Source organism: Leminorella grimontii ATCC 33999 = DSM 5078, assembly GCF_000439085.1.
In the GTDB taxonomy this organism is placed as follows: domain Bacteria; phylum Pseudomonadota; class Gammaproteobacteria; order Enterobacterales; family Enterobacteriaceae; genus Leminorella; species Leminorella grimontii.
Map to the genome: position 1 here is coordinate 1 of NZ_AUUA01000016.1, position 57,671 is coordinate 57,671.

Consider the following 57,671-nt stretch of genomic DNA (forward strand, 5'->3'; position numbering starts at 1 on the left):
AAACGCCGTAGCGCCGATGGTAGTGTGGGGCTTCCCCATGCGAGAGTAGGGAACTGCCAGGCTTTTAATTTGAAGAAGTACGCAGATGTTTGGGCAGTTCGCTACTCGATAGAGAGTAGGACAAAAGGCAAGGCCTTTTGAACGTTGCGAAGCAACGGCCCGAAGGATGAACCTCGAAGAGGTTCATAAACTGCCAGGCTTTTAATTTAAAGAAGTACGAGAAGTAAGCCAGAGCGCTTCTGGTGAGATAAAAATTCGGTGGAGCGGTAGTTCAGTTGGTTAGAATACCTGCCTGTCACGCAGGGGGTCGCGGGTTCGAGTCCCGTCCGTTCCGCCACTTATTCTAGGGGCGTAGTTCAATTGGTAGAGCACCGGTCTCCAAAACCGGGTGTTGGGAGTTCGAGTCTCTCCGCCCCTGCCATAGATAGAGAGAATAACCCTTTGCTTTGCAAAGGGTTATTTTTTTGTCTTTAGAAAATGGCCTATTCATATTCGGCTAATAATGGCCTATCGATCAGATCTCGAATAAGGGACTCGCGTTCTCCGCTTTGTAACCATATTGCGTATATCGGTAGGTTTATATTGGGAAGTGAAGATACAACCTTTATTCCTGAGTGCTTCTTTTGCCAATGCGTGGGGAGATAGGCGCAGCCTCCGGTGTTTTTTAGCAGCTGTAAAGCCATTATGGCCGACGAGGTTGAAAGTACGGCCTCGTCATATTCATCTCCAATATCTTCCCTTTGAGAAAACTCTGGGCTCCATTCTATATCAATATAACACTTTCTTTTTTCATTGATTTTTTTATCAAATGAAAATGCTGTTAATGACATTTCTCCTATCTTTTGGCTTGTCATTTCATCCATCTTTGACGGCGTTGTTGCGATAAGAAGATCCAGATTTCGTTCATGCAGCTGAGGGGCAAGAAGACTTCGTGATCCCATGCGGGCATTAATGTGTAAGTTTTTATTTTGCAAATAGAGAGGCTCTATCCAGTCCGTTAAGCAAGATTCCCATACTGCCGGAATTGCGCCAATGATGAGTTCATTATCCTTATGCTCACCTTTTAGCACAGCACCTTTAGCCTGCAGCCAGAGAGAAAGCATATTCTCTGCATAGGAGATTAGCTGTTCGCCGGCGTGAGTTAAGCGGATATTATTGCGATGGCGGCTAAACAGATTTACACCCAGCTGGCTTTCTAACTGACGGATACGGAAGCTTACCGCTGACTGAGTAAGGTAGAGTGATTCTGCTGCTCGGCCAAAGTGCCGAGTCTTACTTACCTCTAGAAAAGTCTTTAATAAATCGATATCCATTTAACCTCCAAAAAATTTAATCGTTACGATTATAATTTTTTGTTTTACAGCGTGGCAAGCCTCACTAATACTCCGCGCCATAACGGCATTAATTTAGATACTTAGGAGTATGTCAGATGGCGGAAAGCTTCTCTACGACGCATCGTTTTTTTGACAATAAAAACTACCCGCGCGGTTTTTCCCGCCACGGAGATTTTACCATTAAGGAAGCTCAGATCCTGGAGCGTCAGGGACACGCCTTTAATGATCTTGATTCAGGCAAACGTGAGCCGACGACAGAAGAAGAAAAGCTGTTTGTCGCCGTTTGTCGCGGTGAACGCGAACCTCAAACAGAATCCGAAAAGATTTGGTCTAAATATATTACCCGAATTCGTCGTCCTAAACGTTTCCATACGCTGTCTGGTGGGAAACCTCAGGTAGATAGTATGGAAGACTTTAGCGACGCGGACGAGTAATTAGACGGGGCTTTAGCCCCGTTTCTTTTATACAACCTATCAAATCGCTTTATACAGCTGGAGTAGAAGCCTATCCATGCTTCTGTAGCTTAAGGCTTCTGCTATATGCTCTCTTTTTATACTCTCACTCTCTGCTAAATCCGCGATAGTCCGAGAGACCTTTAAAATACGGTGCCACCCTCGAACCGACAGCCCCAGCTTTGTCAGCGCCTGTTCAAGAAACAGCGCAAGCTCTTGCTCCAGCGTACAAAAAATTTCTACCTCCTTGCTGTTTAGATGCGCATTTATTTTGTAACCTCGCCGTATTTGCCGTTCTCTGGCCTTGAATACCCTCTTTCGTACTTCATCACTGGACTCACCCTTGGCTCTGTTTTGACTTAATACGCCCTGCGGCAGCAGCGGGACCTCTATTGATAAGTCAAAACGGTCAAGGAAGGGGCCGGACAGGCGATTCAGATATCGCATAACCTGCTGAGGATTAGAGCGGCTCTGTATTCCCTGATAGTGCCCTGTGGGGCTGGGGTTCATTGCGGCTATCAGCTGAACGCGGGCGGGAAAAACGATCTTTGCGTTTGCTCGCGAAATAATGATTTCTCCAGATTCTAACGGCTCTCTCAGAGCGTCTAATACTTTCCTTTCAAATTCAGGTAGTTCATCGAGAAACAGTACTCCGTTGTGGGCCAGCGATATTTCACCGGGTCGAGGAGTGCTCCCTCCTCCTACGAGCGCCGCCATGGAAGCATTGTGATGAGGGGCCCTAAAAGGCCGTTTACGCCAGTTTTTGGCGTTCTGAGGTGTGTGAGCCAGACTGCCTATTGCTGCGCTCTCTAGGGCCTCCCTATCGCTTAATGGAGGAAGCAGCGCGTTCAGGCGCGTTGCCAGCATCGTCTTTCCTGTTCCCGGCGGGCCTAGCAGTAAAAGATTGTGGCCACCCGCTGCGGCGATTTCCAACGCTCTTTTAGCCTGCTCTTGGCCGATGATATCTTGAAGGTCGGGTAATGCATCGGTCGTTTCGGGAATGGGCTCTCCTGCAGGCGGAGAGAGCGCACTGGCGTCCCCGGCAAGGTAGCTGCAAACGTCGATGAGAGCGCCTGCCGTTAGGTGGTTTCCATGTTCAATTAGCGCCACTTCGGTTGAGTTTTCCAGTGAAAGGATCAGCGCCCTGCCTTCATCAGCCGCCGCCAGCGCCGCCGGTATGGCGCCGTTTACTCGCTTTATTTCGCCGGATAACGCCAGTTCGCCTAAAAATTCAAAGCGTTCTAACAGAGTGGGAGATATTTGCTCAGACGCAGCCAGAATGGCTAAAGCAATCGGAAGATCGAACCGGCCTCCTTCTTTAGGCAGATCCGCAGGCGCAAGATTTACGGTAATTTTCTTTGGTGGAAAGGCGAAGCCACTGTTTATCAGCGCGCTTCTTACTCGATCTTTGGCCTCTTTAACCGTCGTTTCCGGTAAGCCGACGAGCGTAAACATCGGCATACCGTTGCTGATATGAACTTCAACGCTGACCTGAGGAGCATGAATGCCGATGGACGCTCGGGTATAGACAATAGCTAATGACATAGGGATTATCCGTTCTGATTTTCAGATTATCCTGTCAGAGCTTTCGCTTTTTCCTAGATTATTTTTTTGACTAATTTTATATTTTTAGGGATACATTCCAAAAATTGGTGATTACATCGTCAAATACCAGTCTTTTATTGTGCGACTTTTCGCATAAAAAATATTATGGGACCATTTTTTATTGTTAATTTATTGAAAAATAAAAATATTAATCGAATTTTTTGATGGTAAGTAAAAATGAAAATAAAAAAATGGGTTGTAACTCGATTTAAAACTGTGATAACTCTGTATGCATTCCTTCGATAGATGAAGAGCCGTATTGAAAAAATGAAGTCCATAAGCCAAGTGATTAGCCTCATTATTATTAGCGTGGTGGTGATTATTCTCCCACCGTGCGGGGCATCGCTTGGACGAAGAAAGACCTGATAAGAGGTCAGAAATTCAAGAACCCCCGCACTGAAAAAGGCGGGGGTTTTTTTATGCCCAATAAAAACAAATAGCGTCATTGGCGCAGAAATAAGCAAACAAAACGACATAAAACACATCAAGCAAGAGTATGGGGTAAGAATGATGAATGGGGCGCAGTGGGTAGTACAAACATTACGTGAACAGGGCGTTGATACCGTTTTTGGCTATCCTGGCGGCGCCATCATGCCGGTTTACGATGCGCTATATGACGGAGGGGTTGAGCATCTGCTGTGTCGTAATGAACAGGGGGCCGCAATCGCAGCGTTAGGCTATGCGCGCGCAACGGGGAAAGTCGGCGTATGTATTGCTACCTCTGGCCCTGGGGCGACCAATCTGATTACCGGACTGGCCGATGCGCTTTTAGATTCTGTTCCCGTTGTTGCTATTACCGGCCAAGTGGCTTCATCACTTATTGGTACAGACGCCTTTCAGGAGGTTGACGTACTGGGGCTGTCTCTCGCCTGTACCAAGCACAGCTATCTGGTAGAGTCGCTGGAGGAGCTGCCCTCCGTTATCGCACAAGCGTTTGAAATTGCCCGCAGCGGTCGCCCCGGCCCGGTTCTTATCGATATTCCCAAAGATATTCAACTTGCCGAAGGCGAGCACCTTAAGCCTTCGTTGATGTCCGTCGAGGATATGCCGGAGCCTACGGCTGAAGACCTTCAGGCTGCGTACGGCATGTTATCGGCGTCCAGTAAGCCGATGTTGTACGTTGGCGGCGGCGTTGGGATGGCCGACGCCGTTGACTCGCTTCGCCGTTTTATTGAAACGACGGGCATGCCGAGCGTTTCTACTTTGAAAGGGCTGGGTGCCTGCGATGCAGACGACCCTTGCTATCTGGGATTGCTGGGGATGCACGGTTCCAAAGCCAGTAATTTGGCGGTTCAAGAGTGCGACCTGCTGGTTGCGATTGGCGTTCGCTTTGACGATCGGGTTACAGGCCGCCTGAACGCGTTTGCTCCTCATGCCAAGGTTATCCATATGGATATCGATCAGGCCGAAATGGGGAAATTGCGCACGCCGCACGTTGCGCTACGCGGTGACTTAAACCAGATGCTGCCGCAGTTGCAGCAATCGATGGCGATAGCTGAGTGGCGCAATAAGGTTACCGCAATGAAAGCCGAATACGCCGCTCGCTACGATCACCCAGGTCAACCCATCTATGCTCCTCTCCTGTTAAAACAGCTCTCAGAAAGAAAACCCGAAAATGCCGTTGTGACGACCGACGTCGGTCAACATCAGATGTGGAGCGCGCAGCACATGTCTTTTAGTCGTCCTGAAAACTTTATTACTTCCAGCGGGCTTGGAACGATGGGATTTGGCATTCCCGCTGCCGTTGGCGCACAAATGGCTCGGCCTGACGATATGGTTATCTGCGTGTCGGGAGACGGCTCATTTATGATGAACGTACAGGAGCTTGGCACCATTAAGCGCAAGCGTCTGCCGATAAAAATCGTGCTTATCGATAACCAGCGCCTGGGAATGGTGCGCCAGTGGCAGCAGCTGTTTTTTGACGCGCGCTACAGTGAAACCAACCTGTCGGATAATCCCGACTTTTTGGTGCTGGCCAGCGCCTTTGGCATCCCCGGGCAGAGTATTTCCCGTAAGGATCAGGTAGATGAGGCATTAAATGCCTTGTTTACAAGCGATGGCCCCTATCTGCTTCACGTCTCTATTGATGAATTGGAAAACGTTTGGCCTCTGGTTCCGCCGGGCGCCGGTAATGAAACCATGCTGGAGAAAGTATCATGACAGAACACCAATTATTTATTCAAACTCGCTTTCGTTCAGAAGTCTTGGAGCGCCTGCTGCGCGTCGTCCGCCACCGCGGATTTCAGGTGTGCAAAATGAATATGAATCAAACGGCCAATGGAGATAACATAAGCATTCACTTGACCGTTTCTAGTGAAAGACCGGTGAATTTATTGTCTTCTCAGTTACGTAAACTTGTGGATGTCAACAGCGTTGAAATCCTCACTCAAGCATCACAACAAATACGCGCCTAGCGCGACAAGGATATAGAAAGAAATGAGCACAAAAAAAGCTGACTACATATGGTTTAACGGCGATATGGTTCCGTGGGCCGAAGCAAAAGTTCACGTAATGTCCCACGCCCTACACTATGGAACCTCCGTGTTTGAAGGCGTTCGCTGCTATGACACCCATAAGGGGCCGGCCGTTTTCCGTCACCGTGAGCACATGCAGCGCCTGCACGATTCGGCAAAAATTTACCGCATGCCGGTCTCTTACTCCGTTGACGAGCTGATGGCTGCCTGTCGCGAAACCTTGCGCAAAAATAACCTGACCAGCGCCTATATTCGTCCTTTGGTATTCATTGGCGACGTCGGCATGGGCGTTAACCCGCCTCCGGGCTATAAAACTGACGTTATTATCGCTGCTTTCCCGTGGGGAGCCTATCTGGGCGAAGAAGCGCTGGATCGCGGCATTGACGCGATGGTGTCTTCCTGGAACCGCGCCGCGCCTAATACCATACCAACAGCGGCCAAAGCCGGCGGCAACTACCTGTCTTCTCTACTGGTCGGCAGCGAAGCGCGCCGTCACGGTTATACGGAAGGTATTGCTCTGGATGTCCACGGCTATCTGTCTGAAGGCGCCGGTGAGAACATCTTCATTGTTAAAGACGGCGTAGTGTTTACTCCGACGCTGACTTCAGCCGCTCTGCCGGGCATTACTCGCGATGCGCTTATCAAGCTGGCTAAAGATTTGGGATTGGAAATCCGTGAGCAGGTGCTTTCCCGCGAATCCCTCTATCTTGCCGATGAAGTCTTTATGACCGGCACTGCGGCAGAAATTACGCCGGTACGCAGCGTTGACGGTATCGAGGTAGGTATCGGTCGCTGTGGTCCTATCACTAAAAAGATTCAGCAAAGCTTCTTTGGCCTGTTCAACGGCCAAACTGAAGACAAGTACGGCTGGTTGGACCTGGTAAATCAATAAAATAGCGTTAGCAAACATAATGAAACGCGGGCGGAGGCTCTCCGCCCGTCGATAAACAACGGGAGTGAATACAGCATGCCTAAGTATCGTTCAGCGACAACCACCCACGGCCGTAACATGGCGGGAGCCCGCGCCCTATGGCGCGCAACGGGCATGACGGACGCCGATTTCGGCAAGCCTATTATTGCGGTGGTTAACTCATTTACGCAGTTCGTTCCGGGGCATGTGCATCTGCGCGATCTGGGCAAGCTGGTGGCGGATCAGATTCAGGCCGCTGGCGGTGTCGCTAAAGAGTTTAATACCATCGCCGTCGATGACGGTATCGCCATGGGGCATGGCGGCATGCTGTACTCTCTTCCTTCCCGCGAGCTTATCGCTGACTCGGTGGAATACATGGTCAACGCCCACTGCGCTGACGCCATGGTGTGTATTTCCAACTGCGACAAGATAACCCCAGGGATGCTGATGGCCTCTCTGCGTTTGAATATTCCTGTGATTTTCGTTTCCGGCGGCCCAATGGAGGCGGGGAAAACCAAGCTTTCCGATAAGCTGATTAAGCTGGACCTTATTGATGCCATGATCCAGGGCGCTAACCCAGACGTCAGCGATGAAGACAGCGCACAGATTGAGCGCTCAGCCTGCCCAACCTGCGGTTCCTGCTCCGGCATGTTTACCGCCAACTCGATGAACTGCCTTGCCGAAGCGCTGGGCCTGGCTTTACCGGGCAACGGCTCTCTGGTTGCCACTCACAAAGATCGCAAGCAGCTGTTCCTTAACGCGGGTAAAGAGATTGTGTCTTTGACCAAGCGCTACTATGAGCAGGATGATGCGAGCGTACTGCCACGCTCTATTGCCAATAAGGCGGCGTTTGAGAACGCCATGACCATGGATATTGCCATGGGCGGTTCGACAAATACCGTTCTCCACCTGTTGGCCGCCGCTCAGGAAGGTGACGTTGATTTCACCATGTCTGATATCGACAGGCTTTCCCGCAAGGTGCCCCAGCTGTGTAAGGTGGCGCCAAGTACGCAAAAATATCATATGGAAGACGTTCACCGTGCGGGCGGCGTTATCGGCATTTTGGGCGAGCTGGACCGCGCCGGGCTTTTAAACCGCAATACCCGTAACGTGATGGGGCTGAACCTACCTGAAACGCTGGCAAAGTTTGACGTTATGCAAACGCAGGACGACGCGGTAAAAGAGTTTTATCGCGCTGGCCCAGCCGGCATTCGCACGACTGAAGCATTTTCTCAGGACTGCCGCTGGGAGTCTTTGGATACCGATCGCGCAGAAGGCTGTATTCGAAACCTTGAGCACGCCTACAGTCAGGACGGCGGCTTGGCGGTGCTGGACGGCAACCTGGCGAAGGACGGCTGTATTGTTAAAACGGCGGGCGTTGACGAAAGCATTCTGACGTTCCGCGGCCCGGCGAAGGTCTATGAGAGCCAGGAAGACGCCGTTGAGGCTATTCTTGGTAAAAAAGTGGTGCCTGGCGACGTTGTTGTTATTCGCTATGAAGGCCCGAAAGGCGGGCCGGGCATGCAGGAAATGCTGTATCCGACCTCTTTCCTGAAGTCTATGGGATTAGGCAAAGCCTGTGCGCTTATTACCGACGGACGTTTCTCCGGCGGGTCATCCGGCCTGTCTTTGGGCCACATATCTCCCGAAGCGGCGAACGGTGGCTTGATTGGTCTGGTTCAGGATGGAGATATTATCGATATCGATATTCCCAAGCGTAAGCTGGTATTGGACGTCTCTGACGCTGACCTTGAGGCTCGCCTGCAGGCGGAACTGGCTCGCGGCGACAAGGCGTGGACGCCGAAAAATCGCGATCGTCAGGTTTCTTTTGCGCTGCGCGCTTATGCAAGCCTTGCAACCAGCGCCGACAAGGGCGCGGTGCGCGATAAGAGCAAGCTGGGAGGCTGATGACGATGGCCGTTCCACTACCGCTCTCCCAAGCGCCCTCTGGCGCAGAATATCTGCGCGCGGTGCTTTGCTCGCCGGTATATGACGTCGCTCAGGTGACGCCTTTACAGACGATGAACAAGCTTTCTGCCCGCTTAAACAATACGGTGTTGGTCAAGCGAGAAGACCGGCAACCGGTGCACAGCTTTAAGCTGCGCGGCGCGCACGCCATGATCGCAGGCCTTAACGATAGCCAAAAGGCCAACGGCGTTATCGCCGCATCGGCGGGCAACCACGCGCAGGGCGTGGCGCTGTCGGCAACCGGTTTGGGTATTCGTTCGCTGATCGTCATGCCGCTGACTACGCCTGACATCAAGGTTGACGCCGTACGCGGCTTTGGCGGCGAGGTTTTGCTGTTCGGCGCTAATTTCGATGAGGCCAAGGCTAAGGCTATCGAGCTGGCGGAAAAAGAGGGATATACCTTTATTCCTCCGTTTGACCATCCGGCGGTGATTGCAGGCCAGGGTACTATCGGCATGGAGCTGATACAGCAGGATGCCCATCTCGATCGCATTTTCGTTCCGGTTGGCGGCGGCGGGCTGGCCGCCGGCGTTGCCGTACTGATTAAGCAGCTGATGCCGAACATTAAGGTGATCGGCGTAGAGGCCGAGGATTCAGCCTGCCTGGCCGCTGCACTTGAGGCCGGTCATCCGGTTGAGCTTGAGCGCGTGGGGCTGTTTGCCGACGGCGTTGCGGTCAAGCGCATTGGTGATGAGACCTTTCGGCTGTGTCGCGCCTATCTGGACGACGTCGTGACCGTTGACAGCGACGCTATTTGCGCCGCCGTGAAGGATCTGTTTGAGGACGTGCGGGCGATTGCCGAACCTTCCGGCGCGCTGGCGCTGGCCGGGCTGAAGAAGTACGTCGAACAGCACGGCCTTAAGGATGAACGCTTGGCCTGCATTCTTTCCGGTGCAAATCTGAACTTCCACGGCCTGCGCTACGTTTCCGAACGCTGCGAGCTGGGGGAAAAGCGCGAAGCGCTGCTGGCCGTTACTATTCCTGAACAGAAGGGCAGCTTCCTGACCTTTTGTCAGCTGCTGGGCGGGCGTTCGGTCACCGAATTCAACTATCGCTACGCCAGCGATAAAAATGCCTGCATTTTCGTCGGCGTCCGGCTGACGCGCGGTGAGGCGGAGCGAAACGAAATCGTTGAAGAGCTGCGTAAGGGCGGTTACGGGGTGGTCGATCTTTCCGATGACGAAATGGCCAAGCTGCACGTTCGCTATATGGTGGGCGGCCGCCCTGCTAAGCCTATTCGTGAACGGCTCTATAGCTTCGAATTTCCTGAATCTGCCGGCGCGCTGCTGAAGTTTCTGCAAACGCTCGGGGCATACTGGAATATCTCTCTGTTTCACTACCGCAGCCACGGTACCGACTATGGCCGGGTGCTGGCGGCATTTGAACTAACGGAGCACGATGAATCGTTTGAACAGCATCTGAAAAAGCTAGGATACGACTATCGCGACGAAACGGAGAACCCGGCGTTCAGGTTCTTCCTGGCCGGATAGCCTGCAAACGCCGCTGGAGTTAACTTCAGCGGCGTTTTGATTTTATGGATGGAAAATGTATGACAACGTTTAGCGGATTTAACCAAGAGGCGCTCACGTTTTTACAGGACGTCAGGATCCAGAACAGCAAGGAGTGGTTTGACGACCACCGATCGACTTATGACGACGAAATTGTCACGCCGTTTCGCCGGCTGGTGGAGGCGCTAGGCCAAACGATGCTGATGATAGATCCTGAAGTAGAAACGAGACCGGCAATTGGTAAAACCATTTCGCGTATCCATCGGGATACGCGCTTTAGCCACGACAAATCGCGCTATCGCAGCCATATGTGGCTCACGTTTAAACGCTACAGCAAGGATTGGACGGATGCGCCGGTCTATTTTTTTGAAATCGCTCCTGATTTTTATCGTTACGGGTTGGGCTACTACTGCGCCACTCGACAAACGATGGACATCCTGCGCCTTTTGATGCGTACGGAGCCTAAGGATTTTCTGGCCGTCGCTAAATGCTGTAAGCCGCCGTTCGAACTGGTGGGAGATAGCTATAAGCGGCCGCTTATCAAAGAACAGGACCCTAAAATCGCCAACTGGTATAACCGTAAAAGCTTTGCGGTAATGCGCACGGCTCAGGATATGGAACAAATTTTTGACGAAGGCCTGGTAGACCTTCTGGCTAAAGGCTTCAAGCAGCTGGCGCCGCTGTATCACTATTTGATGCGCGTCGAGATGATGAAGCGTAATCCGGAAGAGTCGCTCTAGATTTTCTCTATATCAGCTGCCAGAAGGCGTGGATCAGCGGTTCATTCAGACGCTTTTTCTGTACGCAGACGCCTAAATCAAACGCGGACGTCTGGGCAACGTTTTCAGCGACGGTAATCCGGCGTCGAACGCTTTCCGGGCTGTTGTCCAGCACCACACTCGGCAGCAGCGCGATGCCGCAGCCCAGCGCGACCATAGAGACAATGGCCTCGTGGCCGGCGACGGTGGCGTAAATCATCGGGTTGCTGATGTGATGGCGGCGAAACCATTGGTCTATGCGGCGTCGCGTAGGGCCATGCTCCGGCAGGATAAACGGTATTGACGCCCAGTCAGGTTTGTCTACCGCCATCAGGCTTTGAACCGGGCAGGGAAGCGACGGCGCTATCATGACCAGCGGGATTTCGCCGATTTTGTGGAATTCTACGCTGGTGGGCAGGTTTTCAGGCCGACCGGCGATGGCCAAATCGGCGTCGTTGGACTGAACCTTTTCGACCGCGTCGGCGGCGTCGCCAGTAGTTAGCTTGATTTCAACGCTGGGATGCAGGGCGCGAAATCGGTCCAGTACCGTCGGCAGGTGGCTATAGGCGGCCGTTACCGAGCAAAACAGGCGTAGCTCGCCGCTGAGAGATTCGTCCTCCTGCGACAGCGCGTTGCGCAGCTGCTGATAGTGGAGCAGCGTCTGTTGAGCGAAGGCCTTTAGCTGTTGTCCTGCCTGAGTGAGCTCAACGGTACGGTTATCCCGCAGAAAAAGTGGATGACCGAGTTCTTCTTCCATGCGCTGTATCTGCCGGGAAAGCGTTGAGGGGCTCACATAGGTGGCCTTGGCCGTTTTGCCAAAGTGGCGGCTTTCGGCCAGATGGAGAAAAAGCTTTAAGTCTCGAAGGTCCAAGATAAGTTACCTGTTTAACGTTGCGTAAATTGCAATATCATCTTCTCAATATATCAATTTAAGCAATGATGGTCTTGTCTTATTATGAAATACAAGTGCGCAAACGAGCGCCTACACAACAAACAACACGGCACATCGGTGCAATACGGAGAATAAGAATGGCTAACTACTTCAATACGCTAAACTTACGCCAGCAGCTGGCTCAGTTAGGTCAGTGTCGCTTTATGGCGCGCGATGAATTCGCCGACGAGGCCGGTTTTTTAAAGGGTAAAAAGATTGTCATCGTTGGCTGTGGCGCTCAGGGGCTCAATCAGGGGCTGAACATGCGCGACTCCGGTCTGGACATCTCCTACGCGCTGCGTAAAGCCGCTATTGATGAAAAGCGCGCTTCCTGGCGTAAGGCGACTGAGAACGGCTTTAAGGTTGGCACCTATGAAGAGCTTATCCCTCAGGCGGATTTAGTCGTTAACCTAACGCCGGACAAGCAGCACTCCTCCGTTGTTCAGGCGGTTCAACCGCTGATGAAGCAGGGGGCCGCTCTGGGCTATTCTCACGGTTTCAACATCGTTGAAGTTGGCGAAAAAATCCGTTCCGATATCACCGTTGTAATGGTGGCGCCGAAGTGCCCCGGTACGGAAGTGCGTGAAGAGTACAAGCGCGGCTTCGGCGTACCGACGCTTATCGCCGTCCACCCTGAAAACGATCCGAAAGGCGAAGGCATGGCGATCGCCAAAGCCTGGGCAGCGGCGACGGGCGGTCATCGCGCCGGCGTTCTGCAGTCTTCTTTCGTTGCCGAGGTTAAGTCTGACCTGATGGGCGAGCAAACCATCCTGTGCGGCATGCTGCAAGCAGGCTCTCTGCTGTGCTTTGATAAGATGGTCGCCGACGGCGCCTCTCCTGCCTATGCGGAAAAGCTGATTCAGTTCGGCTGGGAAACTATTACCGAGGCGCTGAAGCAGGGTGGCATCACGCTTATGATGGACAGGCTGTCCAACTCAGCTAAGCTGCGCGCTTTTGCGCTGTCTGAGCAGTTAAAGACCCTGATGACGCCGCTGTTCCAAAAGCACATGGATGATATTATTTCCGGCGCGTTTTCTGAAGGCATGATGGCCGACTGGGCAAACAACGACGCTAAGCTATTGGGATGGCGTGAAGAGACCGGTCGCTCGGCGTTTGAGAATGCTCCACAGCAGGAAGGAAAAATCAGCGAGCAGGAGTACTTTGACCACGGCGTGCTGATGATTGCGATGGTTAAAGCGGGCGTTGAGCTGGCGTTTGAGACTATGGTGGTATCCGGCATTATTGAAGAGTCCGCTTACTACGAGTCTCTACACGAGCTGCCGCTGATCGCTAACACCATTGCCCGTAAGCGCCTGTATGAGATGAACGTGGTTATTTCCGATACCGCTGAGTACGGTAACTACCTGTTCGCCAACGCGGCAGTGCCGCTGCTGCGCGAGAAGTTTATGGGGTCTTTGCAGGCGGGCGACTTGGGTAAGCCGGTTGCTGCGTCTGAAATAGATAACGCGCAGCTGCGTGACGTTAACGAAGCGATTCGCAATCACCCGATTGAAGTCGTTGGTAAAAAGCTGCGCGGCTACATGACGGACATGAAGCGCATTGCGGTTGCCGGTTAATCAGTAGTATCAACGGGGCGAAAGAGCGCCCCATTGATGATTAACGTTTTAGGTTATCTGTTTTTTTAAATAGTATGCTTATCTGCGTTGGATGGCGTTTAGTTTTTATATATAATCCGGTTTCTTTGTTTTTTATTCATTAAAATCTTAAAGGATCTCGTTTCGATGGAATGGTTTAAAAAGTGTTTAAAACAGTACGCTGATTTCTCTGGCCGCGCTCGTCGTAAAGAATATTGGATGTTCCAACTCTTCACTGTCATTATTGCCGTGGTATTGATGATCGTTGGTTCTATTCTGGACTCAATGTTCGGATCTAACGGCGTGGTTTCATTACTATTGGTTGGTATTTTTTATCTGGCAATCCTGCTTCCTGCGCTGTCCGTTACCGTTCGTCGTTTGCACGACACGGATAAGACGGGCTGGTGGCTGCTGCTTGCCTTTATTCCGTTTGGTTCTTTGGTCCTATTTGTGTTTACCGTATTGGACAGCACAAATGGCCAGAACGCCTACGGTCCTTCACCGAAAGAAGCTATCTAACGCTTTTTTCCGTGATGAAAAGCCCGCCGAGTGCGGGTTTTTTAGTTTTAGGGCTCGTTCTATCGGCCGGGCCGTTTTTTGCTATAATCCCCATCCCTTTTTTGTTTTGTGAGCCCGTCTTCGTCATGCGAATGAATCCCCGCCAACAGCAAGCCGTTGAATACGTTACCGGGCCCTGCCTGGTGCTGGCCGGTGCAGGCTCGGGAAAAACGCGGGTCATCACCAATAAAATCGCCTATCTGGTTCGCGAATGCGGCTATCAGGCGCGCCACATTGCCGCCGTGACGTTTACCAATAAGGCGGCCAGGGAGATGAAAGAGCGGGTGTCGCAAACGCTGGGGCGTAAGGAGTCCCGCGGACTGACGATATCGACATTTCATACTCTGGGGCTTGAGATTATTAAGCGCGAGCACGCTGCGCTTAACATGAAGTCGTCATTTTCGCTGTTCGACGATCAGGATCAGATGGCGCTGCTTAAGGACTTAACGGAAAAGTGGCTGGAAAATGATAAAACCCTGCTGTCTCAGCTGATATCCACCATTTCTAACTGGAAGAACGATCTGGTTAGCCCGGCAGGGGCAGCGGCGGGCGCCAAGTCCGAGCGAGACAGGCTGTTTGCCCACTGTTATGACCTTTATGATAAGCAGCTTAAGTCCTGCAGCATTCTTGACTTTGACGATCTCATTCTGCTGCCAACGCTGCTGCTTCAACGTAATGAAGAAGTGAGAGAGCGTTGGCAAAATCGCCTACGCTATCTGCTGGTGGACGAATATCAGGATACCAACACTAGCCAGTACGAACTGGTAAAGCTGCTGGTCGGCACAAGGGCCAGGTTTACCGTGGTGGGTGACGATGACCAGTCTATCTACTCGTGGCGAGGCGCACGGCCGCAGAATCTGGTATTGCTTAAGGAAGATTTCCCAAGCCTCCAGGTTATCAAGCTGGAACAGAACTACCGTTCGTCTGGGCGCATTCTTAAAGCGGCTAACATACTGATCGCTAATAACCCTCACGTGTTTGAAAAGAATCTGTTTTCTGAGCTTGGTTACGGTGAAGAGCTTAAGGTTCTGACTGCGAATAATGAAGATAATGAAGCAGAACGCGTAGTTGGGGAGCTTATCGCCCACCACTTTATCAATAAGACGCAGTATAAGGATTATGCCATCCTGTACCGCGGCAACCACCAGTCGCGCATCTTTGAAAAGATGCTGATGCAAAACCGCATTCCTTACCGTATTTCCGGCGGGACGTCGTTCTTCTCTCGCCCGGAAATCAAAGACCTGATGGCCTATCTGCGTCTGTTGACCAATCAGGATGACGACAGCGCGTTTCTACGCATTGTGAATACGCCAAGGCGGGAAATTGGCGCCGCAACGTTGGAAAAGCTGGGAAATTGGGCGCTTGGGCGCGGCGTCAGCCTTTATCGCGCCAGCTTTGACGTTGGGCTGTCTTCACACCTTACGGGAAGGGGGCTGGAGGCGTTGCAACGCTTTACCCACTGGGTTGACTCGGTGGCTAAAACGTCTGAAAGGGAACCCGTTGCCGCCGTCAGGGACCTTATTCACGGTATGGACTATGAAAGCTGGCTGTATGAAACCTCTCCCAGCGCGAAAGCGGCCGAGATGAGGATGAAAAACGTCAACCAGCTGTTTAGCTGGATGACGGAAATGCTGGAAGGCTCCGATCTGGATGAACCGATGACACTGAGTCAGGTCGTTGGGCGCTTTACCCTGCGCGATATGATGGAGAGAGGAGAGAGCGATGAGGAGCTCGATCAGGTACAGCTGATGACGCTACACGCCTCAAAAGGCCTGGAGTTCCCCTATGTCTATCTGGTGGGGATGGAAGAAGGCCTGCTGCCTCACCAAAGCAGCATTGATGAAGACAACGTGGACGAAGAGCGGCGCCTGGCCTATGTGGGGATCACTCGCGCGCAGAAAGAGCTCACGTTCACGCTTTGCCGCGAACGCCGCCAGTTCGGCGAGCTGGTTCGCCCCGAACCCAGCCGTTTTCTGCTCGAACTGCCTCAGGACGACCTGGTGTGGGAAACTGCGCGCAAGGCGGTTTCTGCCGAAGAGCGGATGGAGAAGGGGAAGAGCCATCTTGCCAATATTCGCGAGCAGCTGGCCAAGGCGCGCTCGCCAAAATAAAACGGGCGCTTTTTGCGCCCGCTTGTAGTTCACGCACTTTTCAGAAATTACTTCATAACTATGCGGTTATAGGCGCTGGTTACGTTTTCCTGTTTATTTTGCAGATCGTTTAACAGGCTGTGGTCTTTGCTTTTCCCCATATCGCGCAGTGTGACTTTGGCTGAAATGCTAAAGGCGTTCAGTCTTTCAATGTAGGAATTAAGCTCACCTTCTTTTAAGCCCTCTTTAGCCAAACCTTCCGCATTCTCTTTAGCTTTTTTCAGCGCTTCCAGAGCTTCTTCGATGCGCTTTGATTTTTCTTCATAGAACGCCTTATCGGCTTTCTTCAGGCTGCCCTTATTAGCGTTGTATATGTCCACCAGTCCACCAAAGAAGTCGGAAACGTCATCCACGCTGGTATAGACGATAACGGTAGTATCGAATCCTTTGGATTTCATGATTTCCAATTCTTTTTGGTGAAACTCTTTGTACAGGTTGTTATGAGCTGTGTGGGCGACTTCGTTAGCGGCTTCATACTGCTTATAGGCTTCAGCCATCACTTTATGCAGTTCAGGCGCTTTCTTGAAGTCGTCCAGCTTATATTCTTCGCTGGTGACGTAATAGTCATACATAGCGTTTGACGCTTTTGCTATGTTGATAATGCTGTTCATATAGGCAACGCCCGCTTTGTCCAGCTCCGGCATCGGCGGCTTCATGTTGCTAAGCGCTTCTCCAACTTTCTGATAATTTTGGATTTCGCTATCGCTGACTTTGCCTAAGGTGTAGAAGGACTTCATTGTAAAGAACGGGTCCAACGTGTTCTCTTGCTTGCGGATCTTTTTCAGCGTGAACTTTCCGTTGTTTTCCGCAATATCCATATATTTTTCGGCATAATTGCTAGCCTGGCTTATTTTAGTGAACTGAATCAGGCCACCGATTTGCTTACCATCTTCGCCGTTAACCTTAATCGAAGAGCTATTGTTAAAGACGTCCAGCCATAGGTTACCTTTCTGAGCCGCTTGAGAGGCTTCTTCTTCTGCACTGATTTTCGCTGGTGCGGATTCTGTCGCCTTTGGCTTGGCTTGAGCAGGTGATGGTGCGGTTTGGGCTGTTTGAACCGTCTGGACTGTCTGAGGCTGCTTCTGTGCATCAGCTGCCGGCGCGTCTTTTTCTTTTCCGTCGCAGCCGACTAATAACCCGGCAATCAGTGAAGCCAAAATTGTCATCGAGAGTTTGTTCATTGATAGGGTCCTTCCTTTTGTCCGTCTTTTCTTAGGTAAATTGGTTACTGCGATGGATAACGCATCCTTTCGCTGGCTTGATAGTATAGCGAAGAGCCGTCTTACGTATAGGAAAAAGTGGACGTTAACTTTGTATATTTAATGGCAGGCGGCAGTTGGTTTGCCAGCGGCTTTCTTGATGTAGAGCATCGGCTAAAAGAGGATGCTTTTTTAGCTCTAAGGCATCAATCTTTAGCTGGAAGGTTTCATTCGACGCGCTAAGTGAGAACGGGGGAATGGCGTCCGGATGGCGCGTTCGACAGAGTAAAATAGCTATCCTGAGTAGTCGAGCGATTGGGATAACCTGGTGTGATTCAAGGGCATTTTGTTGCGTTAATTCCTGAATATTTAACGCATGGGTTTGATTTAATAGAAGCGTGGCCAGCAGCCTTTTTTGCGACGGCGTAAATCCGGGAGCATCAATGTGGTTGAGCAGGTAGGCCGCATGCCTGTTTGCGTCTTTAAACGCAATGCTAAGCCCGATTTCATGAAGCTGGCAGGCCCAGAACAGCAATTCCCTTGTATCGCTATTCAAGGTGATATCGTTTTCTAACTGGGAGCATAGCCGGCCAGCCTGTTGGCTTACCAGATCTGCCTGAAGGAGATCGATTCGATATAAGGCCTGAAGCGCCCTGACGGTTCTCTGACGTACGCTGCGATCGGATGGTCGAGGAAGCATATCGTAAACTAACCCTTCTCGCAGCGCGCCGCCGGAAAGCGCCATGCCGTCTACTTTCAGCGTATCGAAAATAGCGATAAGGATGGCCAGACCGCTGGGAAAAACCAGTGCTCTTTCCAGCGTCAGCCCTTCGATCTCCAGCTCTTCAAGCTTTCCGCACTGAATGGCCTGTGCTTTTAGCTGTAGGAGCTTATCCAACGTAATGGCTTCGTCCATGCCCTGTGCAAGCATGATTTCCTGCAGCGCCTGAATGGTGCCAGAGGCGCCTACGCAGGCTTTCCAGCCGTATAAAGTGAGGCCATGGGCAACCAGAGCCAGCTGTTCACGAGCTGCGGTTTCAGCTTGGTGGAAATTTTTGACGTTGAGAGAACGATCGGCGAAATAGCGCTCAAGCCAGGTAACGCACCCCATCGGTAAGCTGACCAGACTATTGATTGTATCCCCATTGCCGACGATGAGCTCCGTACTGGCGCCGCCGATGTCAACTACTAGTCGTGACGGATTGCCGCCGGTAGTATAGTTAACGCCTTGATAAATAAGCTTAGCTTCTTCTTCGCCGTGAATAACGTCAATGGGAAGATTTAATATCGTTTGTGCAATGGAAATAAAGCGTTGAGCATTTTGAGCCGCGCGTAGCGCCGCCGTGGCGACGATGCGAATATGCTCAGGAGGAATGCCGTAAAGGCGTTCAGCGAACTGGGCCAAGCACTGCCAGCCCCGCTCCATCGACTCTTCAGACAGATAGCCGCTATCGCTTAATCCGGCAGCCAGGCGCACTTTTTTCTTCAGTCTGTCGAGAACCTGTATGCCGCTGTCGGTGTTTCGAATAACCAGCAGGTGAAAGCTGTTGGAGCCCAGGTCGACGGCGGCGTAAAGCGAAGATTCGCTTATCAGGCCTTTTTCTGGGCTCTTGGCTTCAAGCATGCTGGCGGCGCGTTAGGATGAACGTTTACGGCCGCGAGGCATTCCGCTTCTGCGCGGTCCCCCTCCGGTGCGCCGTTGGCTGCCGACCGCTCTTGAGCGAGGTAGCCGCTTGGGGGCAGGGAGGTTCGTCAGCAGTGCGTCCGGATTATAGCGGCTTACCGGGATTGCGTGCCCGGTGTATTGTTCAATCGCCGGCAAATTTAAGGCGTACTGTTCACAGGCCAGGCTGATTGAATTGCCGCTTGCGCCGGCGCGACCGGTGCGTCCGATGCGGTGAACGTAGTCTTCGCAGTCGTCCGGCAGATCGTAGTTGAAGACGTGCGTCACTTCAGGGATATGTAATCCGCGTGCGGCGACGTCTGTCGCAACCAGGATATCCAAATTTCCTTTGGTGAACTCATCCAGAATTTGCAGTCGTTTTTTCTGCGGTACGTCACCCGTCAGCAGCCCGACTCGATGACCGTCGGCGGCCAGATGGCCCCAGATTTCCTCACAAACGTGCTTGGTGTTGGCAAAAACGATACAGCGATCCGGCCACTCTTCTTCTAGCAGTGTTTGCAGAAGGCGCATCTTGTCCTCATTAGAGGGATAGAAGAGCTCTTCTTTGATTCGGTGTCCGGTTTTTTGCTCCGGCTCCACTTCTATATACTGAGGGCTGTTCATGTGTTCGAACGCCAGCTCTCTGACTTTAAAAGAGAGCGTCGCTGAAAACAGCATGTTCAGGCGTTGCTCTGCCGCGGGCATGCGGCGAAAGATCCAGCGAATATCCTTTATAAAGCCGAGATCGAACATGCGATCGGCTTCATCCAGAACGACGACCTGAATAGCGCTCAGATCGATATGGCCCTGCTTGGCGTAGTCAATAAGACGCCCGGTGGTGCCAATCAAAATATCAACGCCAGCCTGCAGCACCTTAAGCTGCTTGTCGTAGCCGTCGCCACCGTAGGCCAGGCCCGTTTTAAAGCCCGTTTCGGCGGCCAGCGGCTGAGCGTCGTTACTGATTTGGACAGCTAACTCACGGGTCGGCGCCATAATAAGCGCGCGCGGCTGATTGGTTTTTCGCTGCTCGTCGGACGCGTGAGTTAATAAATAGTTAAAGGTCGATGCCAGAAAAGCCAATGTTTTTCCGGTACCCGTTTGCGCCTGTCCTGCAACGTCTTTTCCCTCTACGGCATAAGGCAGCGCCAGCGCTTGGATTGGCGTGCAGTAGTGAAAGCCCTTACTTTCAAGCGCTTTGACAACCGAAGGGTGCAGTGCGAAGTCGGCGAACTTCTGTTCTGTTAAGTGTGTTTTGCTCATAGTGGTGTAGAATAGCAGTTAACCTTGTATTCACGAAAGTATTGCTTTACGAATGCGTATCCGTTGAAATAAAGTCAACGTCTATTCACCGTTTTGTTGGTCAATAAGGCACCAATGAAGCACATCTAATCCCGCGGAGTCAAACATGAGCGAAAAAATTATTCACTTAACCGATAGCAGTTTTGAAAGTGACGTTTTGAAAGCCGAGGGGCCAGTTTTGGTAGACTTTTGGGCTGAATGGTGCGGTCCGTGCAAGATGATTGCGCCTATTCTGGATGATATCGCTTCCGAGTATGAAGGACGACTCACCGTCGCGAAGTTGAATATTGATGAAAACCCGGCGACTGCGCCTCAGTTCGGCATTCGCGGTATTCCGACTCTGCTGCTGTTCAAAGACGGCGCGGTGGCGGCAACTAAGGTTGGCGCACTGTCCAAGTCCCAGCTGAAAGAGTTTTTAGACAATAGCCTTTAATCGCTTTAAGGCGGCGTTTGGTGCAGGCTTCGGCGAATTGCGTTTGGTTTTCAGACGATTTCCGCTGGAGCCGAGTCAACGCGTTTTCATGCGGAAATTTTGCATTTTCTTTATCGATCCATAGACTGCATGGATAAAGCGTGCTACCTTTATTTACGCTTCATGCAATCTTATCTATAGATGTATCCAATTTAAATCCATAGCCTATATGTTCTTCAGTACAGTTTAAGTGCACGCAATAGTGCTATGATTTTGAAGCAGGTTTAGAATTATATTCAGGCGCGTTTTTCTGATTTTTCTTCAATAGTTTCAGACCTTGTCATGTCTTTCATCATTGACGTGCGGCGCGATTGAGTATTCTAATATTTTACGGGCGTGGCGAGCTCGCCATCATAATCATCAAGACGTTTCGAGACAGACCCCGAGTTAAAGAACCCACCACTATGAATCTTACCGAATTAAAAAATACGCCGGTCTCTGAGTTAATTACTCTCGGCGAAAATATGGGCCTGGAAAACCTGGCCCGGATGCGTAAGCAAGACATTATCTTCGCTATCCTTAAACAACACGCAAAAAGCGGTGAAGATATTTTTGGCGATGGCGTGCTGGAAATACTGCAGGATGGATTCGGTTTCCTGCGTTCCGCAGACAGCTCCTACCTCGCCGGTCCCGATGATATTTACGTTTCCCCCAGCCAGATTCGCCGCTTTAACCTCCGTACCGGTGATACCATTTCCGGCAAAATTCGTCCGCCGAAAGAGGGCGAGCGCTACTTCGCGCTGCTGAAAGTTAACGAAGTCAACTACGATAAGCCGGAAAACGCTCGTAACAAGATCCTGTTCGAAAACCTGACGCCGCTGCATGCCAATTCACGCCTACGCATGGAGCGCGGCAACGGTTCTACGGAAGACCTGACGGCCCGCGTACTCGATCTGGCTTCGCCGATTGGCCGCGGCCAGCGCGGGCTTATCGTCGCTCCGCCGAAAGCGGGTAAAACCATGCTGCTGCAAAACATCGCTCAGAGCATCGCCTATAACCATCCTGACTGCGTGTTGATGGTGCTGTTGATTGACGAACGACCTGAAGAAGTGACCGAAATGCAGCGTCTGGTGAAAGGTGAGGTCGTCGCGTCAACCTTTGACGAACCGGCTTCCCGCCACGTTCAGGTAGCCGAGATGGTCATTGAGAAGGCCAAGCGTCTGGTTGAACACAAAAAAGACGTTATTATTCTGCTCGATTCAATTACCCGTCTGGCCCGCGCCTATAACACGGTTGTACCGGCATCAGGCAAAGTGCTGACCGGCGGCGTTGATGCTAACGCCCTGCACCGTCCTAAACGCTTTTTCGGCGCCGCGCGTAACGTAGAAGAGGGCGGCAGCCTGACCATTATCGCTACCGCGCTGGTGGATACCGGTTCTAAAATGGACGAAGTTATTTACGAAGAGTTCAAGGGCACCGGCAACATGGAGCTGCACTTGTCTCGTAAGATTGCCGAGAAGCGCGTCTTCCCGGCCATTGACTACAACCGTTCCGGTACCCGTAAAGAAGAACTACTGACAACCTCAGAAGAGTTACAAAAGATGTGGATCCTGCGCCGCATTATCCACCCAATGGGTGAAATTGACGCGATGGAATTCCTGATTAACAAGTTAGCGATGACGAAAACGAACGATGAATTCTTCGATATGATGAAGCGTTCGTAATTAAAGTTAAACCGAGGTGAGTATTAGGGTAATATCCTGATACTCATCCGTTTTATTGAGAGCCGTTAATCGTGAATGCACTCACTATGAGTAGCGATATTATTATCGTTTTTTTGTTTTCTCTGGCTTTTTTGTTTGTCGCTCGTAAAGTGGCGAAAAAGATAGGGTTGGTTGATAAGCCTAACTACAGAAAGCGCCATCAGGGGGTAATACCTCTCGTTGGAGGAATTTCCGTTTATGCCGGGATTTGTTTATATCTTTTCATTAATTGGAAAGAGATAGAACAGCCCGGCATTTATCTTATCTGTGCCGGCGTACTGGTTGTTGTGGGCGCAATTGACGACAGGTTTGACATTAGCGTGAAGTTTCGGGCATCGGTGCAGGCGCTGGTTGCCGTCGCTATGATGTATTTTGCCGGTCTTTATCTTCACAGCTTGGGTTATATCCTTGGGCCGTTTGAGCTTGTTCTCGGTCCTTTCGGCTATTTAGTTACGCTGTTTGCCGTTTGGGCCTCAATTAACGCTTTCAACATGGTTGACGGTATTGACGGCCTGCTTGGAGGCTTGGCCTGCGTGACGTTTGGCGCGCTGGGCATCCTGCTGATGATCGACGGTCAGGCGCGCCTTGGCTATTGGTGCTTTGCCATTATTGCCGCCATCATTCCTTACCTGCTGCTGAATCTTGGCGCTTTCGGTAAACGCTATAAGGTGTTTATGGGAGACGCGGGCAGTACGCTTATCGGCTTCACCGTTATCTGGATTTTGATGCAAAGCACGCAGGGTGCAGGCCATCCTATGAATCCGGTTACTGCGCTTTGGGTCATTGCCATTCCTCTGGTCGATATGATAGCCATTATGTATCGCCGTCTGCGTAAGGGAATGAGCCCTTTCTCCGCAGATCGCCAGCATATCCATCACCTCATCATGCGCGCCGGGTTTACTTCCCCTCAGGCCTTTGTGCTTATTACGCTTTCAGCTGCCGTCCTGGCTGCTATTGGGGTCGCCGGCGAACATATTTCTTTCATCTCCGAATGGATGATGATGGCATTATTTTTGCTTGTTTTTCTTGTGTATGGCTTTTGCATCAAGCGCGCCTGGCGAGTTGCCCGTTTTATTAAACGCGTTAAGCGTCGGATGCGTAAGGCTCATAAAGAACGGCATATTTCTTAAACAGAGGCTTTGTCATCAGTATGAAACCAGAGATTCAGTCCATTGATAATGAATTAGATATTCGCAGCCTGTGCTATTCATTATGGTATGGCAAAGTGTGGATAGTCGGTATCGCCATTGCGTTTGCGCTGGTTGCGTTGGCCTACTCTTACGTAGTAAAGCAGGAGTGGAGCGCGACGGCCATTACGGACAAACCTACGGTCAGCATGTTGGGCGGCTACTATTCTCAAGAGCAGTTCTTGAGGGGGTTGATGCGCGACAGCAACGCGAACTCATCGACCAGCGAAACGCCGATAGCGGCAGACGTGTATGATGAATTCGTTATGCAGCTTTCTTCTTACGATACGCGTCGGGACTTTTGGATGACTTCCGACTATTACAATAAGCGTAAGGAAGGGGATGCGCGCGCCGACGCCGTGCTGCTCGACGAGCTTATTAACAATATTTCGTTTACGCCTAAAGATGACAAGAAGGGAATGAACGACAGCGTCAAGCTGACGGCGGAAACGCCAAGCGATGCCAACCAGCTTCTGCGTCAGTACGTTAATTTTGCCAATCAGCGCGCTATCGCTGCGCTCAATGATGAGCTTTCCGGCACCTGGTCTGCGCGTAAAACGACGCTGTTTTATCAGGTTAAACGTCAAGAAGATATCGCGAACGCCGTTTATCAGCGCGAACTCAAGCGCGTGAAGAACGCGCTTGAGGTTGCCGAAAAACAGGGTATCGATCGCGCTAAAACCGACACGCCCGCCGAGCAGTTGTCCAGCTCTGAGCTGTTTATGCTAGGGAAACCAGAGCTAGTAGCCCGATATGAGGCGCTGCAGGCAACGGGGCCCAGCTTTGATATCGATTACGATCACAACCGTGCCATCTTGTCTTCTTTAGAAGAGGGCGTAAAGCTGGATGCGGACTTTAGAGCATATCGCTATTTACGTACGCCGGAAGATCCTATCGTTCGAGATAAGCCGCGTCGAGTGTTCCTGTTGATCATGTGGGGCGGCATTGGCGGCCTGATTGGCGCCGGAGTAGCGCTGACCCGCAGGCGAAAAGCGTAAAAAAGAATAATAATTATTGGGCGCCTTCGGGCGCCTTTATGGATGTTGATAAACGCAACGACAGACTGGAAAGAGAAAACCTGTGAAAGTGTTAACTGTTTTTGGCACGCGTCCTGAGGCTATAAAGATGGCGCCGTTAGTTCATGCGCTGGCTAACGATGATAATTTTGAGTCCAAGGTGTGCGTAACGGCGCAGCATCGTGAGATGTTGGATCAGGTGCTTAAGCTGTTCGATATTAAACCTGATTACGATTTGGACATCATGCGTCCGGGACAGGGATTAACGGAGATCACCTGCCGCATTCTGGAAGGCTTAAAGCCGGTGCTTGAGTCGTTTAAGCCCGACGTGGTGCTGGTACACGGCGATACGACAACGACGCTGGCTACCAGCCTGGCGGCGTTTTATCAGCGGATCCCCGTAGGGCACGTAGAAGCAGGGCTGCGCACGGGCGATCTCTATTCTCCCTGGCCTGAAGAGGGAAACCGCAAACTCACTGGCCATTTGGCCATGTATCACTTTTCTCCTACGGAAACGTCAAAGCAAAACCTGTTGAGAGAAGCCATTCCTAACGGCAGGATTTTTGTTACGGGTAATACGGTGATCGATGCGTTGTTCTGGGTGCGGGATCGCATTCATCGCGACGTCGCGCTGCGTGAGGAAATGGAAACGCGCTACCCGTTCTTACATCAAAACAAAAAAATTATCTTAGTGACCGGCCACCGCCGGGAAAGCTTTGGCGACGGTTTTGAACGAATTTGTAGCGCTTTGGCAGAAATTGCCCGTACGCATCCGGAAGTTCAGGTTGTGTACCCGGTACATCTAAACCCCAACGTGCGTGAGCCTGTAAAGCGCATTCTAAGCCATATTGACAACGTGACGCTGATTGAACCACAGGACTATCTGCCCTTCGTTTACTTGATGGATCATGCCTATCTGATTTTGACGGACTCCGGCGGTATTCAGGAAGAAGCTCCCTCTTTAGGTAAACCTGTCTTGGTTATGCGTAATACCACCGAGCGTCCTGAGGCGGTTTCTGCCGGCACGGTGAGATTAGTTGGTACGGATATTGCTTTAATTTTAAAAGAAGTGGGCAGGCTGCTGGAGGATGAGAACGAATATCACATCATGAGCCGTGCGCACAACCCATACGGTGACGGGAAAGCCTGCCAGCGTATTCTCGATGCTTTAAAAAACAATCAGGTGAAGCTATGAGTTTTGAAACGATTTCCGTTATTGGCCTTGGCTATATTGGTTTGCCAACCGCGTCTGCGTTTGCATCGCATAAGAAGAACGTGATCGGCGTTGACGTTAATCAGCACGCCGTTGATACCATCAACCGCGGCGCTATTCATATCGTTGAGCCTGATTTGGACAAAGTGGTTAAAGAGGCCGTAGAGGGTGGTTTTCTGCGGGCGGTGACCAAGCCCCAGCCGGCGGATGCGTTTTTAATCGCGGTGCCTACGCCGTTTAAAGGCGATCATGAGCCGGATATGGTTTACGTTGAGTCTGCGGCCAAATCGATAGCGCCCGTCTTGAAGAAAGGGGATCTGGTCATTCTTGAGTCGACGTCTCCCGTTGGCGCAACGGAACAGATGGCGGGCTGGCTGGCGGAAGCTCGTCCCGATCTGACTTTTCCCCAAAGCGCGGGTGAAGCGGCGGATATCAACATTGCCTATTGCCCAGAGCGCGTGTTGCCGGGGCGGGTGATGATTGAGCTTTTGCAAAATGACCGCGTTATCGGTGGAATGACGCCGCGCTGTTCTGAGCGCGCAAGCCAGCTGTATAAAATTTTCCTCAAGGGCGAATGTGTAGTGACCAACGCCCGTACGGCGGAAATGTGTAAACTGACGGAAAACAGCTATCGCGACGTTAATATCGCCTTTGCCAACGAGCTGTCGCTGATTTGCGACCATCAGGACATCAACGTTTGGGAGCTTATTCGTCTGGCGAATCGCCACCCGCGCGTGAACATTCTTCAGCCGGGACCGGGCGTCGGCGGGCACTGCATTGCTGTCGACCCGTGGTTTATCGTTGCCCAAAACCCCCAAGAGGCTCGGATTATTCGCACGGCCCGTGAGGTTAACGACGGAAAGCCCTACTGGGTGCTGGATAAAGTGAAGGCCGCAGTAGCCGACTGCCTCGCCGACAGCGGCAAGCGGGCCGCTGAGGTGAAAATAGCCTGCTTTGGTCTGGCGTTCAAACCGGATATCGACGACCTGCGCGAAAGCCCGGCGCTGGAAATTACCCATATGATTGCCGATTGGCACGTGGGTCAAACGCTGGCCGTTGAGCCTAACGTACATCAGCTGCCGGCCATTCTGGGCAATAAGGTAACTTTGCTTGATACGGCGCAGGCGCTGGAACAGGCGGACATTGTCGTAATGCTGGTGGACCACCGTCAGTTTAAGGCGATTGCGCCAGAGCAGGTGAAGCAGCAGTGGATTATTGACACCAAGGGAGTATGGCGGTGAGAAAAATTTTAGTTACCGGCGGTGCCGGATTTATCGGCTCGGCGGTCGTTCGGCACGTTATTCACAATACGTCCGACAGCGTTGTCGTCGTTGATAAGCTGACCTACGCCGGTAATTTGGATTCCTTGGTTGAGGTCTCTGACAGCGATCGCTATGCCTTTGAGCAGATAGACATCTGCGATCGCGCCGCGCTCGACAGAGCTTTTGCCCAGCATCGTCCGGATTTGGTCATGCATCTGGCGGCGGAGAGCCACGTAGACCGTTCGATTGACGGGCCAGCCGCGTTTATTGAAACCAACATCGTCGGCACCTATACGCTGTTGGAAGCGGCCAGAGCCTATTGGAACGAGCTGTCAGGCGATCGCAAAAAAGCGTTTCGCTTCCACCATATCTCAACTGATGAAGTGTATGGCGATCTGCACGGTACGGATGACCTGTTTACGGAAACGACGCCCTATGCGCCGAGCAGCCCCTATTCCGCCTCAAAGGCTTCCAGCGACCATTTGGTTCGCGCCTGGCTTCGGACCTACGGTTTCCCGACCATTGTGACCAACTGTTCTAACAACTACGGCCCGTATCACTTCCCGGAGAAGCTAATCCCGCTGATTATTTTGAACGCGCTGGAGGGGAAAGCGCTGCCCGTTTACGGCAGCGGCGCCCAGATCCGCGACTGGCTGTTTGTCGAAGACCACGCGAGAGCGCTGTACAAGGTGGTGATGGAAGGCGAAATCGGTGAAACCTATAATATCGGCGGGCATAACGAGCGTAAGAATATCGACGTTGTGCGCACCATTTGCCACCTGTTAGAAGAGCTAGCGCCGCAGAAGCCGTCTGGCGTTGCCAAGTACGAAGACCTGATTACCTACGTTACGGACAGGCCTGGCCACGATATGCGCTATGCCATCGATGCCGGAAAGATTGAGCGTGAGCTTGGATGGAAACCGCAGGAGACGTTCGAGTCCGGTATTCGTAAAACGGTGGCGTGGTATTTAAGCCATCGGGAATGGTGCCAGCGCGTTCAGGATGGCTCTTATGCCAGAGAGCGTATCGGGTTACAGTCGACGAAATAATTAAGTTAAGTTTATTGATCCGACGGGCTGTTGGAGTCAATTGAGGACGTATAAACAATGAAAGGCATTATTCTGGCGGGCGGCTCCGGTACGCGCCTGTATCCGATAACCCGCGGCATATCCAAGCAGCTGCTGCCGATTTACGACAAACCGATGATTTACTATCCGCTTTCCGTACTGATGCTGGCGGGTATTCGGGATATTCTGATTATTTCCACGCCGGATGATTTACCGGCTTTCAGGCGCCTGCTGGGGACGGGAGAGGAGTTCGGCATCTGCTTAAGCTACGCCGAACAGCCGAGCCCGGACGGGCTTGCACAGGCCTTTATTATCGGCGAAGAGTTTATCAACGGCGATGCCTGCTGTTTGGTGCTGGGCGACAACATCTTTTTTGGTCAGTCCTTTACGCCTAAGCTGCGCAACGTTGTGGCCCGCGAGCACGGCGCGACGGTGTTCGGCTACCAGGTAATGGACCCGGAGCGCTTTGGCGTTGTGGAGTTTGATGAAAACTTCCGTGCGTTGTCCATTGAAGAGAAGCCGACCAAACCCAAATCCAACTGGGCGGTGACCGGGCTCTATTTTTATGACCGTCAGGTAGTTGAGTTGGCCAAGCAGGTCAAGCCTTCAGCGCGCGGCGAGCTGGAAATTACCAGTATTAACCAGATGTATCTGGAGCAGGGCGCTCTGAACGTTGAGCTTCTCGGCCGCGGATTTGCCTGGCTGGACACCGGCACTCACGACAGCATGATTGAAGCCAGTACGTTCGTACAGACGGTGGAAAAGCGTCAGGGATTTAAGGTTGCCTGTTTGGAGGAAATCGCCTGGCGCAACGGCTGGTTGAACGATGAGGGAATTCAGAAGGCCGCTAGCCTGATGTCTAAAACCGGTTACGGCAAGTATCTGCAGGATTTACTCAATGTCCGTCTTCGCCAATATTGATGAGCTGGCCTGGGAGAGCGAGTTTTTCTCGCTTTCCAGCGCGAAGTTGAACTTTTCCAGTGAAGCGCCTTTGCTGGAGGCTGCTTCTCTGTCCCGCTATCAGCGCGTTCAAGCTAAAGTGCCCGCAGAGCGTTCGGATATAATTGATGGACTGAATACGCTGGGTTTTCGGCTGGTGGAAGGCGAAGTGGACTTCAGCCTGACGCTGGATGACGTATTGATAGCTGAGTCCGATTCGAGGTATTCCTGCCGCTTGGCTGTTGAAGAGGACATCCCCGCTTTGCGCGACGCCGCATCGGCCGCCTTTAGCCAAAGCCGTTTTCGAACTCCGTGGTATCAGGAAGGCGACAGCGGCCGTTTTTATGCGCTGTGGGCAGAAAAAGCGGTGTTGGGTACCTTCGATCGCTGCTGTCTTATCGTTGAAGATGAGGCTGGCCAGCCCCTGGGATTCGTGACGTTAAGAGAATTAGATGAACAGCAGGCCAGAATTGGCCTGCTGGCCGCCTGGCCCGGACGTGGCCGACGGGGCGCTGGGTTGGCGTTGATGAACGCGGCAAAGCGCTGGTGCGTACAAAAAGAGCTGAAGACGCTTTATGTCGCCACTCAGATGGGAAATATTGCCGCCTTACGCCTTTATATTCGAAGCGGTGCTTCAATTCACAGCACGGCATATTGGCTATACAGATAACTATTAGGTGAAGAACATGATTCCGTTTAATGCGCCCCCGGTTGTTGGAACAGAGCTGGACTACATGCAGGCCGCCATGGGCAGCGGTAAGCTCTGCGGTGATGGTGGGTTTACCCGCCGCTGTCAGCAGTGGCTGGAGCAGAACTTCGGCAGCCACAAAGTGCTTTTGACCCCGTCCTGTACCGCATCACTGGAAATGGCCGCGCTGCTGTTAGACATTCAGCCGGGCGATGAAGTGATCATGCCAAGCTTTACCTTTGTCTCAACGGCGAACGCTTTCGTTTTGCGTGGCGCCAAGGCCGTGTTTGTTGACGTTCGCCCGGATACGATGAATATCGACGAAACCAAAATTGAAGCGGCGATCACGGAAAAAACGCGCGTCATCGTTCCCGTTCACTACGCTGGCGTAGCGTGTGAAATGGATACCATTATGGCGTTGGCCAAAAAATACAACCTTTACGTGGTGGAAGACGCCGCACAGGGCGTAATGTCGACTTACAAGGGGAAAGCGCTGGGCAGCATCGGCCATATCGGCTGCTATAGCTTCCATGAAACCAAAAACTATACCGCCGGCGGTGAAGGTGGGGCGACGCTGATTAACGATCCGACGTTGATTGAGCGGGCCGAGATTATTCGCGAAAAAGGCACCAATCGCAGCCAGTTTTTCCGCGGACAGGTAGATAAATACACTTGGCGTGACATCGGCTCCAGCTATCTGATGGCCGATTTGCAGGCTGCCTATCTGTGGGCTCAGCTTGAGGCTGCGCAGGAAATCAATCATCGCCGCCTGGCGCTGTGGAATAATTATTACAGCGCGTTTAAAGGACTGGCTGACAAAGGGCGGATTGTTTTGCCGACCATCCCGGCCGACTGCGTACACAACGCCCATATGTTCTATATCAAGCTGAACGACGTTGAAGACCGTACGCGTTTCATTAGCTACCTGAAAGAGGCGGAAATTATGGCGGTATTTCACTATATTCCGCTGCACGCCTGCCCGGCGGGTGAGAAGTTCGGTGAATTCCACGGTGAAGACCGCTACACCACGAAAGAAAGCGACCGCCTGGTGCGCTTGCCGATGTTCTATAACATGACGGACGTTACTCAGCGTACTGTAATCAACACTATTCTGAGCTACTTTGCCTGATATGTCTCTGGCTAAAGCGTCAATATGGACCGCAGGCTCTACGCTGATAAAGATCGGCGTAGGGCTTTTGGTGGTCAAGCTGTTGGCCGTTTCGTTTGGCCCCAGCGGCGTAGGCCAGGCAGGGAACTTCAGGCAGCTTATTACGGTGCTTGGCGTTTTATCCGGCGCCGGCATTTTTAACGGCGTTACTCGCTACGTTGCTCAGTATCAACAGGACCCGTCCCAGCTGCGTAAAGCCGTAGGGACTTCCGCCAGCCTGATTTTGGGCTTTTCGACCCTGTTGGCCGTCGTTTTTATTCTGTTTGCCGAACCGATAAGCCAGGGGCTGTTTGGCCATACCCGCTATCTTGACGTAGTTTGGGCGGTGGCCTTCATTCAGATGGGCATTGCATACGCGAACTTCTTTTTAGCCATTCTTAAGGGCTATCGCGACGCGATGGGCAACGCGCTGGGCGTTATCGGCGGCAGCCTGCTTGGGGTTATTGGTTACGTTGCGTGCTATTGGGTTGGGGGTTATGAAGGCGCCCTGGCCGGGCTGGCTTTGGTTCCCGCGCTGGCGGCGATCCCTGCCGGCATAATATTGTATAAGCGCAGCCCGATGCCGCTAAGCTATCTGAAGCCCGCATGGGATAAGGCCATGGCGAGCAGCCTCGGTAAATTCACCGTTATGGCGCTGATCACGTCCGTGACGCTGCCGGTGGCCTACGTCATGATGCGAAACCTGCTGGCCGAGCGGTATAGCTGGGATGACGTCGGTATCTGGCAGGGGGTAAGCAGCATTTCCGATGCCTATCTGCAGTTTATTACCGCCTCATTTACCGTGTATCTGCTGCCGACGCTCTCAAAGCTGACGGAAAAGCGGGATATTTCCAGAGAGATTTTCCGTTCACTGCGCTTCGTTCTGCCTGCCGTCGCAGCGGTAAGCTTTACCGTATGGCTTTTGAGAGATTTCGCTATCTGGCTGCTGTTTTCAAGCAAGTTTGTCGCTATGCGCGATCTGTTTGCATGGCAGCTGGTGGGTGACGTTTTGAAAGTGGGCTCTTACGTATTTGGCTATTTGGTCATCGCCAAAGCGTCGCTGCGCTTTTACGTTTTAACTGAGGTAAGCCAGTTTGCGCTGTTGGTCGGCTTTTCCCATTATCTCATCCCAATGAACGGCGCCGTCGGCGCTGCGCAGTCCTATATGGCGACCTATATTATCTACTTCACCCTCTGTAGCTGCGTTTTCCTTATTTATCGTGGGCGGTCATGACAACGTTGATTCACATTCTGGGTTCCGATATTCCCCACCACAACGTGACGGTATTGCGCTTTTTCAACGACGTACTGGCGCTTCAGGCTCCGTCTGAAATCACGACGCGCTTTATGGTGGCGGCAAAGGACGGCTCGCCGTTTGCCGATTTTGAACGCTTAACGATTGAGCGTTACGAGAATAAAGCCAATCTGGCCAAGGCGGTAATTACCCGAGCTAGAGCGGATAAAGGCGCTCGCTTTTTATTTCACGGACAGTTTAATGTCCGGCTTTGGCTGGCGCTGCTGTTCAACCAGATAGCTGCCTATCGGGTAAGCTGGCACGTCTGGGGAGCGGATCTGTATGAAGACTCCAATAGCCTGAAGTTTAAATTGTTTTATCACCTTCGCCGCTTGGCGCAGGGAAAAGTCGGTCACGTGTTCGCCACAAGAGGGGATTTATCTCACTATCAGGCGAGTCACCCCGACGTTCCTGGCACGCTGCTTTATTTTCCAACCCGAATGAACCCTGACTATCGACCGCCCGCAGGCGATAGCGGTAAGCGGTTGACGATTTTAGTGGGTAACTCTGGCGATCGAACCAACAGACACGTTGAGGCGCTGGAGGATGTTCACCGCCGCTTTCGGCAGCAGGAGCTTAACGTGCTGGTTCCGCTTGGCTATCCGAAAAACAATCAGGTTTATATCGATGAGATTGCAGAAAAGTCGGCGGCGCTTTTTCCGCAGGGGCAGGTTACTCTGTTGACGGAACAAATCCCGTTTGATGACTATCTGACTATGCTGGCTAACTGCGATCTCGGCTACTTTATTTTTAATCGCCAACAGGGGATTGGTACACTGTGCCTGCTGATTCAAAGCGGCGTTCCTTTTGTTGTCAGTCGTAATAATCCGTTTTGGCGCGACCTGCGGGAGCAGAACGTGCCGTTTTTGTTCTATGGCGACGAGTTAGACGTGGATAAAGCCTATGAGGCCAAAAGGCGTATGTCTGAGATAGATAAGAGCCAAATCGCGTTTTTTAATCCAAACTATGTTGAGGGTTGGAAACGCGCGTTGGCGATAGCGGCTGGGGAGGGATAATGGATCTGGCACAGTTTGGCGGATTGTTCGTCGTTTATCTTATCTCGCTGGGTTTTATCCTGACGCTGACCTATAAAGAGTTCAGGCGGGTGAGGTTTAACTTCAACGTGCTGTTTTCTCTGCTTTATCTGCTGACGTTTTACTTCGGTTTCCCGTTAACCTGCCTGCTGGTGTTTCAGTTTGACGTGCAGGTCGTTGAAGTGGATTCGCTGCTTAACGCCCTGCTGTCGTCTACCTGTTTTTATGCCGTCTACTATGTTTGCTATAAAACCCGGCTGGTGAAGCCGACGGCCGCGCCTCGTCCGGCGCTGTTTACGATGAACAGGGTGGAAACCAACCTGACGTGGATGCTGCTGGCTTTGGTGGCGATTGCAACGGTGGGCATCTTCTTTTTACAAAACGGCTTTCTGCTGTTTAAGTTGGAAAAATATAGCCAAATCTTTTCCAGCGACGTCTCCGGCGTGGCGCTCAAGCGCTTTTTCTACTTTTTCATTCCGGCCATGCTGGTTGTCTACTTCCTTAAGGAAAATACCCGCAGCTGGTTTCTGTTTTTGTTCACTACCGTTGCGTTCGGTATTCTGACTTACGTTGTGGTGGGCGGTACGCGGGCGAATATCCTGATCGCCTTCTCGTTATTTTTATTTATAGGCATTGCGCGTGGCCATATTACGCTGTGGATGCTGGTGATGGCCGGCGTCGTCGGCGTCGTCGGCATGTTCTGGCTGGCGTTAAAACGCTACGGTATGAACGTTACCGGCGCAGAAGCGTTCTATACTTTTCTGTACCTGACGCGCGATACGTTTTCTCCCTGGGAGAACCTGGCGCTGCTGCTGCAAAACTACGACAAGATAGAGTTTCAGGGGCTGGCGCCCATCGTTCGCGACTTTTACGTGTTCATTCCCAGCTGGCTGTGGCCGGAGCGGCCTAACCTCGTGGTCAACACCGCTAACTACTTTACTTGGGAAGTGCTTGATTACCATGCTGGATTGGCTATTTCACCGACGCTTATCGGTTCGCTGGTGGTCATGGGCGGCATTTGGTTTATCCCGTTAGGCGCCGTGCTGGTTGGGCTTATCGTCAAATGGTTTGACTGGATTTATGAGAAAGGCAAGGCGGAAACCAATCGCTACAAGGGCGCCATCATGCAGGCGTTCTGTTTCGGGGCCGTATTTAATATCATCGTATTGGCCAGAGAAGGATTGGATTCTTTCGTTTCGCGCGTAGTGTTTTTTGGCCTTATTTTTGCGCTTTGCCTGATTATGGCAAAGTTGATGTACTGGGCTTTTGACGTCTGTGGCATGATTCGCCAGCGGGTTCGCGGCGCTTCGCCCTCCGGGCAGACAAAGGTTAATAAAGCGGAAGTGGTGTAGGAGAGAGAAGTGAGTACGCCTAAGTACAGTATTCGCGGTATTGATATTTGGGGCTTTCGCAATATGGCCCAGTTTGTTGACCACCTGTTTGACGAAGGCTCTCTGAAAACCGGGACGCTTATCGCTATCAATGCTGAAAAGGTCATGACGGCGGAGCAGGATAAGGCGCTGCGCGAACTGATTGACGCGGCAGAGTATAAGTATGCCGACGGCGTCAGCATTGTGCGCTCTATCCGCCGTAAGTATCCTGACGTCGACATACAGCGTATTGCCGGCGCCGATCTGTGGGAAGCGCTGATGGAAAAGGCCGGTGAAAAGGGTATTCCGGTCTTTTTGGTTGGAGGTAAGCCGGAAATATTAGCGCAGGCGGAGCAGAAGCTGAAAAGCCAATGGCAGGTAAATATCGTCGGCAGCCAGGACGGCTATTTCAAGCCGGAAGATCGCGGCGCGCTGTTTGAGCGAATTCGCGACAGCGGCGCGAAGTTTGTGACGGTCGCCATGGGGTCGCCGAAACAGGAAATCTTTATGCGCGACTGCCGAAAAGTCTATCCGGATGCGCTGTTTATGGGGGTTGGCGGTACCTATGACGTCTTTACCGGCCACGTAAAGCGCGCTCCCAAGGCCTGGCAGAATATGGGGCTGGAATGGCTTTATCGGCTGTTGGCTCAGCCTACGCGCTGGCGCCGTCAGGTCAAACTGCTTAAGTATGTGATATATCACTATACCGGTCGCCTGTAGGGCCGTAGCGGGTTCTGTCTCACATCTTTATTAATTCTTAGCAAACAGGCCGCAGAAGCGGCCTGTTTTCTTCTGAATCCAATCTGCAATTACTCTTCACTAACGGTCATGGGTTGTCTACTTGACGACTTTTGTTCCTCTGCGCGGCATACGGCCGCTGTGAAAACAACGTCCGTTGATGAGTTTAGCGCGGTTTCTGCGGAATCCTGCAGTACGCCAATAATCATGCCGATAGCCACGACCTGCATAGCGACATCGTTAGGAATGCCAAACAGGCTACAGGCAACGGGGATCAACAGCAGGGAGCCTCCAGCTACTCCGGAAGCGCCGCAGGCGCAGATTGAAGCTGTGATGCTAAGCAATAGCGCCGTAGGGATATCAACGTCAATGCCTAACGTTTGCACTGCGGCCAGAGTGAGTACCGTGATGGTAATTGCCGCACCGGACATGTTGATGGTGCTGCCAAGAGGAATCGAAACGGAATAGGTTTCTTCTCGCAAGTTTAGCTTTTTGCACAATGCCATGTTGACGGGGATATTAGCGGCGGAGCTGCGGGTGAAGAAAGCGGGGATGCCGCTGTCGCGCAGGCAGGTCAGCACAAGCGGATAAGGGTTCTTTTTGGTGATAACAAAGACAATCAGCGGATTGAGCACTAGCGCAACAATCAGCATACAGCCCAGCAGTACTAGCAGCACGTGAACGTACTTGCCAAAGGCGTCGAATCCTGCCGCTGGATCGGAAAATGTCGCCGCAACCAGACCGAATATGCCAACTGGCGCAAAACGAATAACCAAACGGACAATGAATGCGATGCCGTAAGAAAGATCGCTCACGACTTTTTTGGTTTCATCAGACGCGTGGCGTAGGGCAACGCCTAGCCCGACGCCCCATACCAAAATACCGATATAGTTAGCGTTCATCAGCGCTCTTACCGGATTGTCTACCATTTTGAATAGCAGCGTTTTTAATACTTCCATGATGCTGCCGGGAGGTGTCAGAGTCGCGTCTCCCGTCGTCATTATTAACGTTGAAGGGAACATAAAGCTTCCCAACACGGCGATAAGGGCTGCAGCGAACGTACCTATCAGGTATAGGACGAGAATTGGCGTAATGTTGGCCTTTTGGCCGCGCTTATGATTGGTGATTGAAGAAGCGACTAAAATGAAAACTAAAATAGGCGCTACGGCTTTTAATGCATCAACGAATAAACTGCCCAGAATTCCCACAGCAGCGGCAGCTGGCGCCGAAATATACGCCAGTATGACGCCGGCGATGAGTCCAATAAGTATTTGGACCACGAGGCTAAAACGCGCCGGGCGCGGTGAATGTAATGTACTCACGGTTAAATAATCCCTGACTAATGTAGTTTTCCAAGCCTGAACTTCAAGCCGGCCAACGCTCTGTTTTATTGAGTGCGTCGACGTTTTGACAAGAAGAGTGCGTTTGCTATTTGGTTATGCCATAGCTTCCCAGTCCACTTCTTTAAACGGCAAAGAATGACGCGAAAAAACATTTAGGATTAAATCGCACCGTTTGTCCTTACCATACAGAAGATAGACTGCGGGATAGGGGGGCATTACTTATATGCGAATGTGTTTCCATCCGCTAAAAGAGACTTTAAAAGAGGTTGAGGATTTCTGGAAGCAAAAAATAGGCATAGATATGAATTAATTCTGGGGAAAAGCCGATTTATCACCATTTTCTGATAAAAAAATGCGCTAATCGCTGATGAAGTGAGCAAACGAAAAAATTAGTGAAAAAAGGGCTAGACAGAAGATGATTAAATCCGTACTATCCTTTCCGCAACGGCGCGCTGCGCGCCCGTAGCTCAGCTGGATAGAGCGCTGCCCTCCGGAGGCAGAGGTCTCAGGTTCGAATCCTGTCGGGCGCGCCATTAAAAGTGCGCAGGGCGTGATAAGATCCAAGGTGATTAAAATACCGGGTTGAGCAAAGATTTATGGTGGCTATAGCTCAGTTGGTAGAGCCCTGGATTGTGATTCCAGTTGTCGTGGGTTCAAGTCCCATTAGCCACCCCACTAATCTAAAGAGTTTTGTGTACATTGCGAAGGTGGCGGAATTGGTAGACGCGCTAGCTTCAGGTGTTAGTGTCCTTCGGACGTGAGGGTTCAAGTCCCTCTCTTCGCACCACACAAACTGTCTGTTAGTAATCAAAGCCAGTACCTATCTATGTAATCGGCGAGTAGCGCAGCTTGGTAGCGCAACTGGTTTGGGACCAGTGGGTCGGAGGTTCGAATCCTCTCTCGCCGACCACTTTTATTCCCCAGTTTTTCCAACCAATTATCTCTAGTCCATTGCTTTTGTCTACATCCGCTTTGTTCCTTTAACGCTTTATCTGCACCGTGGCGCTAACCATTTTCTATTTCTGGATTCTTAGAGTCGTCATGTTTTTCCTTTCTATTGGTCAGGCTTTCTCACGAAGTGATTTAAAGCGATGTCGCCAATTTCCAACGCCTCTCTGAATGGCTGTCGTTATCCAAAGACACTCAATATACTGATAATAATAAATAAAATATTATAGCCCTTTTGCCGTCTCCGTTTGGCGACGCCTAATGTCGCTGTGTGATTGGCAGAAAGAGAGTAATAAGGGGGATTCTTTCGGCTAATCTGCAGGAAACTTTATTATATCAATGTGTTGATGACATTTTCGGCGTTTTCTGGGGAGGTTGGCACGATAGCTGCAATAGCTAAACTGTAGATGCTCATTCACCCATTTATGACAGTCGATCCAAGTCGCTTCATAAGCTATCGAATGATGCAGAGCCGAGTTAGGGTGTCTATGGTCTGGCTTATGATGATGACCTCATCAAACATCAGGCATAACGTTGAGTGAGACACCACCATGTTGTCCTTTGACCTGATTTTTTTCTCACACTTGTCTTTTTAGGCAAGTGTTTTTTTTATCTGAAATTTAGCAGATTCAGGCATAAGCATTCAGCACATAAAAAAGGCGAGCCATATTGGCTCGCCTGAAGGGGCTGCTTTCTAGCAGCTATTTTAGCGTAAGGGCAAGGCCCTGACAGCGAGCCTGAGCGGCTTCCTGTGTACGGTTAAGCTTATCCAGCGCGTCAGCCAGAAGCGCATAGCTTTTGGCGTTAGGCTGTTGCTCAACGGCTTGCTGAAGCGCATCGCTGGCCTGTTCCCATTCTCCGTGCTGCATTAAAAGCTGCCCCAGCGTTTCGCTTAACAAAGGCGTTGCGCCATGCTCTTGAATTTGCAGCCTGAGCTCTTTTTCCAGCGGCGCGGGGTTACCGGTTTTTAACTTCTGTGCAAGCTGAAGCAACTTTTCGTCATACTGATGCCTCAACCCTTCCAGAACGATTTTCTGTGCCTGTTCATGATCGTCGCAGGCAATAAAGTGCTCGGCCAAGGCTATTTGCAACGTTCTGTTGTTGCGAACTTTCCGAGGCTGATCTTTCCACCACTGGCTTAAGCCTTCGCTGCCGCCTTCCGACATCGCCTGGTTCATCAACCCGGTATAGGCTTCAAGCTTCAGGCTTTCTACCGTATCTTCATCGTAAAGCTTCGCTTTCTCTATCGATGGAATGATCTCCAGTAAAGAAGCGTAGCCGCCGGTTTTCAGGTAGGCCTGCTGGGCAAGGCGAAGAACTTCAGGGTGGCGAGGCGCATCGTTTAGAAGGTTGTCGACGCCGTGGCGCGCCGCGTGATATTCGCCCTGTGCCAGCTGAATGCGTACGCGGGTGATGTCGACCGGCAGCTGATCGGTGTCGGCAAGCTCTGCCGCTCGGTTGAGATAGTCATTGATACGTTGAGTATCGCCGTTTTGTTGTGCCGCTTCGGCCGCCAGCAGATAGTTTACTACCGGCTGTTCGGCGTGGTCGGCGTTACGGATAAGCAGCTTTTCTACCTGACCAAAGTCGCCTTCCGTCAGCTTAAGCATCGCAGCGCGGGTTTGCCGACGGGCGCGGGTGCTTTTACGGCCAATAAACCAGCCCTTGGTGCGAGCGCTGGTGTGGAAGAGGCGGCGTAGAACCCATTCCAAGCAAAAAAGAACGATAACCAGCAGCGCAATCATCATTGCCAGGCCGGTTACGCTCATTTTAATGTCGTAGTTGTCCGTCTGGATAAGTACCGCCCCCTGATGGCCCGCAATAATTGGGCCCAGAGCGATTCCTGCAATCAGAACTACCAGTAAAAAGAGTAGGCGAACCATGGTTAGCCCTCCTGATTAGCGGCCGGAGTCGGAGCCGGCGCGGCTTCAGGTGCGGACTTCATCGCGTCGCGGCTACGCGACTTGATGGTTGCATCCAGCAGCGGCAGGCTCTTCAACGTTTTCGGTAAATCGAGGCTGATTGACTGCTGGCTGAGTTCGTCCAACTGGCTTAAGAACGCCTTGGTTGACGCGGCGTCGGGATCAAAGTAAGCGCGGATCCAGGTTGATACGCTGTCCAGCGACTGGCTGTAAATTTCACCCTGGTGGCGGGATACCGCTCTGGCTGCAATCAGCAGCTTCAGGCGCAGGTTTTCGCGCAGATAGGTATCCTGATCCGGCGTTAACAGCGGGCTCGTCAGCTCATTTTCCGGCACGTTGCGCGCCCGAATGGTGATGAATTCAGACAGAAAATTGTGCCAGCTTTTTTGCAGATTCTGGCGCCAGTCTTTAAGCTCACCGCTGACTTCCGTGCTCTCTTTACTGATTGGCGTATTGTCCCAATCGGTGCTGGCGGAAGGCAGGTTCATTATTTGATCGGAAAGCTCGTTCAGCGTCAGGGCGATGCCGTCAAAGTCTATCTGACTGACGCCGGAAATGGCGTTAATGTCCTGAATAATAGCCTGACGAACTTCGCTCAGCGTCGGATCGTTAAGCTCGGCCAGAGATTTGTCTGCGCTTTTGAGCATGTTGACCGCAGTGGCGACGTCCTGCTCTATCCAAAGCTTACGAGCCGCCATTTTCACCAGAAAATCGGCTTCGGAAAGATGCCAGACCTTCGCGTCGTCACTGGCCGCAATGGTAGACACTCTGCTTTGCAACGCTTCCAGAGAGGCGGACTGGGAGCTCAGCTGCAGGCGCTGTTCATCCAGCTTTTTCTCCGTACTTTTGAGCTGTTCGGTAAACGCATTTTGAGAAGCGAGCAGGCGATCGTCTTCTTTCGACTGCCCTGACTTCAGGGCGTCAATCTGAGCCTGGAGCTGGGCAATCGTGGCCTTTTGGGATGCTACCTGCTGATGCCCGTGGTAGTACAGACCGCCGCCGAGAGCAATGACTAAAGCAATGGCGATAGCGCCCAGGGCGACGCCCGCCCGGCCGCCCTGCTTGACGCTGGGGGTCTTTGTTACCGTTTCTTTTTCAGTTGAACCGCCGTTTTGCTGTTCAGCTGGTGCTGATGGGGTCGTTGAATCCGTCATCTTGGCACATCCCGTAGTTAAAATGATTGCAGCGCACGAAGCAGTGCGCCATTGTCTGCATTATCTGCAACCCGACACCGTAACCAGCCTAAATCCTCCGCCTGCTCGGCCAAGCGTTCGCTTACGACCAGCAGCTTGAGATTGAGTAACCAGCTTCGATAGCGCTCGGGCGCCAAATTGTAAACCTGTTGTAGCATTTCTCCGCTGGTAATCACCAGCGTATTTACGCTTAATTTTCGCCAACGTTCGCAAAGTTCAGCGCCGTCATAGTTGACAGGAACGCGCTGATAGCATTCACAAAACCTGACTTTTGCGCCGCGCGCCGTTAGCGTTTGCGCTAAAAGCTCCCTACCGCCGTTGCCGCGCAAAATAACAATATTCTTACCGGCAACGTGTTGTAATTGAGGTAACTTTAGCATTTGCTCACTGATTTCGCGACCTTGAGGATAGAGAGCTGGAAAACCCGTTGCTTCCTCAAGCGCGCAAGCCGTTTTTTTACCGATAGCGAAATAGGCAACCTCTTCTGGCCAGGCGTAGCCTTGCTGTAGCAGCGCTTCCTGAGCGTAGTAAACCGCATGCTGGGAGGCCGCGACAACCATATCTCCCGGGCCCAGTTTATCTAAACAGTGAGGCAGGCTATCAAGATCTTTACCGCGGGCAAAAGAAATAAGCGGCGTATGGCAGGCGTCCATTCCCAGCGCGGTAAGCTGGTCGACCAGCTGCTCACCGGCGGGGGAGGGGCGCGTGACCAAAATCATTTTGGTTCGTTGTCCTGATAGAGGCGTTTCAAAATGCCGTCAGCGCCTTGTGCAAGGAGCTCATCGGCCAGTTCGATCCCCATCTGCTGCGCATCGCTCACGGGGCCGCGTCGTTCGCCGCGAACGATGCGGCTGCCGTCCGGTTCGCCGACCAGCGCGCGCAGCCAAAGCGTGTCGCCCTCTAAAACGGCGTAGCTGCCGATTGGGACCTGGCAGCCGCCCTCGAGGCGGGCGTTCATGGCTCGTTCCGCCAGTACGCGTACGGCGGTTTCCTGATGATTTAACGGTGCCAGCAGCGCGCGCGTTTCGCTGTCATCAAGCCGACACTCGATGCCCACGGCCCCTTGGCCTACGGCGGGCAGCGACTCTTCCGGAGCCATATAGCTGCGAATTCGCTCTTCCAGATTCAGGCGTTTTAATCCGGCTGCGGCTAAAATAATGGCGTCGTAATCGCCGTTATCGAGTTTGCTCAGGCGGGTGCCCACGTTGCCGCGCAGATCGATAATGGTGAGATCCGGACGGCGGGCCCTCAGCTGGCACTGCCGGCGCAGGCTGGACGTTCCGACGATGCTTGCGGCGGGCAGCTCGTCCAGAGAATTAAAACGGTTGGAAACAAAGGCGTCGCGCGGGTCTTCACGCTCACAAATAGTGACCAACCCCAACCCCTCGGGGAACGCGACCGGCACGTCTTTCATTGAGTGAACGGCGATATCGGCGCGTCCTTCCAGAAGTGCGGTTTCCAACTCTTTAACGAAAAGGCCTTTGCCGCCGACCTTCGCCAGAGGCGTATCGAGAATGATGTCGCCGCGCGTGACCATCGTGACCAGCTCAACGGTAAGTCCGGGGTGGCAGGCCAACAGGCGGTCGCGAACGTAATGGGCTTGCCAAAGGGCAAGGGGACTCTGGCGGGTAGCAATGCGGATCGTATTTTGAGACATGGCTTATCGTTACCTTTTTTATTGTGCCGCCATTCTACCAGCTGGTGCGTAAAGTGTCAGCGCAATGGAAAGATTATCACGGCGGCGGCGGCAAATTATTTTCAGCGCTTTTCGCTGAAATATATAACATTTCAGTTATGGAACCGTCGTTAAAGAGGAATGCCGCCGTTTAATTTATGAACAATATCGTGCGATAGCGGTCTACGTCGAGGGCAATATCTTTACGCCCTGAGCGCAAGGTGTTACATTGATCACGTTTCTGGTCATTCATTGAGCGAGTGATATTGCAGTCCGGAGCGGCAGCCAGAACGCGGTTCCATTATACCGTAGGAATGAATCAGGCAAATCGTCTTGCATCTTAATATCACTTTATTAAAGCAGCGTTTGGATACGTTAAATCAACTGCGTATCGAACGTGCTATGGCGAATATGGGATCTGCGTTCCGGCAGGTCTATACTCTGCTGCCTGTTTTTCTACACTATCACCATCCCAGCATGCCCGGTTATCAGGGCGGGATCGTTCCCTACGGCATATGTTCCTACGCGCCGACTGACGTTCAGCGCCAGTATTTGCAAGAGTTTTGCAAATCTACCCCTATTTCTTTGTCGCCCAATAGCGGCGCCAATCTTCCCATTACCGGCGTTTATAGTATGGGAAGCACGTCCTCTTCCGGCCAAAGCCGCTTTTCCGATTTGGATATCTGGGTTTGTCACCAATCCTGGCTAAACGGCAACGAACGTACGATCCTTCAGGCAAAGTGCCTGCTGCTGGAACAGTGGGCCGCGTCGCTCGGCGTGGAAGTTAACTTTTTTCTGATTGACGAAAACCGCTTTCGTCAAAACCTGAGCGGCAAACTTGATGCAGAAGACTGCGGCTCGACGCTGCACATCCTTCTTTTGGATGAGTTTTACCGCAGCGCCGTCAGGTTAGCCGGCAAGCCGCTCCTGTGGAACATGGTTCCTGGCGATCGGGAGATGAATTATGAAGAGTACGTCTCGGCGCTTTTTGCCGACGGTTCTTTAAAGCGCGATGAGTGGATAGATCTGGGCGGCCTGGGCGCGCTGTCGGCGGAAGAATACTTTGGCGCCAGCCTGTGGCAGCTGTATAAGAGCATCGACTCCCCCTATAAAGCCGTTTTGAAAACTCTGCTGCTGGAGGCCTATTCGTGGGAATATCCCCAGTCGCAGCTGCTGGCGCTGGAAATTAAGCGCCGGCTGCATAACGGCGATCTGGACTCCTTCAGCCTCGATTCTTATTACATGATGCTGGAAAGAGTGACGACCTATCTGGTTGCCATCGGCGATGATGCTCGATTGGATTTAGCGCGCCGCTGCTTCTATATGAAAGTCTGCGAACAGCTTTCCGTTCCGGCACAGAGCATACCGGAACAGGGCAACTGGCGGCGGGAAATATTACATCAGCTGGTTCGCGAGTGGGGCTGGAGCCACGAGCAAATTCAGGTATTGGACAATCGGGCCTGCTGGAAGATAGAGCGCGTGCGCGAAGCCAACAACGAGCTGCTTGACGCGCTGATGCAGAGCTATCGCAACCTTATTCGCTTTGCCCGCAGAAATAATCTGAGCGTCAGCGCCAGCCCGCAGGATATCGGCGTATTGACCCGCAAGCTCTACGCGGCGTTTGAGGCGCTGCCGGGGAAAGTGACGCTGGTTAACCCGCAAATATCGCCGGACCTGTCCGAAAAAAATCTGACCTTTATTCAGGTGCCGGTCGATCGCGCCAACCGCGCGGGCTGGTATCTCTATAATCAGTCGCCGACGATTAATTCCATCATTGGGCATCAGCCGCTGGAATATAACCGCTATCTGAGCAAGCTGGTAGCCTGGAGCTATTTCAACGGCCTGTTGACGCCCGATACGCACATACACGTTAAAAACGGCCAGTGCTGCGACACGGATAAGCTGCAGGCGTTTGTGGCCGATATCGCCAAGCATTTCCCTCTGCGGGTTCCGGCGCCGACGCCCAAGGCGCTGTATAGCCCCTGTGAAATTCGGCATTTGGCGCTGATAGTCAATCTTGAAAACGACCCAACGGCCTCTTTGCTGCAAGAAAATACGCCATCGTTTGACCTCGGCAAGCTGGACGTTCTCAGCTTCGGCAGCCAGGAGCAGTGCCTTATTGGCAGCGTTGACCTGCTGTATCGTAACTCGTGGAATGAGATCCGTACGCTGCACTTTAACAGCAGCCAGGCCGTCATTGAGGCGTTGAAAACTATTTTGGGTAAAATGCATCAGGACGCTGAACCGCCGGAGTCGGTGGACGTGTTCTGTTACAGCGAGCATCTGCGAGGACTGATTCAGACTCGGCTTCAGCAGCTGGTTTTAGAATGCATCAGCCTGCGGCTGTCAAGTACGCGTCAGGAATCAAACCGCTTTAAGGCAATTCGCGTCGCCGGTCAGACCTGGGGCCTGTTCTTCGAACGGCTTAGCGTTTCCGTTCAGCGGCTGGAAAACGCCGTGGAGTTTTACGGCGCGATTTCCAATAACAAGCTCAACGGCATTTCGATGGAGCCGAAGTCTGAACACCAGCACCTGCCGGAGATTATCGACGGCTTTGCCAGCGAAGGCATCATTCAGTTTTTCTTTGAGGATACGGAGAAGGGCTTCAATATCTATATTCTTGACGAGCTTAACCGGGTGGAAGTTTATCTGAACTGTCAGGGCTGTATTGATGAACTGGTATGCGACGTCAGCCGCTTTTATGCCTCTTCTCACGAGCGCTTTACCTACGGCTCCGGCTCGGTGAACTTTAATCTGCCGCAGTTTTATCAAATCATTCGGGAAAACGAGGTAGAAAAAGTTATTCCCTTCAACAGCAACTCTATTTCCCCTTTAAGCGCGCCGACGGTGCCGCTCACTAAGAAAGATATTTTGTTAAGCAATACGTTCTAGGCCGACGCTGATTCTTCTTTCAATAATTGCCTGACAGCGCTGCGCGCGTTCTGAAACTCTGCATCGTCCGGGTTGATTTGCAGCAAATAGGCAATTTTCCCCTGAAGCGACTGAAGGTAGCGCAGGCGCTGCTCCCGTGGGCTTTCCTGTGGGTTGAAATCACCGGTTTGCACAAGGTGTGACGCTACGCCGAACCGCTGACAAAAGTAGACCTCTTGCCGAAGCTTTCGCCGGATATCGCGGGTAAGCTGCGGCTTTTGATTAACAACGATGCCGGTTACGGTTTGGCGCTGGTTCGCCGTTATCAGTCGGCTTTTACGAGCGTTAAGCGTAAAGCCCATGTCGTAGAGCAGGCCGCGAACCTTGTTTTTGACCTGCCGGGCGTCAAAATCGCCGGAAAAGGTCATGTCGTCGCAGTAGCGCGTATAAACAATATCTCGTTCTTGGCACCACAGGCCTATGACGTCGTCAAAGCGCTTCATGACAAGATTGGAAATAGTCGGCGAAGTAGGCGCCCCCTGCGGCAGAACGTCGCGATGGCAGCACAGGTGTGTCAGTAGCGTCACTACGGCAGCGGGCAGCTCCGTCTTTTTAAAAAGGCGATGGACGTGGAAGAACGTGATGCTGTCAAAAAAGTTTTCTATATCGAGCTTTAAGACGTTGCTCTGCGCAACGTGAGGACTGGCGTTGTCTAACGTCGAGCATTTCTCTCGATAGGCGGTGGCGAAAGGAGACAGGGGAAAGAGAGAAAGCACGTTGCGAAGGATGTTTCTCTGCACGGATTTTAGCAAAATATCGGGCGCATACAGCGTGCGCAGGCCGCCGCTGCGCTTGGTCAATACGATCTTTCGATAGTGGCGATCGCTGCGGTTGCTGAGAGCGTAAAGGCATTGGATTTCTTTGTCGGCGGGACAAGCGGTTTTGCCGGTTAATTCCAACGCTATCAGACAGGCCCTGGCTGCGTCCAATGAGTGCTCCTTGCTGCATCGGTGGTTAAAGGCGCCTGCGGCGGCAATACGATAAGCGATCCCTAAGGCGTGGAAACGTACCTAGCGCGTAAGCGCGTCGCACGCAAAGCGTGCTGATGTACTTTGACGCGGCTTAGGGTATATGGGCCAAGCTGCTTGCGTAAAGTCGGCGATTCGCCGACCCGTTCAAACGAGAACGTCTGAAAACGCTATTGCTACCGCAGGCAAAAAAATCATAACACCGTGCAGCCGCCGATGGCTATTGAGGATTTTATTCCGCCAGCTCTACCGGCTCTCCCGCCTGCTCCGTCGCGGCTTCTGACAGCACAACGAAGAATGACCTGCCGCTGCGGTCGCACAGCCATTGGCCGTCACGGTAGTCGAAATGGTAGCCGCCGCCCTTGGCCGCCAGCCAAACTTGATGCATAGCTTCCTGTTTATTAATGATAATTTTGCTGCCATTATCAAAAGACAGTGACATCACCCCGCCGTTGATTTCATAATCAATGTCGGCGTCACCGTCAAAATTATCGAGGGATTCTTCAACGTGATGAAAAAGCGTGTCGGCCAGTCGATGAAACTCGGTGTCGTTCATAATCAGAATTCCTATTGCTTTTCGTGATCCAGCTGCGATTATAGAGGGCTAGACAAAATGAATCATAGGCCTATTTACGTGAATAGATGCATGAATAAAACTTTACGCTGCTCACTCGTTGTTATAGCAACCCTCTGGCTTAGCGGCTGCGGCCTTAAGGGGCCTCTCTACATGCCGCCGGATGAGCCGACTCAGGATGTTACCGTACCGGATCAGGGCGTCTCCCAAGCGGTGAGCGAGGGTGGTTCCAGTATGAACGCATCGCAGTAACAAACCTGCATTTTTAAGGATAGCCGAGGCGACACCGTCCGGAAATCGAGTTATAGAAGATGGGACGGCTATTATAGTTATGCCCGCAATAAAATAAGGTCAGGTGAACTTATATGGACTACTTCAATTACAAAGACGGGCAGCTGTTTGCAGAAGACGTGTCGGTCGCTTCACTTGCAGAGCGTTTCGGAACGCCGCTTTACGTTTACTCCCGAGCCACCATCGAGCGGCACTGGCGCGCGTTCGATGATGCGCTGGCCGGGCATCCTCACCTTATTTGTTATGCGATTAAGGCTAACAGCAACCTGGCTTTTTTAAACCTGCTGGCGCGTATGGGGTCCGGTTTCGACATTGTGTCTCAGGGCGAGCTTGAGCGCGTTCTTGCCGCCGGCGGTTCCCCGGATAAGGTGGTGTTTTCCGGCGTGGCGAAATCCGTCGTAGAAATTCGCCGGGCGCTGGAGGTAGGGATCCGCTGTTTTAACGTTGAGTCCGTGCCGGAGCTGCACCGCATTAATCAGGTTGCCGGAGACATGGGCTTCAAGGCGCCGATCTCTTTGCGCATTAACCCGGACGTTGACGCTAAAACGCACCCTTATATTTCTACCGGACTGAAAGAAAATAAGTTCGGCATCAGCTATCAAACGGCGCGAGAAGTCTATCGGCTGGCTAACAGCATGGCGAACATCGAGATCCGCGGCGTCGACTGTCATATCGGCTCACAGCTGACGGAGCTTTCGCCGTTCCTCGATGCCGCCGATCGGCTGCTGCTGCTGTTAGACCAGTTGGAAGAGGACGGCATTCATATTCACCATCTGGATCTGGGCGGTGGATTGGGCGTTCGTTACGATGACGAAACGCCGCCAGAGCCGAAGGAGTACGCCTCGGCCCTGCTGGCCAAGCTTAAAGGGCGGGAAAATTTGGAGCTTTGCTTCGAGCCCGGTCGAGCGATTGCGGCCAACGCCGGCATAATGGTGACAACGGTGGAATATCTGAAAACCCAAGATGACCACCATTTCGCCATCGTTGACGCCGGCATGAACGACCTGATCCGCCCGGCGCTGTACGAAGCGTGGATGAAGATTATTCCCGCGCTAGAACATCCGCAGGGGCATCGCCAGAGCTATGACGTTGTCGGCCCGGTGTGTGAAACCGGCGATTTTCTCGGTAAAAAGCGCGACTTGACGCTCAATGAGGGCGATCTGCTGGTGGTCAGGAGCGCGGGCGCCTATGGTTTTACCATGAGCTCTAACTATAACACCCGCTGTCGCCCCGCGGAGGTCATGGTTGACGGCAATCAGGCGCATTTGGTTCGTGAGCGTGAGCGCTTTGAGGACCTGTGGCGCGGCGAACGTTTGTTAAAATAGACGATTGGGCGAAGCCTGGGTTTAGGGCTTCGCCGATATTCGCGGCCCGAATAAAACTTTAGCGACGGCGGCCCAGTGCCGGTCGTCATCAGTGGGGTAACAGATGCAATTCTCCAAAATGCACGGTTTGGGTAACGACTTTATGGTGGTCGACGCCGTCACCCAAAACGTCTATTTTTCGCCGGAGCTGATTCGACGCCTGGCGGACCGCCACTACGGCGTGGGGTTCGATCAGCTTTTAGTCGTCGAGGCGCCTTACGACCCCGATCTGGACTTCCACTATCGAATTTTTAACGCAGACGGCAGTGAAGTCGCGCAGTGCGGCAACGGCGCGCGCTGCTTTGCCCGCTTTGTTCGCCTTAAGGGGCTGACCAATAAACGCGAGATCCGCGTGAGCACGCAAAACGGCCGCATGACGCTGACCGTCGGTGAAGACGACCTGGTCACGGTCAATATGGGTATCCCCAACTTCGAGCCCGGCGAGATCCCGTTTCGCGCTGCAAAAATGGAAAAAACCTACATTCTGCGCGCTGACGAGCGTACCGTACTGTGCGGTGCGGTATCGATGGGCAATCCTCACTGCGTTTTGCAGGTAGATGACGTAACTACCGCTGACGTAGAAACGCTGGGGCCGCTGTTGGAAAATCATGAGCGCTTTCCTGAGCGGGCTAACGTCGGCTTTATGCAGGTGCTCCATCGCGGCAGTATCCGCCTGCGGGTATACGAACGCGGCGCGGGGGAAACGCAGGCCTGCGGCAGCGGCGCCTGCGCGGCGGTGGCCGTCGGCATAATTCAGGGCGTGTTGGACAATAAGGTTAACGTAGCCCTGCCGGGGGGCGAGCTGCAAATAAGCTGGAAGGGGCCGGGAAACCCGCTGTTTATGGTTGGGCCGGCGACACATGTTTATGATGGATTTATTCATTTATGAGCGAGCGGGCTGAAGGCGGAGCAACGATTGGCGTAGAGTTAACCGATGAACAGGTTAGTCAGTTTCTGCTGAATAACCCTGACTTCTTCATTCGAAACGCGCGTCAGGTTGAACAAATGCGCGTTCCTCATCCCGTCAGAGACAGCGTCTCGCTGGTTGAGTGGCAACTGGGGCGACAGAGGCACCACATTCAACAGCTGGAAGAAGAGATTACTCTGCTGATGGAGCAGGCGTCTGCTAATGAAGCGCTGTTCAATCGGCTGATTAACCTTCAGTGCGATCTGGTGCAGTCCGATAGCCTACAGGACCTGCTGAACCGCCTGCAAAAGTGGGCGAAATCGCTTGGCCTGGTGGGCGTAGCGCTGCGCCTGTTCAGTGAAAAATGGCGTCTCGATGCGCCCTCCGACTTTACCCATTTAGCCCTGCCTCGCCAGTCTTTCGAACCGCTGCGCATTCAGCGTTTCGGGCAGTCTAATCAGTATTTGGGGCCTCTTAATGGCCCTGAGATTTTGCTGCTGATGCCGGAAGCCAAAATGGTGGGGTCGGTTGCCATTTCCATGCTGGGCAAGCGCGGCGACATGGGTATGGTGATTTTTATCAGCCGCGATCCCCAACATTATCAACAGGGCATGGGAACGTTGCTGTTGGAAAACCTGAGCCTGCTGCTGCCCGGCCTGCTGGCGCACTGGATTGAGCAGAAATGACCGGCGGCGATGAACGCTCCCTGCCTGCCGCTTTGCAAGAGCCGGTTGACGGCTTTTTGCGCTACCTCCGCGTTGAAAGACGGCTAAGCCCCCATACGCTATCGAGCTATCACCGCCAGCTTCAGGCCGTTATGGCGCTGATGGCGGACGCTAATATCACCGAATGGGCGAAGCTCGATGCGGCCGGCGTGCGTTCTCTGGTAACGCGCAGCAAGCGAGCAGGCCTGGAGTCAGCCAGCCTGGCGCTGCGACTGTCGGCGCTTAGACGCTGCCTGGACTGGATGGTCGGTCGTGGCGATTTGAACGCTAACCCGGCAAAGGGGATTTCTGCGCCGCGGCAAGGGCGCCACCTGCCGAAGAATATGGACGTCGATGAGGTTAGCAGCCTGCTGGAGATTAACCTAAACGATCCGCTGTCCGTTCGCGACCGGGCCATGCTGGAGCTGATGTACAGCGGCGGCCTGCGCCTGTCCGAACTGGTTGGTCTCGACTGCCGCGACGTCAATCTTGACGCCGGCGAGCTGCGGGTGTTGGGTAAAGGCAGCAAGGAACGCAAGTTGCCGATTGGCAGAATGGCCCTTGAATGGCTGAACCGCTGGCTGCCGATGCGCGAGTTTTACGAACCGCAGGACGACGCGCTGTTTTTATCCAAGTTGGGACGTCGGATTTCGGCGCGCAATGTAGAAAAACGCTTCGCGCAGTGGGGCGTTAAGCAGGGTGTGAGCAGCCACGTGCATCCCCACAAGCTTCGTCACTCTTTCGCCACCCATATGCTGGAATCCAGCGGCGATCTGCGCGCCGTTCAGGAACTGCTTGGCCACGCCAGCCTGTCCACTACGCAAATTTATACGCATTTGGATTTCCAGCACTTAAGTTCTGTGTATGATGCTGCTCATCCGAGAGCGAAAAGGGGGAAATCCTGATGCGTATTTACCGGCCGCTTGGTCCTATCAAGGCCATGACGTTCGATCTGGACGACACGCTGTACGATAACCGACCGGTAATCGAACGTACGGAAACGGAAGTCATCCAGTTTATGCAGCAGAATTTCCCTCGGGTTGCCCTGTTGGATAGAGACGGCTTTAACCGCATTCGCGGCGAGCTTCTGGCGCGAGAGCCGGACATCTACCACGACGTCAGCGAATGGCGCCGCCGGGCGTTTGAAGCTACGCTGCTGGCGCACGGCTATAGCCAATGCGACGCGGCAGAAGGCGCGGCGCGGACGATGGAGCACTTCAGCTACTGGCGCAGCCGCATTGAGGTGCCACAAGCGACGCATACTACGCTAAGCCTGCTGGCGACGCGCTTTCCTCTGGTGGCGGTCACCAACGGCAACGCAAACCCACAGCTGTTTGGCCTGAGCCCTTATTTTCAAATGGTGCTTCGCGCCGGGCCTGACGGTCGGGCCAAGCCGTTCGGCGATATGTATTTGAACGTCGCCCGCAGGTTAAATATTGCCCCTCAGTACATTCTGCACGTGGGGGACGACCTGACGACCGACGTCGCCGGCGCGGTGCGTCACGGCCTTCAGGCGTGTTGGATTAACGATCGCAAGAAGAGCCTGACTCAGGTATCCGACGCCCGTTTATTACCCCATATTGAAATTTCTAGATTGGATTCACTGTGTCGGTTGGTATAATCGCTCCATCCTCTGTATAAATTACCAGTATATGGCGCAATAATGGACGTTTCCCTTCTGCTTGAAAGCTTGAACGATAAACAGCGCGAAGCCGTTGCGGCTCCCCGTACCAACATGCTGGTGCTGGCCGGGGCCGGTAGTGGAAAGACCCGAGTGTTGGTGCACCGCATCGCCTGGCTGTTAGCCGTCGAGCGCTGTTCGCCCTACTCAATTATGGCGGTGACCTTTACCAACAAGGCCGCCGCAGAGATGCGCCATCGCATTGAACAGCTTATCGGCACCAGCCAGGGCGGCATGTGGATTGGCACCTTCCACGGGCTGGCCCACCGCCTGCTGCGCGCCCATCATCTTGACGCCAATCTGCCGCAGGACTTCCAGATTCTGGACAGTGAAGACCAGCTTCGCCTGCTCAAGCGCATCGTTCGCGCGATGAACCTGGATGAGAAGCAGTGGCCTCCCCGCCAGGCGATGTGGTACATCAACAATAAAAAAGACGACGGCCTGCGCCCTTCCCATATCGAAACGTACGGCAACCTGACGGAAGGCACCTGGCTGCGCATCTATCAGGCCTATCAGGAAGCCTGCGATCGCGCTGGGCTGGTGGACTTTGCCGAACTGCTTTTACGCGCCCACGAGCTGTGGCTGCACAAGCCGCAGATCCTTAATCATTACCGCGAGCGCTTTACCAACATTCTGGTGGACGAATTTCAGGACACCAACCGCATTCAGTACGCCTGGATCCGCATGCTGGCGGGCGACGCTTCCAAAGTGATGATCGTTGGCGATGACGACCAGTCCATTTACGGCTGGCGCGGCGCTCAGGTGGAGAACATTCAGCGCTTTCTTGACGACTTCCCCGGCGCACAGACGGTGCGTCTGGAACAGAACTATCGCTCCACCAAGAACATTCTTACCGCCGCCAACGCCCTGATTGCCAACAACGATGGCCGCTTGGGGAAAGAGCTGTGGACCGAAGACGGCGCGGGCGAGCCGATTTCTCTGTACTGCGCGTTTAACGAACTTGATGAAGCCCGCTTCGTCGTCAGCCGCATTAAGTCCTATCAGGACGGCGGCGGAGCGTTGAACGACTGTGCGATCCTCTATCGCAGCAACGCCCAGTCGCGGGTGCTGGAAGAGGCGCTGCTACAGGCGTCGATGCCGTATCGCATCTACGGCGGCATGCGCTTTTTCGAACGGCAGGAAATCAAGGATTCTCTGGCCTATTTGCGGCTTATTTCCAACCCTAACGACGATGCGGCGTTTGAGCGGGTCGTCAATACGCCGACCCGCGGCATCGGTGACCGATCTCTTGACGTTATCCGCCACGCGGCCCGCGACCGGCAAATTACGCTGTGGCAGTCCTCGGTTGCGCTGCTTTCAGAGAAGGTTCTGGCCGGGCGCGCCGCCGCTGCGGTACAGCGTTTCATTGAGCTGATCGAAGCCCTGACCCGAGAAACCGGCGAGCTGCCGCTGCACGTTCAGACCGATCGCGTCATTCGCGATTCCGGCCTGCGCCAAATGTACGAACAGGAAAAGGGAGAGAAAGGACAGGCGCGGGTTGAAAACCTGGAGGAACTGGTCACTGCCACTCGTCAGTTCAGCTTCCAGGATGAAGATATGGATCTGACGCCGCTGCAGGCGTTTTTATCCCATGCCGCGCTTGAAGCGGGCGAAGGGCAGGCCGACGCCTATCAGGATGCGGTGCAGCTGATGACGCTGCACTCGGCCAAGGGGCTGGAGTTTCAGCAGGTGTTTATCGTCGGCATGGAGGAAGGCATGTTTCCCAGCCAGATGTCTCTGGACGAAGGTGGGCGGCTGGAAGAGGAGCGCCGACTGGCCTACGTAGGCGTGACTCGCGCGATGCAGAAGCTGACGCTCACCTACGCGGAAACCCGACGCCTGTACGGCAAAGAGGTCTATCATCGTCCATCGCGCTTTGTCGGCGAACTGCCGCAGGAGTGCGTTGAGGAGGTTCGGCTGCGCGCCAGCGTTTCTCGACCGGTTAATCACAGCCGCATGGGAACGCCCATCAGCCAGAACGACAGCGGCTATCGGCTGGGCCAGCGGGTGCGCCATCCCAAGTTTGGCGAGGGTACCGTTATCAATCTGGAAGGCAGCGGCGAACACGCGCGCTTACAGATAGCCTTTCAGGGTGAGGGCATCAAGTGGCTGGTGGCTTCCTACGCTCGCCTTGAAACGCTTTAATTCGCCCGTTTTTCTTTGTTATAAAACGCCGCCGAGGCCCGATTGTGTTGCAGCAGTCGGTCAGCGGCAGTCGTTTTCTCCGCGAGCGGCGAATTATCTAACGACCTGATGGAAAAATTATTTTTCCCAGCTATCATTTGTCCTGCAATTGCGTTCGGTGGTTGTTAGGCTGCGTCTCTAAATGTTGTTCAACAGTTGACAGCCTTTTTCTACTAGGCGTAACATGCGCGCACTATTTTCCTACGGGGGCAACAGCTTTGGACATTCCCAGTCGATACTGGCTCAAGAATCTTTTAACTAAGTTCAACTTCTAAGGCTATTCCCTTTTGCTGATAGCCTTCGTGGTTGTCAGCGACCTCTTACTCATCGTCGTCGCTACTGAGTCTTATCATCCAGACGTTAGGTCTGCGATGTGTATCTCAAATTGTTCAACGCGTTGCTCGTGTCGTTACTACTGTAAAAAGAGGGATGACGCTATGCTAAGCGCATTTCAGTTAGCTGACTGCCGTTTGTCTCGTCTGGAACTGGACGATGGCGATAACTTAACCTCTTCCGTATGGGTAGACCTGGTTGAACCGGAAGATGAAGAGCGGGATCGCGTTCAGTGCGAGCTTGGGCAGTCGTTGGCAACCCGACCAGAGTTGGACGACATTGAAGCGTCAGCGCGCTTCTTTGAAGACGAAGACGGCCTGCACATCCACTCCTTCTTTTATTACGAAGATGCGGAAGACCGCGGCGGTAACGCCACCGTGGCGTTTACCATACGTGAAGGCCGGCTGTTTACGCTGCGCGAACGCGATCTGCCTGCGTTTCGTCTCTACCGTATGCGCGCCCGCAATCGAGCCATGATTGACGGCAACGCCTATGAGCTGCTGCTGGATCTGTTTGAAACCAAAATCGAACAGCTGGCTGATGAAATCGAGAATATCTATAGCGATCTGGAATCCCTCAGCCGCGTCATCATGGAAGGGCATCCGGGAGAAGGCTATGACGAGGCGCTGTCAACGCTGGCCGAGCTTGAAGATACGGGTTGGAAGGTTCGCCTGTGCCTGATGGACAGCCAGCGAGCGCTGAACTTCCTGGTTCGCAAGGCCCGCCTGCCGAGCAACCAGCTGGATCAGGCGCGCGAGGTGCTGCGAGATATCGAATCTCTGCTACCGCACAATGAATCCCTGTTCCAGAAGGTCAACTTCCTGATGCAGGCCGCGATGGGCTTTATCAACATTGAGCAGAGCCGCATTATCAAAATCTTCTCGGTGGTATCCGTGGTGTTCCTGCCGCCGACGCTGGTCGCTTCAAGCTACGGTATGAACTTCAAGTTTATGCCCGAGCTGGACTGGACCTTCGGCTATCCCGCGTCGATTGGTCTTATGATCGCCGCCGCGGTTGCTCCTTACCTTTACTTTAAGCGCCGCAACTGGCTTTGACCTTAGGCTGTTCCCGTCATTGTGTTCGGATAGTCCCAGCCCTGCCTAACGCCGCATTCTTTACAGAATGCGGCGTAATACCCTGTTTTTGTCAAAGAATTACTGCTCGATTGGTATAAAGTGTGCGTTTTACCATAAATAACTTGATAGTCGTCGACGGGAACTCTATTTTTCTATCATTAATCGTCTCGTTTTAGCTTTAATCGCAAATATAGACTTACGGTCTAAAAATAAAACGGGCGTCCGTCGTTGAGTGCATTATTCTCCAGGCAGGATACTTAACCGTGGCAAAGCGATCGCTCGTTCTTCAGTGGACCATATTACTGACCCTTTCCTTAGCGCTATCGCTGATTATGTTGCACTTCCATCTGCCGGCCGCCATGCTGCTTGGGCCGATGGTTGTCGCCGTGGTAATGAGCCTGTGCGGCGCGGCTATTCGTATCAATAATCGCTTTTTTATCTCTTCTCAGGCGATCATCGGCTGCATGATCGCGCAAAACCTGTCTTCTTCTATCCTGGTTTCTCTGGCCGCCAACTGGCCGATCGTTCTTTTTATTCTGCTGTCTACGCTGTTCGCCAGCGGCCTGTCAGGCTGGCTGCTGGTGCGCTTTAGCCAACTGCCGGGGACTACCGGCGCATGGGGATCGTCTCCGGGCGGGGCGGCGGCGATGGTGGCGATGTCGGAAGACTACGGTGCTGACGTGCGGTTGGTTGCGTTTATGCAGTATATGCGAGTGCTGTTTGTTGCGGGCTCGGCGGTGCTGGTCGTGCGCATCGCGATGGGCAGCGATGCGCAGGCCATGACGCAGGAGATAGTTTGGTTTCCGCATCTGGGATGGGACTTCGCCTCAACGCTGCTGCTGGCAGCCGTCGCGGGTTGGCTTGGACGGCGGCTGCGCTTTCCGTCCGGCACCATGCTGTTTCCTATGCTTATCGGTGCCGGCCTACACGCCGGCGACGTACTGACTATCCAGCTTCCCGAATGGCTATTAGCCGTTGCCTATGCGTTTATTGGCTGGAGCGTGGGGCTGCGCTTTAACCGTGCGGTGTTTATGCTGGCGATAAGGACGCTGCCGCAGATTATACTTTCCATCGTCGGGTTAATGTCTCTGTGCGCCCTGATGGCGCTGGCGCTGACTCACGTACTGGATATGGACTTCCTGACCGCCTATTTGGCGACCAGCCCCGGCGGGCTGGATACGGTAGCTATTATTGCTGCGGGCAGCGGGGCGGACATGTCGTTCGTGATGGCGATGCAGACGCTCAGGCTATTCAGCATTCTGATGACCGGCCCGGCGATGGCGAAGTTTATTTCCCGCCATGCGCCGAGAAAAGCGCCGTCAGCGTAACCTTTTTTGCGAGTAAAGCGCGTCCAGAATAAAAATGGCCAGCGCGACCCAAATAAATCCGAAGGTGATAAGCTTGTCTTCACCAACGCTTTCACCGTAAAAGAGCGTTGCCAAAAGGAACATCAGCGTCGGGCCGATATATTGGAAAAAGCCCAGCGTTGACAGCTTAAGCTTGGTCGCCGCCGCGGTAAAGAACAGCAGCGGGACGGTGGTGACGACGCCGGCGGCGACAAGCAGCAGGTTTACCGACAGGCTGTTTTGCCCCAGATGGCTAGTCGACGAATCGGCGATGAAGAACAGATAGACGATCGCGACGGGCAGCAGCCACAGGGTTTCCATCAGCATTCCGCTTTGGGCGTCAACGCCGATTTTTTTGCGCGCCAGCGCGTAAAGGCCGAAGGTGAACGCTAAAATCAGGCTGATGTAAGGCACCGAGCCGAATTGCCACAGCTGAATCACGACGCCGGCAAACGCAAGAAACACGGCTACCCACTGCATGCGGCGAAAGCGTTCGCCGAGAAACAGCATCCCCAGCAGCACGTTTACCAGCGGATTGATAAAGTAGCCCATGCTGGCTTCCAGCATGTGGTGATTGTTTACCGCCCAGATAAACGTCAGCCAGTTGCTGCCGATAAGCAGCGCGCTGACGGCCAAGAGTAACAGTTTCTTTTTATCCGCGCAGGCTCGGCGCACGTTGCTCCACTGCTTCCCAACG

Annotated in this window: 49 protein-coding genes and 6 tRNA genes (1 of these 55 running past the window's edge); 41 read left to right on the plus strand and 14 right to left on the minus strand. The window is 52.9% G+C overall.

All coding sequences use genetic code 11. The annotated features are described in order from the left end of the window. The first annotated feature begins 260 nt into the window (after positions 1-260). A tRNA-Asp gene (locus G544_RS0115255) sits at positions 261-337 on the plus strand. Between the two features lie 8 nt (positions 338-345). Next, positions 346-421, plus strand: a tRNA-Trp gene (locus G544_RS0115260). 61 nt (positions 422-482) lie between these two features. Here the strand turns inward: G544_RS0115260 and hdfR are convergent. Beyond that, complete coding sequence (hdfR, locus tag G544_RS0115265; protein ID WP_027275406.1) at positions 483-1,313, minus strand: HTH-type transcriptional regulator HdfR; 831 nt, start codon at positions 1,311-1,313, stop codon at positions 483-485. Positions 1,314-1,429: 116 nt separating this feature from the next. Here hdfR and G544_RS0115270 point away from each other — a divergent pair, with 116 nt between their 5' ends. Next, complete coding sequence (locus G544_RS0115270) at positions 1,430-1,768, plus strand: MaoP family protein (RefSeq protein ID WP_027275407.1); 339 nt, start codon at positions 1,430-1,432, stop codon at positions 1,766-1,768. A gap of 39 nt (positions 1,769-1,807) precedes the next feature. Here G544_RS0115270 and G544_RS0115275 read toward each other — a convergent pair whose 3' ends face one another. Then, entirely contained in the window at positions 1,808-3,331 is a 1,524-nt protein-coding gene (locus G544_RS0115275) for a YifB family Mg chelatase-like AAA ATPase (protein ID WP_027275408.1), read from the minus strand. 327 nt (positions 3,332-3,658) lie between these two features. On the opposite strand from G544_RS0115275, the gene ilvL reads away from it, so the two are divergent. The 7 genes from ilvL to G544_RS0115305 all read left to right on the plus strand — a co-directional run bounded on the left by ilvL (position 3,659) and on the right by G544_RS0115305 (position 10,991). Then, positions 3,659-3,757, plus strand: a complete 99-nt coding sequence (gene ilvL / locus G544_RS21805) for an ilv operon leader peptide (RefSeq protein ID WP_071783403.1) — start codon at positions 3,659-3,661, stop codon at positions 3,755-3,757. Positions 3,758-3,901: 144 nt separating this feature from the next. Then, positions 3,902-5,551 (plus strand): acetolactate synthase 2 catalytic subunit, encoded by a 1,650-nt coding sequence (ilvG, locus tag G544_RS0115285; RefSeq protein WP_027275410.1) that lies wholly within the window; start codon positions 3,902-3,904, stop codon positions 5,549-5,551. After that, a complete protein-coding gene (gene ilvM, locus G544_RS21810; protein WP_071783404.1) occupies positions 5,548-5,805 on the plus strand; it encodes an acetolactate synthase 2 small subunit in 258 nt (85 codons plus the stop codon). The genes ilvG and ilvM overlap by 4 nt, the downstream gene beginning before the upstream one ends. A gap of 22 nt (positions 5,806-5,827) precedes the next feature. Further along, a complete protein-coding gene (locus tag G544_RS0115290; protein WP_027275411.1) occupies positions 5,828-6,757 on the plus strand; it encodes a branched-chain amino acid transaminase in 930 nt (309 codons plus the stop codon). 75 nt (positions 6,758-6,832) lie between these two features. Further along, the gene (ilvD, locus tag G544_RS0115295) at positions 6,833-8,683 is read left to right on the plus strand and encodes a dihydroxy-acid dehydratase (protein ID WP_027275412.1); all 1,851 of its coding nucleotides are present in this window, start codon (positions 6,833-6,835) and stop codon (positions 8,681-8,683) included. Positions 8,684-8,688: 5 nt separating this feature from the next. Next, positions 8,689-10,233 (plus strand): threonine ammonia-lyase, biosynthetic, encoded by a 1,545-nt coding sequence (gene ilvA / locus G544_RS0115300; protein WP_027275413.1) that lies wholly within the window; start codon positions 8,689-8,691, stop codon positions 10,231-10,233. Positions 10,234-10,292: 59 nt separating this feature from the next. Further along, the gene (locus G544_RS0115305) at positions 10,293-10,991 is read left to right on the plus strand and encodes a DUF2461 domain-containing protein (RefSeq protein WP_027275414.1); all 699 of its coding nucleotides are present in this window, start codon (positions 10,293-10,295) and stop codon (positions 10,989-10,991) included. Positions 10,992-10,998: 7 nt separating this feature from the next. Here G544_RS0115305 and ilvY read toward each other — a convergent pair whose 3' ends face one another. Continuing rightward, on the minus strand, positions 10,999-11,880 hold the full coding sequence (gene ilvY / locus G544_RS0115310; RefSeq protein WP_027275415.1) for an HTH-type transcriptional activator IlvY: 882 nt from the start codon (positions 11,878-11,880) through the stop codon (positions 10,999-11,001). A 158-nt stretch (positions 11,881-12,038) separates the two neighbouring features. Here ilvY and ilvC point away from each other — a divergent pair, with 158 nt between their 5' ends. The 3 genes from ilvC to rep all read left to right on the plus strand — a co-directional run bounded on the left by ilvC (position 12,039) and on the right by rep (position 16,204). Beyond that, complete coding sequence (gene ilvC / locus G544_RS0115315; protein WP_027275416.1) at positions 12,039-13,517, plus strand: ketol-acid reductoisomerase; 1,479 nt, start codon at positions 12,039-12,041, stop codon at positions 13,515-13,517. A 165-nt stretch (positions 13,518-13,682) separates the two neighbouring features. After that, entirely contained in the window at positions 13,683-14,054 is a 372-nt protein-coding gene (locus G544_RS0115320; RefSeq protein ID WP_027275417.1) for a DUF805 domain-containing protein, read from the plus strand. Between the two features lie 125 nt (positions 14,055-14,179). Continuing rightward, positions 14,180-16,204, plus strand: coding sequence for a DNA helicase Rep (rep, locus tag G544_RS0115325; RefSeq protein WP_027275418.1), 2,025 nt, complete (start codon positions 14,180-14,182; stop codon positions 16,202-16,204). A gap of 47 nt (positions 16,205-16,251) precedes the next feature. Here rep and G544_RS0115330 read toward each other — a convergent pair whose 3' ends face one another. From G544_RS0115330 to rhlB, 3 genes are all read right to left on the minus strand, one after another. After that, positions 16,252-17,424 (minus strand): DUF3829 domain-containing protein, encoded by a 1,173-nt coding sequence (locus G544_RS0115330; RefSeq protein WP_027275419.1) that lies wholly within the window; start codon positions 17,422-17,424, stop codon positions 16,252-16,254. A 124-nt stretch (positions 17,425-17,548) separates the two neighbouring features. After that, positions 17,549-19,036, minus strand: a complete 1,488-nt coding sequence (gene gppA, locus G544_RS0115335) for a guanosine-5'-triphosphate,3'-diphosphate diphosphatase (protein WP_027275420.1) — start codon at positions 19,034-19,036, stop codon at positions 17,549-17,551. Between the two features lie 42 nt (positions 19,037-19,078). Beyond that, on the minus strand, positions 19,079-20,365 hold the full coding sequence (gene rhlB / locus G544_RS0115340; RefSeq protein WP_027275421.1) for an ATP-dependent RNA helicase RhlB: 1,287 nt from the start codon (positions 20,363-20,365) through the stop codon (positions 19,079-19,081). A 145-nt stretch (positions 20,366-20,510) separates the two neighbouring features. On the opposite strand from rhlB, the gene trxA reads away from it, so the two are divergent. The 14 genes from trxA (at position 20,511) to wecG (ending at position 35,516) form a co-directional block, all read left to right on the plus strand. Further along, a complete protein-coding gene (trxA, locus tag G544_RS0115345; RefSeq protein ID WP_027275422.1) occupies positions 20,511-20,837 on the plus strand; it encodes a thioredoxin TrxA in 327 nt (108 codons plus the stop codon). A gap of 443 nt (positions 20,838-21,280) precedes the next feature. Further along, positions 21,281-22,540 (plus strand): transcription termination factor Rho, encoded by a 1,260-nt coding sequence (gene rho / locus G544_RS0115350; protein WP_027275423.1) that lies wholly within the window; start codon positions 21,281-21,283, stop codon positions 22,538-22,540. Positions 22,541-22,611: 71 nt separating this feature from the next. Continuing rightward, positions 22,612-23,709: a UDP-N-acetylglucosamine--undecaprenyl-phosphate N-acetylglucosaminephosphotransferase gene (wecA, locus tag G544_RS0115355; RefSeq protein ID WP_027275424.1), complete on the plus strand. Its 1,098-nt coding sequence runs from the start codon at positions 22,612-22,614 to the stop codon at positions 23,707-23,709. 20 nt (positions 23,710-23,729) lie between these two features. After that, the gene (wzzE, locus tag G544_RS0115360) at positions 23,730-24,764 is read left to right on the plus strand and encodes an ECA polysaccharide chain length modulation protein (RefSeq protein ID WP_036024269.1); all 1,035 of its coding nucleotides are present in this window, start codon (positions 23,730-23,732) and stop codon (positions 24,762-24,764) included. Between the two features lie 82 nt (positions 24,765-24,846). After that, positions 24,847-25,977, plus strand: a complete 1,131-nt coding sequence (gene wecB, locus G544_RS0115365; protein WP_027275426.1) for a non-hydrolyzing UDP-N-acetylglucosamine 2-epimerase — start codon at positions 24,847-24,849, stop codon at positions 25,975-25,977. Next, a complete protein-coding gene (gene wecC, locus G544_RS0115370) occupies positions 25,974-27,236 on the plus strand; it encodes a UDP-N-acetyl-D-mannosamine dehydrogenase (RefSeq protein WP_027275427.1) in 1,263 nt (420 codons plus the stop codon). The genes wecB and wecC overlap by 4 nt, the downstream gene beginning before the upstream one ends. Next, the gene (rffG, locus tag G544_RS0115375) at positions 27,227-28,306 is read left to right on the plus strand and encodes a dTDP-glucose 4,6-dehydratase (RefSeq protein ID WP_027275428.1); all 1,080 of its coding nucleotides are present in this window, start codon (positions 27,227-27,229) and stop codon (positions 28,304-28,306) included. Before wecC ends, rffG begins: the two co-directional genes overlap by 10 nt. A gap of 57 nt (positions 28,307-28,363) precedes the next feature. Beyond that, complete coding sequence (gene rfbA / locus G544_RS0115380) at positions 28,364-29,245, plus strand: glucose-1-phosphate thymidylyltransferase RfbA (protein WP_027275429.1); 882 nt, start codon at positions 28,364-28,366, stop codon at positions 29,243-29,245. Beyond that, on the plus strand, positions 29,223-29,933 hold the full coding sequence (gene rffC, locus G544_RS0115385) for a dTDP-4-amino-4,6-dideoxy-D-galactose acyltransferase (RefSeq protein WP_027275430.1): 711 nt from the start codon (positions 29,223-29,225) through the stop codon (positions 29,931-29,933). The genes rfbA and rffC overlap by 23 nt, the downstream gene beginning before the upstream one ends. A 16-nt stretch (positions 29,934-29,949) precedes the next feature. Next, a complete protein-coding gene (rffA, locus tag G544_RS0115390; RefSeq protein ID WP_027275431.1) occupies positions 29,950-31,080 on the plus strand; it encodes a dTDP-4-amino-4,6-dideoxygalactose transaminase in 1,131 nt (376 codons plus the stop codon). Position 31,081: 1 nt separating this feature from the next. After that, entirely contained in the window at positions 31,082-32,332 is a 1,251-nt protein-coding gene (wzxE, locus tag G544_RS0115395; protein WP_027275432.1) for a lipid III flippase WzxE, read from the plus strand. Next, a complete protein-coding gene (locus tag G544_RS0115400) occupies positions 32,329-33,408 on the plus strand; it encodes a TDP-N-acetylfucosamine:lipid II N-acetylfucosaminyltransferase (RefSeq protein ID WP_027275433.1) in 1,080 nt (359 codons plus the stop codon). Before wzxE ends, G544_RS0115400 begins: the two co-directional genes overlap by 4 nt. Next, on the plus strand, positions 33,408-34,778 hold the full coding sequence (wzyE, locus tag G544_RS20760) for an ECA oligosaccharide polymerase (RefSeq protein WP_051155789.1): 1,371 nt from the start codon (positions 33,408-33,410) through the stop codon (positions 34,776-34,778). The genes G544_RS0115400 and wzyE overlap by 1 nt, the downstream gene beginning before the upstream one ends. 9 nt (positions 34,779-34,787) lie before the next feature. Next, on the plus strand, positions 34,788-35,516 hold the full coding sequence (gene wecG, locus G544_RS0115410; RefSeq protein ID WP_027275434.1) for a lipopolysaccharide N-acetylmannosaminouronosyltransferase: 729 nt from the start codon (positions 34,788-34,790) through the stop codon (positions 35,514-35,516). Between the two features lie 89 nt (positions 35,517-35,605). Here the strand turns inward: wecG and sstT are convergent, their stop codons facing one another. Continuing rightward, on the minus strand, positions 35,606-36,856 hold the full coding sequence (gene sstT / locus G544_RS0115415; protein WP_027275435.1) for a serine/threonine transporter SstT: 1,251 nt from the start codon (positions 36,854-36,856) through the stop codon (positions 35,606-35,608). A gap of 477 nt (positions 36,857-37,333) precedes the next feature. Between sstT and G544_RS0115420 the strand changes: the two genes are divergently transcribed. From G544_RS0115420 to G544_RS0115435, 4 genes are all read left to right on the plus strand, one after another. Next, a tRNA-Arg gene (locus tag G544_RS0115420) sits at positions 37,334-37,410 on the plus strand. A gap of 66 nt (positions 37,411-37,476) precedes the next feature. Beyond that, positions 37,477-37,552: transfer RNA gene (locus G544_RS0115425), tRNA-His, on the plus strand. Positions 37,553-37,578: 26 nt separating this feature from the next. Next, positions 37,579-37,664, plus strand: a tRNA-Leu gene (locus tag G544_RS0115430). Between the two features lie 46 nt (positions 37,665-37,710). After that, positions 37,711-37,787: transfer RNA gene (locus G544_RS0115435), tRNA-Pro, on the plus strand. Positions 37,788-38,526: 739 nt separating this feature from the next. Here G544_RS0115435 and hemY read toward each other — a convergent pair. The 4 genes from hemY to hemC are packed head-to-tail and all read right to left on the minus strand — an operon-like array spanning position 38,527 to position 42,597. Continuing rightward, the gene (gene hemY / locus G544_RS0115440) at positions 38,527-39,708 is read right to left on the minus strand and encodes a protoheme IX biogenesis protein HemY (protein ID WP_027275436.1); all 1,182 of its coding nucleotides are present in this window, start codon (positions 39,706-39,708) and stop codon (positions 38,527-38,529) included. 2 nt (positions 39,709-39,710) lie between these two features. Then, positions 39,711-40,901 (minus strand): uroporphyrinogen-III C-methyltransferase, encoded by a 1,191-nt coding sequence (hemX, locus tag G544_RS0115445; protein WP_027275437.1) that lies wholly within the window; start codon positions 40,899-40,901, stop codon positions 39,711-39,713. A gap of 17 nt (positions 40,902-40,918) precedes the next feature. Continuing rightward, on the minus strand, positions 40,919-41,659 hold the full coding sequence (hemD, locus tag G544_RS0115450) for a uroporphyrinogen-III synthase (protein WP_027275438.1): 741 nt from the start codon (positions 41,657-41,659) through the stop codon (positions 40,919-40,921). Continuing rightward, positions 41,656-42,597 (minus strand): hydroxymethylbilane synthase, encoded by a 942-nt coding sequence (gene hemC / locus G544_RS0115455; protein WP_027275439.1) that lies wholly within the window; start codon positions 42,595-42,597, stop codon positions 41,656-41,658. Before hemC ends, hemD begins: the two co-directional genes overlap by 4 nt. A 351-nt stretch (positions 42,598-42,948) precedes the next feature. On the opposite strand from hemC, the gene G544_RS20765 reads away from it, so the two are divergent. Then, on the plus strand, positions 42,949-45,507 hold the full coding sequence (locus tag G544_RS20765; protein ID WP_051155790.1) for a class I adenylate cyclase: 2,559 nt from the start codon (positions 42,949-42,951) through the stop codon (positions 45,505-45,507). Here G544_RS20765 and G544_RS0115465 read toward each other — a convergent pair. Beyond that, entirely contained in the window at positions 45,504-46,475 is a 972-nt protein-coding gene (locus G544_RS0115465) for a reverse transcriptase family protein (RefSeq protein WP_027275440.1), read from the minus strand. The two genes, G544_RS20765 and G544_RS0115465, sit on opposite strands and share 4 nt — an antisense overlap. 271 nt (positions 46,476-46,746) lie before the next feature. Further along, positions 46,747-47,070, minus strand: coding sequence for an iron donor protein CyaY (gene cyaY, locus G544_RS0115470; protein ID WP_027275441.1), 324 nt, complete (start codon positions 47,068-47,070; stop codon positions 46,747-46,749). Between the two features lie 90 nt (positions 47,071-47,160). On the opposite strand from cyaY, the gene lptM reads away from it, so the two are divergent. The 9 genes from lptM (at position 47,161) to G544_RS0115510 (ending at position 56,956) form a co-directional block, all read left to right on the plus strand. Continuing rightward, positions 47,161-47,340, plus strand: a complete 180-nt coding sequence (lptM, locus tag G544_RS21815) for an LPS translocon maturation chaperone LptM (protein ID WP_071783405.1) — start codon at positions 47,161-47,163, stop codon at positions 47,338-47,340. Positions 47,341-47,453: 113 nt separating this feature from the next. Then, positions 47,454-48,704 carry a diaminopimelate decarboxylase gene (lysA, locus tag G544_RS0115475; RefSeq protein ID WP_027275442.1) on the plus strand — a complete coding sequence of 417 codons (1,251 nt, stop codon included), beginning with the start codon at positions 47,454-47,456 and terminating at the stop codon, positions 48,702-48,704. A 103-nt stretch (positions 48,705-48,807) separates the two neighbouring features. Further along, the gene (gene dapF, locus G544_RS0115480) at positions 48,808-49,632 is read left to right on the plus strand and encodes a diaminopimelate epimerase (RefSeq protein WP_027275443.1); all 825 of its coding nucleotides are present in this window, start codon (positions 48,808-48,810) and stop codon (positions 49,630-49,632) included. Beyond that, positions 49,629-50,336, plus strand: a complete 708-nt coding sequence (locus G544_RS0115485; protein ID WP_051155791.1) for a DUF484 domain-containing protein — start codon at positions 49,629-49,631, stop codon at positions 50,334-50,336. Before dapF ends, G544_RS0115485 begins: the two co-directional genes overlap by 4 nt. Then, positions 50,333-51,259 carry a tyrosine recombinase XerC gene (gene xerC, locus G544_RS0115490; RefSeq protein WP_036024274.1) on the plus strand — a complete coding sequence of 309 codons (927 nt, stop codon included), beginning with the start codon at positions 50,333-50,335 and terminating at the stop codon, positions 51,257-51,259. Before G544_RS0115485 ends, xerC begins: the two co-directional genes overlap by 4 nt. Beyond that, entirely contained in the window at positions 51,259-51,975 is a 717-nt protein-coding gene (yigB, locus tag G544_RS0115495) for a 5-amino-6-(5-phospho-D-ribitylamino)uracil phosphatase YigB (RefSeq protein ID WP_027275446.1), read from the plus strand. Before xerC ends, yigB begins: the two co-directional genes overlap by 1 nt. 42 nt (positions 51,976-52,017) lie before the next feature. Continuing rightward, positions 52,018-54,180: a DNA helicase II gene (gene uvrD / locus G544_RS0115500; RefSeq protein WP_027275447.1), complete on the plus strand. Its 2,163-nt coding sequence runs from the start codon at positions 52,018-52,020 to the stop codon at positions 54,178-54,180. A 476-nt stretch (positions 54,181-54,656) separates the two neighbouring features. Further along, positions 54,657-55,607 (plus strand): magnesium/cobalt transporter CorA, encoded by a 951-nt coding sequence (gene corA / locus G544_RS0115505; RefSeq protein WP_027275448.1) that lies wholly within the window; start codon positions 54,657-54,659, stop codon positions 55,605-55,607. Positions 55,608-55,891: 284 nt separating this feature from the next. Next, entirely contained in the window at positions 55,892-56,956 is a 1,065-nt protein-coding gene (locus G544_RS0115510) for an AbrB family transcriptional regulator (RefSeq protein ID WP_027275449.1), read from the plus strand. On the opposite strand, the gene rarD is transcribed toward G544_RS0115510, so the two are convergent. Next, positions 56,948-57,671 carry the 3' portion of an EamA family transporter RarD gene (rarD, locus tag G544_RS0115515; RefSeq protein WP_027275450.1) on the minus strand. It continues 164 nt past the right edge of the window, so only the last 724 of its 888 coding nucleotides appear in the window; its start codon lies beyond the right edge, outside the window; the stop codon is at positions 56,948-56,950. The genes G544_RS0115510 and rarD overlap by 9 nt on opposite strands.

Coding starts and splice junctions, on each gene's coding strand:
- lptM (WP_071783405.1), top strand. CDS start 47,161: ATGAATAAAACTTTACGCTGCTCACTCGTTGTTATAGCAACCCTCTGG.
- hemC (WP_027275439.1), bottom strand. CDS start 42,597: ATGTCTCAAAATACGATCCGCATTGCTACCCGCCAGAGTCCCCTTGCC.
- cyaY (WP_027275441.1), bottom strand. CDS start 47,070: ATGAACGACACCGAGTTTCATCGACTGGCCGACACGCTTTTTCATCAC.
- wzyE (WP_051155789.1), top strand. CDS start 33,408: ATGGATCTGGCACAGTTTGGCGGATTGTTCGTCGTTTATCTTATCTCG.
- ilvA (WP_027275413.1), top strand. CDS start 8,689: ATGGCCGTTCCACTACCGCTCTCCCAAGCGCCCTCTGGCGCAGAATAT.
- ilvC (WP_027275416.1), top strand. CDS start 12,039: ATGGCTAACTACTTCAATACGCTAAACTTACGCCAGCAGCTGGCTCAG.
- uvrD (WP_027275447.1), top strand. CDS start 52,018: ATGGACGTTTCCCTTCTGCTTGAAAGCTTGAACGATAAACAGCGCGAA.
- xerC (WP_036024274.1), top strand. CDS start 50,333: ATGACCGGCGGCGATGAACGCTCCCTGCCTGCCGCTTTGCAAGAGCCG.
- rfbA (WP_027275429.1), top strand. CDS start 28,364: ATGAAAGGCATTATTCTGGCGGGCGGCTCCGGTACGCGCCTGTATCCG.
- corA (WP_027275448.1), top strand. CDS start 54,657: ATGCTAAGCGCATTTCAGTTAGCTGACTGCCGTTTGTCTCGTCTGGAA.
- trxA (WP_027275422.1), top strand. CDS start 20,511: ATGAGCGAAAAAATTATTCACTTAACCGATAGCAGTTTTGAAAGTGAC.
- dapF (WP_027275443.1), top strand. CDS start 48,808: ATGCAATTCTCCAAAATGCACGGTTTGGGTAACGACTTTATGGTGGTC.
- hemD (WP_027275438.1), bottom strand. CDS start 41,659: ATGATTTTGGTCACGCGCCCCTCCCCCGCCGGTGAGCAGCTGGTCGAC.
- rffG (WP_027275428.1), top strand. CDS start 27,227: ATGGCGGTGAGAAAAATTTTAGTTACCGGCGGTGCCGGATTTATCGGC.
- ilvL (WP_071783403.1), top strand. CDS start 3,659: ATGAAGTCCATAAGCCAAGTGATTAGCCTCATTATTATTAGCGTGGTG.
- G544_RS0115400 (WP_027275433.1), top strand. CDS start 32,329: ATGACAACGTTGATTCACATTCTGGGTTCCGATATTCCCCACCACAAC.
- hdfR (WP_027275406.1), bottom strand. CDS start 1,313: ATGGATATCGATTTATTAAAGACTTTTCTAGAGGTAAGTAAGACTCGG.
- rep (WP_027275418.1), top strand. CDS start 14,180: ATGCGAATGAATCCCCGCCAACAGCAAGCCGTTGAATACGTTACCGGG.
- ilvG (WP_027275410.1), top strand. CDS start 3,902: ATGAATGGGGCGCAGTGGGTAGTACAAACATTACGTGAACAGGGCGTT.
- lysA (WP_027275442.1), top strand. CDS start 47,454: ATGGACTACTTCAATTACAAAGACGGGCAGCTGTTTGCAGAAGACGTG.
- rho (WP_027275423.1), top strand. CDS start 21,281: ATGAATCTTACCGAATTAAAAAATACGCCGGTCTCTGAGTTAATTACT.
- ilvM (WP_071783404.1), top strand. CDS start 5,548: ATGACAGAACACCAATTATTTATTCAAACTCGCTTTCGTTCAGAAGTC.
- G544_RS0115485 (WP_051155791.1), top strand. CDS start 49,629: ATGAGCGAGCGGGCTGAAGGCGGAGCAACGATTGGCGTAGAGTTAACC.
- rffC (WP_027275430.1), top strand. CDS start 29,223: ATGTCCGTCTTCGCCAATATTGATGAGCTGGCCTGGGAGAGCGAGTTT.
- rhlB (WP_027275421.1), bottom strand. CDS start 20,365: ATGAGCAAAACACACTTAACAGAACAGAAGTTCGCCGACTTCGCACTG.
- G544_RS0115320 (WP_027275417.1), top strand. CDS start 13,683: ATGGAATGGTTTAAAAAGTGTTTAAAACAGTACGCTGATTTCTCTGGC.
- hemY (WP_027275436.1), bottom strand. CDS start 39,708: ATGGTTCGCCTACTCTTTTTACTGGTAGTTCTGATTGCAGGAATCGCT.
- wzxE (WP_027275432.1), top strand. CDS start 31,082: ATGTCTCTGGCTAAAGCGTCAATATGGACCGCAGGCTCTACGCTGATA.
- yigB (WP_027275446.1), top strand. CDS start 51,259: ATGCGTATTTACCGGCCGCTTGGTCCTATCAAGGCCATGACGTTCGAT.
- G544_RS0115275 (WP_027275408.1), bottom strand. CDS start 3,331: ATGTCATTAGCTATTGTCTATACCCGAGCGTCCATCGGCATTCATGCT.
- G544_RS0115330 (WP_027275419.1), bottom strand. CDS start 17,424: ATGAACAAACTCTCGATGACAATTTTGGCTTCACTGATTGCCGGGTTA.
- G544_RS0115290 (WP_027275411.1), top strand. CDS start 5,828: ATGAGCACAAAAAAAGCTGACTACATATGGTTTAACGGCGATATGGTT.
- hemX (WP_027275437.1), bottom strand. CDS start 40,901: ATGACGGATTCAACGACCCCATCAGCACCAGCTGAACAGCAAAACGGC.
- wecC (WP_027275427.1), top strand. CDS start 25,974: ATGAGTTTTGAAACGATTTCCGTTATTGGCCTTGGCTATATTGGTTTG.
- ilvD (WP_027275412.1), top strand. CDS start 6,833: ATGCCTAAGTATCGTTCAGCGACAACCACCCACGGCCGTAACATGGCG.
- wzzE (WP_036024269.1), top strand. CDS start 23,730: ATGAAACCAGAGATTCAGTCCATTGATAATGAATTAGATATTCGCAGC.
- G544_RS0115305 (WP_027275414.1), top strand. CDS start 10,293: ATGACAACGTTTAGCGGATTTAACCAAGAGGCGCTCACGTTTTTACAG.
- rffA (WP_027275431.1), top strand. CDS start 29,950: ATGATTCCGTTTAATGCGCCCCCGGTTGTTGGAACAGAGCTGGACTAC.
- G544_RS0115270 (WP_027275407.1), top strand. CDS start 1,430: ATGGCGGAAAGCTTCTCTACGACGCATCGTTTTTTTGACAATAAAAAC.